Annotated in this window: 58 protein-coding genes and 1 tRNA gene (2 of these 59 cut by a window edge); 11 read left to right on the top strand and 48 right to left on the bottom strand. The window is 62.0% G+C overall.

The genetic code is table 11. The features are described from left to right. Positions 1–949 carry the 5' portion of a P1 family peptidase gene (locus J3D46_RS20965; protein WP_253468677.1) on the bottom strand. 2 nt of this gene lie to the left of the window's left edge, so only the first 949 of its 951 coding nucleotides appear in the window; the start codon lies at positions 947–949; only part of the stop codon is in view: it crosses the left edge, with 1 base visible at position 1. A 332-nt stretch (positions 950–1,281) separates the two neighbouring features. On the opposite strand from J3D46_RS20965, the gene J3D46_RS20970 reads away from it, so the two are divergent. From J3D46_RS20970 to J3D46_RS20980, 3 genes are read left to right on the top strand one after another with little or no spacing between them, the layout of a single operon-like run. Next, on the top strand, positions 1,282–2,268 hold the full coding sequence (locus J3D46_RS20970) for a carbohydrate ABC transporter permease (protein WP_253468678.1): 987 nt from the start codon (positions 1,282–1,284) through the stop codon (positions 2,266–2,268). Next, positions 2,265–3,173 carry a carbohydrate ABC transporter permease gene (locus tag J3D46_RS20975; RefSeq protein WP_253468679.1) on the top strand — a complete coding sequence of 303 codons (909 nt, stop codon included), beginning with the start codon at positions 2,265–2,267 and terminating at the stop codon, positions 3,171–3,173. The genes J3D46_RS20970 and J3D46_RS20975 overlap by 4 nt, the downstream gene beginning before the upstream one ends. A gap of 52 nt (positions 3,174–3,225) precedes the next feature. Then, a complete protein-coding gene (locus J3D46_RS20980) occupies positions 3,226–4,572 on the top strand; it encodes an ABC transporter substrate-binding protein (protein WP_231339500.1) in 1,347 nt (448 codons plus the stop codon). Between the two features lie 63 nt (positions 4,573–4,635). Here J3D46_RS20980 and map read toward each other — a convergent pair whose 3' ends face one another. From map to rpsJ, 28 genes are all read right to left on the bottom strand, one after another. After that, positions 4,636–5,463 carry a type I methionyl aminopeptidase gene (gene map, locus J3D46_RS20985; protein WP_231343128.1) on the bottom strand — a complete coding sequence of 276 codons (828 nt, stop codon included), beginning with the start codon at positions 5,461–5,463 and terminating at the stop codon, positions 4,636–4,638. A 32-nt stretch (positions 5,464–5,495) separates the two neighbouring features. After that, a complete protein-coding gene (locus tag J3D46_RS20990) occupies positions 5,496–6,407 on the bottom strand; it encodes an NAD(P)-dependent oxidoreductase (RefSeq protein ID WP_231343126.1) in 912 nt (303 codons plus the stop codon). Then, positions 6,404–8,122, bottom strand: coding sequence for a class I adenylate-forming enzyme family protein (locus J3D46_RS20995; RefSeq protein WP_253468681.1), 1,719 nt, complete (start codon positions 8,120–8,122; stop codon positions 6,404–6,406). The genes J3D46_RS20990 and J3D46_RS20995 overlap by 4 nt, the downstream gene beginning before the upstream one ends. After that, positions 8,115–9,299, bottom strand: a complete 1,185-nt coding sequence (locus tag J3D46_RS21000) for a cytochrome P450 (RefSeq protein WP_231343122.1) — start codon at positions 9,297–9,299, stop codon at positions 8,115–8,117. The genes J3D46_RS20995 and J3D46_RS21000 overlap by 8 nt, the downstream gene beginning before the upstream one ends. Then, positions 9,296–10,075 (bottom strand): glycosyltransferase family 2 protein, encoded by a 780-nt coding sequence (locus J3D46_RS21005; RefSeq protein WP_253468683.1) that lies wholly within the window; start codon positions 10,073–10,075, stop codon positions 9,296–9,298. The genes J3D46_RS21000 and J3D46_RS21005 overlap by 4 nt, the downstream gene beginning before the upstream one ends. 29 nt (positions 10,076–10,104) lie before the next feature. After that, positions 10,105–11,148 carry a 3-oxoacyl-ACP synthase III family protein gene (locus J3D46_RS21010; protein WP_253468685.1) on the bottom strand — a complete coding sequence of 348 codons (1,044 nt, stop codon included), beginning with the start codon at positions 11,146–11,148 and terminating at the stop codon, positions 10,105–10,107. Positions 11,149–11,259: 111 nt separating this feature from the next. Beyond that, positions 11,260–11,829 carry an adenylate kinase gene (locus tag J3D46_RS21015; protein ID WP_172324492.1) on the bottom strand — a complete coding sequence of 190 codons (570 nt, stop codon included), beginning with the start codon at positions 11,827–11,829 and terminating at the stop codon, positions 11,260–11,262. Positions 11,830–11,834: 5 nt separating this feature from the next. Next, positions 11,835–13,145, bottom strand: coding sequence for a preprotein translocase subunit SecY (secY, locus tag J3D46_RS21020; RefSeq protein ID WP_231343114.1), 1,311 nt, complete (start codon positions 13,143–13,145; stop codon positions 11,835–11,837). A gap of 185 nt (positions 13,146–13,330) precedes the next feature. Continuing rightward, a complete protein-coding gene (gene rplO / locus J3D46_RS21025) occupies positions 13,331–13,813 on the bottom strand; it encodes a 50S ribosomal protein L15 (RefSeq protein ID WP_159706976.1) in 483 nt (160 codons plus the stop codon). After that, positions 13,813–14,019 carry a 50S ribosomal protein L30 gene (gene rpmD / locus J3D46_RS21030; RefSeq protein WP_018776677.1) on the bottom strand — a complete coding sequence of 69 codons (207 nt, stop codon included), beginning with the start codon at positions 14,017–14,019 and terminating at the stop codon, positions 13,813–13,815. The genes rplO and rpmD overlap by 1 nt, the downstream gene beginning before the upstream one ends. A 2-nt stretch (positions 14,020–14,021) precedes the next feature. Then, complete coding sequence (rpsE, locus tag J3D46_RS21035; RefSeq protein WP_179128297.1) at positions 14,022–14,693, bottom strand: 30S ribosomal protein S5; 672 nt, start codon at positions 14,691–14,693, stop codon at positions 14,022–14,024. 29 nt (positions 14,694–14,722) lie between these two features. Then, positions 14,723–15,106 carry a 50S ribosomal protein L18 gene (gene rplR, locus J3D46_RS21040; RefSeq protein ID WP_024817584.1) on the bottom strand — a complete coding sequence of 128 codons (384 nt, stop codon included), beginning with the start codon at positions 15,104–15,106 and terminating at the stop codon, positions 14,723–14,725. 3 nt (positions 15,107–15,109) lie between these two features. Then, complete coding sequence (rplF, locus tag J3D46_RS21045; RefSeq protein WP_011775583.1) at positions 15,110–15,646, bottom strand: 50S ribosomal protein L6; 537 nt, start codon at positions 15,644–15,646, stop codon at positions 15,110–15,112. A gap of 18 nt (positions 15,647–15,664) precedes the next feature. Next, the gene (gene rpsH / locus J3D46_RS21050) at positions 15,665–16,063 is read right to left on the bottom strand and encodes a 30S ribosomal protein S8 (RefSeq protein WP_011775584.1); all 399 of its coding nucleotides are present in this window, start codon (positions 16,061–16,063) and stop codon (positions 15,665–15,667) included. A gap of 78 nt (positions 16,064–16,141) precedes the next feature. Next, on the bottom strand, positions 16,142–16,720 hold the full coding sequence (gene rplE / locus J3D46_RS21055) for a 50S ribosomal protein L5 (protein ID WP_011775585.1): 579 nt from the start codon (positions 16,718–16,720) through the stop codon (positions 16,142–16,144). Beyond that, on the bottom strand, positions 16,720–17,082 hold the full coding sequence (gene rplX / locus J3D46_RS21060; protein ID WP_024817586.1) for a 50S ribosomal protein L24: 363 nt from the start codon (positions 17,080–17,082) through the stop codon (positions 16,720–16,722). Before rplX ends, rplE begins: the two co-directional genes overlap by 1 nt. 3 nt (positions 17,083–17,085) lie before the next feature. After that, positions 17,086–17,454, bottom strand: coding sequence for a 50S ribosomal protein L14 (rplN, locus tag J3D46_RS21065; RefSeq protein ID WP_003803789.1), 369 nt, complete (start codon positions 17,452–17,454; stop codon positions 17,086–17,088). A gap of 352 nt (positions 17,455–17,806) precedes the next feature. Continuing rightward, positions 17,807–18,103 carry a 30S ribosomal protein S17 gene (gene rpsQ, locus J3D46_RS21070; protein ID WP_011775587.1) on the bottom strand — a complete coding sequence of 99 codons (297 nt, stop codon included), beginning with the start codon at positions 18,101–18,103 and terminating at the stop codon, positions 17,807–17,809. Beyond that, the gene (rpmC, locus tag J3D46_RS21075; RefSeq protein WP_014922387.1) at positions 18,100–18,420 is read right to left on the bottom strand and encodes a 50S ribosomal protein L29; all 321 of its coding nucleotides are present in this window, start codon (positions 18,418–18,420) and stop codon (positions 18,100–18,102) included. The genes rpsQ and rpmC overlap by 4 nt, the downstream gene beginning before the upstream one ends. A 2-nt stretch (positions 18,421–18,422) precedes the next feature. Next, the gene (rplP, locus tag J3D46_RS21080) at positions 18,423–18,839 is read right to left on the bottom strand and encodes a 50S ribosomal protein L16 (RefSeq protein ID WP_003803795.1); all 417 of its coding nucleotides are present in this window, start codon (positions 18,837–18,839) and stop codon (positions 18,423–18,425) included. After that, a complete protein-coding gene (gene rpsC / locus J3D46_RS21085; RefSeq protein WP_011775589.1) occupies positions 18,840–19,661 on the bottom strand; it encodes a 30S ribosomal protein S3 in 822 nt (273 codons plus the stop codon). Then, positions 19,662–20,027, bottom strand: a complete 366-nt coding sequence (gene rplV, locus J3D46_RS21090) for a 50S ribosomal protein L22 (RefSeq protein WP_011775590.1) — start codon at positions 20,025–20,027, stop codon at positions 19,662–19,664. A gap of 38 nt (positions 20,028–20,065) precedes the next feature. After that, positions 20,066–20,347, bottom strand: a complete 282-nt coding sequence (gene rpsS, locus J3D46_RS21095; protein ID WP_011775591.1) for a 30S ribosomal protein S19 — start codon at positions 20,345–20,347, stop codon at positions 20,066–20,068. A 12-nt stretch (positions 20,348–20,359) separates the two neighbouring features. Next, positions 20,360–21,199, bottom strand: coding sequence for a 50S ribosomal protein L2 (gene rplB, locus J3D46_RS21100; RefSeq protein WP_011775592.1), 840 nt, complete (start codon positions 21,197–21,199; stop codon positions 20,360–20,362). 29 nt (positions 21,200–21,228) lie between these two features. Next, positions 21,229–21,534: a 50S ribosomal protein L23 gene (gene rplW, locus J3D46_RS21105; RefSeq protein WP_011775593.1), complete on the bottom strand. Its 306-nt coding sequence runs from the start codon at positions 21,532–21,534 to the stop codon at positions 21,229–21,231. After that, positions 21,531–22,148, bottom strand: coding sequence for a 50S ribosomal protein L4 (gene rplD / locus J3D46_RS21110; protein WP_018776684.1), 618 nt, complete (start codon positions 22,146–22,148; stop codon positions 21,531–21,533). Before rplD ends, rplW begins: the two co-directional genes overlap by 4 nt. A 4-nt stretch (positions 22,149–22,152) precedes the next feature. Beyond that, the gene (gene rplC, locus J3D46_RS21115; protein ID WP_026539807.1) at positions 22,153–22,803 is read right to left on the bottom strand and encodes a 50S ribosomal protein L3; all 651 of its coding nucleotides are present in this window, start codon (positions 22,801–22,803) and stop codon (positions 22,153–22,155) included. 17 nt (positions 22,804–22,820) lie between these two features. Next, a complete protein-coding gene (gene rpsJ, locus J3D46_RS21120) occupies positions 22,821–23,129 on the bottom strand; it encodes a 30S ribosomal protein S10 (RefSeq protein WP_003803825.1) in 309 nt (102 codons plus the stop codon). Positions 23,130–23,522: 393 nt separating this feature from the next. Here rpsJ and J3D46_RS21125 point away from each other — a divergent pair, with 393 nt between their 5' ends. Continuing rightward, the gene (locus J3D46_RS21125; RefSeq protein WP_253468687.1) at positions 23,523–24,956 is read left to right on the top strand and encodes a GH1 family beta-glucosidase; all 1,434 of its coding nucleotides are present in this window, start codon (positions 23,523–23,525) and stop codon (positions 24,954–24,956) included. 21 nt (positions 24,957–24,977) lie between these two features. On the opposite strand, the gene J3D46_RS24995 is transcribed toward J3D46_RS21125, so the two are convergent. The 8 genes from J3D46_RS24995 to rpoB form a co-directional block, all read right to left on the bottom strand. Beyond that, on the bottom strand, positions 24,978–25,103 hold the full coding sequence (locus J3D46_RS24995) for a hypothetical protein (protein ID WP_256491713.1): 126 nt from the start codon (positions 25,101–25,103) through the stop codon (positions 24,978–24,980). A 28-nt stretch (positions 25,104–25,131) separates the two neighbouring features. After that, entirely contained in the window at positions 25,132–29,007 is a 3,876-nt protein-coding gene (locus tag J3D46_RS21130; protein ID WP_253468689.1) for a hypothetical protein, read from the bottom strand. Positions 29,008–29,500: 493 nt separating this feature from the next. Then, complete coding sequence (gene tuf / locus J3D46_RS21135; protein WP_011775598.1) at positions 29,501–30,691, bottom strand: elongation factor Tu; 1,191 nt, start codon at positions 30,689–30,691, stop codon at positions 29,501–29,503. 231 nt (positions 30,692–30,922) lie between these two features. Next, positions 30,923–33,037: an elongation factor G gene (gene fusA, locus J3D46_RS21140; RefSeq protein WP_026539805.1), complete on the bottom strand. Its 2,115-nt coding sequence runs from the start codon at positions 33,035–33,037 to the stop codon at positions 30,923–30,925. 69 nt (positions 33,038–33,106) lie between these two features. After that, positions 33,107–33,577, bottom strand: a complete 471-nt coding sequence (gene rpsG / locus J3D46_RS21145) for a 30S ribosomal protein S7 (RefSeq protein WP_003803829.1) — start codon at positions 33,575–33,577, stop codon at positions 33,107–33,109. 1 nt (position 33,578) lies between these two features. After that, entirely contained in the window at positions 33,579–33,953 is a 375-nt protein-coding gene (gene rpsL, locus J3D46_RS21150) for a 30S ribosomal protein S12 (protein WP_009358312.1), read from the bottom strand. Between the two features lie 414 nt (positions 33,954–34,367). Further along, complete coding sequence (locus J3D46_RS21155; protein WP_231339854.1) at positions 34,368–38,267, bottom strand: DNA-directed RNA polymerase subunit beta'; 3,900 nt, start codon at positions 38,265–38,267, stop codon at positions 34,368–34,370. A 103-nt stretch (positions 38,268–38,370) separates the two neighbouring features. Beyond that, a complete protein-coding gene (rpoB, locus tag J3D46_RS21160) occupies positions 38,371–41,877 on the bottom strand; it encodes a DNA-directed RNA polymerase subunit beta (protein WP_231339853.1) in 3,507 nt (1,168 codons plus the stop codon). A 426-nt stretch (positions 41,878–42,303) separates the two neighbouring features. Between rpoB and J3D46_RS21165 the strand changes: the two genes are divergently transcribed. Next, positions 42,304–43,503, top strand: a complete 1,200-nt coding sequence (locus tag J3D46_RS21165) for an acetyl-CoA C-acetyltransferase (RefSeq protein ID WP_231339852.1) — start codon at positions 42,304–42,306, stop codon at positions 43,501–43,503. 19 nt (positions 43,504–43,522) lie between these two features. Then, complete coding sequence (locus J3D46_RS21170) at positions 43,523–44,017, top strand: aminoacyl-tRNA deacylase (protein WP_374110815.1); 495 nt, start codon at positions 43,523–43,525, stop codon at positions 44,015–44,017. A 129-nt stretch (positions 44,018–44,146) separates the two neighbouring features. On the opposite strand, the gene rplL is transcribed toward J3D46_RS21170, so the two are convergent. The 9 genes from rplL to J3D46_RS21215 all read right to left on the bottom strand — a co-directional run bounded on the left by rplL (position 44,147) and on the right by J3D46_RS21215 (position 50,688). Beyond that, positions 44,147–44,524, bottom strand: coding sequence for a 50S ribosomal protein L7/L12 (rplL, locus tag J3D46_RS21175; protein ID WP_090817745.1), 378 nt, complete (start codon positions 44,522–44,524; stop codon positions 44,147–44,149). A 76-nt stretch (positions 44,525–44,600) separates the two neighbouring features. Next, a complete protein-coding gene (gene rplJ / locus J3D46_RS21180) occupies positions 44,601–45,203 on the bottom strand; it encodes a 50S ribosomal protein L10 (RefSeq protein WP_253468691.1) in 603 nt (200 codons plus the stop codon). Between the two features lie 302 nt (positions 45,204–45,505). Further along, on the bottom strand, positions 45,506–46,675 hold the full coding sequence (locus J3D46_RS21185; RefSeq protein WP_374110816.1) for a GNAT family N-acetyltransferase: 1,170 nt from the start codon (positions 46,673–46,675) through the stop codon (positions 45,506–45,508). Further along, a complete protein-coding gene (locus tag J3D46_RS21190) occupies positions 46,654–47,763 on the bottom strand; it encodes a GNAT family N-acetyltransferase (RefSeq protein WP_253468694.1) in 1,110 nt (369 codons plus the stop codon). The genes J3D46_RS21185 and J3D46_RS21190 overlap by 22 nt, the downstream gene beginning before the upstream one ends. Before the next feature lie 121 nt (positions 47,764–47,884). Continuing rightward, positions 47,885–48,592 carry a 50S ribosomal protein L1 gene (gene rplA / locus J3D46_RS21195; RefSeq protein ID WP_090817733.1) on the bottom strand — a complete coding sequence of 236 codons (708 nt, stop codon included), beginning with the start codon at positions 48,590–48,592 and terminating at the stop codon, positions 47,885–47,887. 130 nt (positions 48,593–48,722) lie between these two features. Further along, a complete protein-coding gene (gene rplK / locus J3D46_RS21200) occupies positions 48,723–49,154 on the bottom strand; it encodes a 50S ribosomal protein L11 (RefSeq protein WP_011775609.1) in 432 nt (143 codons plus the stop codon). 130 nt (positions 49,155–49,284) lie between these two features. Then, positions 49,285–50,139: a transcription termination/antitermination protein NusG gene (nusG, locus tag J3D46_RS21205; RefSeq protein WP_231339848.1), complete on the bottom strand. Its 855-nt coding sequence runs from the start codon at positions 50,137–50,139 to the stop codon at positions 49,285–49,287. 114 nt (positions 50,140–50,253) lie between these two features. Next, positions 50,254–50,535, bottom strand: coding sequence for a preprotein translocase subunit SecE (secE, locus tag J3D46_RS21210; RefSeq protein WP_024817604.1), 282 nt, complete (start codon positions 50,533–50,535; stop codon positions 50,254–50,256). 80 nt (positions 50,536–50,615) lie between these two features. Beyond that, a tRNA-Trp gene (locus J3D46_RS21215) sits at positions 50,616–50,688 on the bottom strand. 252 nt (positions 50,689–50,940) lie between these two features. On the opposite strand from J3D46_RS21215, the gene J3D46_RS21220 reads away from it, so the two are divergent. Then, complete coding sequence (locus tag J3D46_RS21220; protein ID WP_253468696.1) at positions 50,941–52,170, top strand: pyridoxal phosphate-dependent aminotransferase; 1,230 nt, start codon at positions 50,941–50,943, stop codon at positions 52,168–52,170. Positions 52,171–52,281: 111 nt separating this feature from the next. Here the strand turns inward: J3D46_RS21220 and J3D46_RS21225 are convergent, their stop codons facing one another. Beyond that, positions 52,282–52,956, bottom strand: a complete 675-nt coding sequence (locus J3D46_RS21225; protein ID WP_231339846.1) for a response regulator transcription factor — start codon at positions 52,954–52,956, stop codon at positions 52,282–52,284. After that, positions 52,953–54,524, bottom strand: a complete 1,572-nt coding sequence (locus J3D46_RS21230; protein ID WP_253468698.1) for an ATP-binding protein — start codon at positions 54,522–54,524, stop codon at positions 52,953–52,955. Before J3D46_RS21230 ends, J3D46_RS21225 begins: the two co-directional genes overlap by 4 nt. A 125-nt stretch (positions 54,525–54,649) precedes the next feature. Here J3D46_RS21230 and J3D46_RS21235 point away from each other — a divergent pair, with 125 nt between their 5' ends. From J3D46_RS21235 to J3D46_RS21250, 4 genes are all read left to right on the top strand, one after another. Next, complete coding sequence (locus J3D46_RS21235; protein WP_253468700.1) at positions 54,650–56,245, top strand: PspC domain-containing protein; 1,596 nt, start codon at positions 54,650–54,652, stop codon at positions 56,243–56,245. A 2-nt stretch (positions 56,246–56,247) separates the two neighbouring features. Then, positions 56,248–56,649, top strand: a complete 402-nt coding sequence (locus J3D46_RS21240) for a hypothetical protein (RefSeq protein WP_231339843.1) — start codon at positions 56,248–56,250, stop codon at positions 56,647–56,649. 31 nt (positions 56,650–56,680) lie between these two features. Continuing rightward, complete coding sequence (locus J3D46_RS21245) at positions 56,681–56,929, top strand: PspC domain-containing protein (protein ID WP_026539791.1); 249 nt, start codon at positions 56,681–56,683, stop codon at positions 56,927–56,929. A 194-nt stretch (positions 56,930–57,123) separates the two neighbouring features. Continuing rightward, on the top strand, positions 57,124–57,293 hold the 5' portion of the coding sequence (locus tag J3D46_RS21250; protein WP_159706941.1) for an ATP-dependent 6-phosphofructokinase. 856 nt of this gene lie beyond the right edge of the window; the window shows 170 of its 1,026 coding nt (coding positions 1–170); its start codon is at positions 57,124–57,126; its stop codon lies off the right edge, out of view.

Here is a 57,293-nt window from a genome sequence, read left to right on the forward strand (position 1 = left end):
ACTCCCCCGCCGGCTGGAAGGCAGGGAATTCACCGGCCGTTGTGGTGACGCTTTCAGCAGATGTCACACCGTCCAGAATCGCCAGGCGGACCACTTCCGCCGCGGCGCTTTGCAGCGTGATCAGAGAGACTTGCCGCGCTTGTTCAGTACTGCGGTCAAGCACGACGGCGCCCGTCGCCAACGCGAACACGGTATCGCCGTCGGCCAAAGTATGGGACGGATCCAAAGCCCGGGCCAATCCGGCATGTCCGGCAGAAGCAGTCCGCTTGCACTCGGCCACATCCAGCACGGCATTCGTCGCAATCACTACGAGCGTTGTATTGAGCCCCTGCGGAGGAACGGCCGAACGCGCAGCGGGCCTCAGGTCTACCCGGCCAAACACCGGCGCCCCGAGTGCGTTCACTACCGCCAGCGCACCAACAACCACCCCGCCCTCGAGAGTGATCGACGAGGTACCGATCCCGCCCTTGAAATGCCCGCGCGCTATGACGGCACCAGCGCCGGCCCCGACATTTCCACGCTCGACGGCGGCATGGTCGCCTGAGGCGAACGCTGCGGCGGCTGCCTGGTAACCCATGTCGGCGCCGGGCCGAGCTTTGACGTCGCCACCCCGCCCGAGGTCGAAGATGGCCGCAGCGGGAACAATCGGCACCACGGTCCCCGGAACAGCAAAGCCCCTACCCTGCTCCTCACACCACAGTTGGGCACCCCCTGCCGATGCCAGCCCAAAGGCGCTGCCCCCGGTCAGCACCACGGCATCCACGGTTGATACCAGGGTGGTCGGATCCAGTGCGTCGGTCTCATGCGTCCCTGGGCCTCCCCCGCGCACATCCACAGACCCCACGGTCCCCACCGGAGGAAGGACGACAGTCACCCCGGAAAGCCACCCCTCCCCCACCCTCTGCACATGCCCAACCCGCATGCCGGCAACATCGGTGATCGAATTCATGGCTCCATTCTCCACCCGCCGGGAGCCGAACGAACTGGAGGTGCGCCGGGACCCGGGAGCGCGCGTCTAAGGGAGGCACGACCGAGCGCGCCGAGGGTCGCGGCGTGCCGGCAGGCGCGCCGGTGCGCAGACCGAGGCAAAGTGGGAGTCGAGCCTCAAATACGAACACTCGTGTAACGCCGAGTAAACGGGTTCGGAAGTGTAAGCCAACTATCGCTACGGGGCACTGTTTTGGCCCGAACAGGGACATTGGGTGTGGTGAGCTAGGCCTGTCTTCGCCGCCCCGGTCCGGGAGCTGGCACCCCACGTTCGCCCGAAACCGTAAGTGACCCATGACTACCCGACAGATTCACAGCAGCACCGCCCCTGCAGGCATGCCGGACCACGCGCCGCCGGTCCCGCCAGCCGCGGCAGAACAGCCCCAGCCGGAGAGACGGCGCTGGTCCGGCCGCAGCCGGAAGGACTTCCTGGTCTTCCTTGCCATGGCTTTGCCCAACCTGGTGCTGATCGGCACCTTTACGTATTGGCCGTTGATCAACAACATCTATTACTCCACGTTGGATTGGACGCTGGGTTCGGCCTCGGCCACAGTTGTCGGGCTCCAGAATTACGTCATCTTCTTCACCGGCGAGGATGCGCCAAAGGTTCTGGGGACCACTGCCATCTTCACGCTGGTGACCGTTGGCGGTTCCATGGTGCTCGGCCTGCTGGTTGCCCTGGCGCTGAACTCCAAGGTTCGCGGCACCACGTTCGCGAGGTCTGCAGTGTTCGCGCCATATGTGCTGTCGGGAGTAGGAGTCGGACTGGTGTGGCTCTTCATTTTCGATCCCGGATACGGAGTCCTTGCCTGGATCCTGCGTGGGTTGGGCCAGCAGAGCCCGCAGTGGATCAACGATCCACAGCTCTCCTTGGTGATGGTGATCATTGTGTACATCTGGAAGAACCTCGGCTATTGCGCGGTGGTTTACTTGGCCGGCCTGCAGTCCCTTCCCCGCGACGTCATGGAGGCTGCGGCGCTGGACGGGGCAAACGGAGTACGCCGGTTCCTCAACATCTCCCTGCCGCTGCTATCCCCCACCACGTTCTTCCTGTTGATCACCACCATGCTCAGTTCGCTGCAGGCCTTCGACCTCATCAGGATCATGACTCCGCTGGGCAACGGCACCAGCACGCTGATTTACGAGGCGTATCTTCAAGCCTTCGGCGCCTATAACCGGGCAGGCTACTCGGCTGCGATCTCGGTGATCCTTTTCGCCATCCTGCTGATCATGACGGTTATCCAACTGCGGTTCGTTGAGCGAAAGGTCCACTATTCATGAGCGCACCGTCACCAGCCGCCGTCGTGGTTTCTTCGCAGGAGAGCGAACAGCACGAGCCTCCGCGCCCTTTCTCCAGTGCCAACCTGCTCCAGACCGTGGCCACCAACTACGTCCCGTTGATCATCGCCACGCTGGTGGTGTTCCTGCCCCTGCTCTGGATGTTGCTGAGTTCCTTCAAGCAGCCTGGGGAAATCGTCACCATGGATCTGAAGATTCTGCCGGAGTCCCTGAACCTGGAGAATTACGCAACGGCGATGACCACCGTCCCGTTTGCGCAGTTCTTCGCCAACAGCCTGATCGTCACCGTGGTGGGTTCTTCCATCAAGGTCATCCTGGCCATCCTGACGGCATACGCGTTGGTGTTCGTGCGCTTCCCGTTCAAGAACGTGATCTTCGTGCTGATCCTGGTGGCGCTCATGGTTCCGGCGCAGGTTTCCATCCTTCCCAACTACATCCTCATCGCTGGAATGGGCGGGAAAAACACGTTGTGGGGCATCATCCTCCCGGGCCTCGGCACGGCGTTTGGGACCTTCCTGCTGCGGCAGCACTTCCTTACACTGCCGCCGGCCATCCTTGAAGCGGCCGAAATCGATGGCGCCGGCCATTGGCGGCGCCTGTGGCAGATCATCGTGCCGGTGTCTGTTCCGTCGATTGCCACGGTCGCTTTGGTAACGGTGGTCAGCGAGTGGAACGACTACATTTGGCCGCTCATCATCACGGACCGCCCTGAAACCATGACGCTCCCCGTGGGCCTGACGTTGCTGCAGAACTCCGAGGGCAACGGGGCAGGCTGGGGAATCCTCATGGCCGGAGCCGTTCTGGTGATCGTCCCCATCCTGCTGGTGTTCGCCGCACTCCAGCGTTACATCGTTGCCGGGCTGACCCAGGGCAGCGTCACCGGCTGATTTTCTCCACCCGCACTATTCGCATCGAAGTAACTTATTGAGAGGAAGCACCATGCGTACCAACCTTGACCGCCGCCATTTCCTGGGGCTGGCAGGCCTTGGAGCCGGAGCAGCGGCCCTGGCCGCCTGTGGCGGGCCCTCGACGGCGGGCACGGCAGACGCCGTCGACACTGCAACCATCGACTTCACCGGAGTGAAACCCGCTGCGTCCATCGATTTCTGGACGAACCACCCGGGCAAGTCCCAGGACGTTGAGAAGGCGATCATTGAGAAGTTCCACGCCAAGTTCCCGGACATCAAGGTCAAGCTCGTCACGGCCGGCGCCAACTACGAGGAAATTGCCCAGAAGTTCCAGACATCCCAGGCAGCCAAGACCGGCCTGCCGGGCCTGGTGGTCCTCTCGGACGTGTGGTGGTTCCGCTACTTCTCCAACGGCAGCATCATCCCCATCGATGGTTTGGTAAAGCAGTTGGACATCAAGATCGACGATTTCCAGAAGTCACTGGTTGACGACTACAAGTACGACGACAAGCAGTGGGCACTCCCCTATGGCCGCTCCACACCGTTGTTCTATTACAACAAGGATCACTTCAAGGCAGCCGGCCTTCCGGATCGTGCGCCGGCAACCTGGCAGGAATTCGCCGACTGGGCCCCGAAGCTGAAGGCCACGTCCGGCGCCCAGTACGCGTACATCTACCCCGCCCTCGCTGGCTACGCGGGCTGGACCCTGCAGAACAACCTGTGGGGCTGGGGCGGCAGCTGGTCCAAGGACTGGGACATCACGTGCGATTCCAAAGAGTCCGTTGCGGCACTCCAATGGGCACAGGATTCCATCTACAAGGACGCCTGGGCAGGTGTTTCCTCCAAGGAAGCAGCCGATGACTTTGCCGCCGGCATCACCTCGTCCACCATCTCCTCAACCGGCTCGCTGCTCGGTGTCCTGAAGGCGGCCACGTTCAATGTGGGCGTTGGCTTCCTTCCGGGCGGTCCCGAGGCGCCCAGCGGAGTCTGCCCCACCGGCGGCGCCGGCCTCGGCATCCCCAGCGGCATCACCAAGGAGGAACAGCTGGCAGCGGCAACGTTCCTGAAATTCATGACGGAGCCGGAGAACACGGCCGCGTTCTCCGCCGCAACTGGATACATGCCAACACGGCTGTCAGCCGATATGTCGGCCGTTCTCGCCGCCACACCGCAGATCAAGACCGCCATGGACCAACTCTCAGTCACCAAGGTCCAGGACAACGCACGCGTGTTCCTGCCGGGCGCCGACCAGGAAATGGCCAAGGCCGCAGCCAAGATCCTGACGCAGCGGGGCGACGTCCAAGCAACCATGACCGAGTTGAAGAAGACCCTCGAGGGCATCTACACCAAGGACGTGAAGCCGAAGCTGAAGGCCTGATTCCTTCGGCAGGTATGGGAAGAGCCGGGCTGCTTCAGCAGCCCGGCTCTTCCCATGCAGGTGTTACGGGACGGGAACAGGCACGACGCCGAGCGGCGCCAACTGCTCGGCGCCTCCATCCGGGGCGGACAGGACCCAGATGCCCTTCTCGTGCACAGCTACCGAGTGTTCCCACTGGCAGGAGCGCTTGCCGTCGGTGGTGACCACTGTCCAGTCGTCGTCGAGTGTCGCTGTCTCGATGCCGCCACGTACCAGCATGGGTTCGATGGCCAGGCACAGGCCGGGGCGGATCTTGGGACCACGGTGGCCGGTCCGGTAGTTCAGGACATCCGGTGCCATGTGCATTTCGGACCCAATACCGTGGCCCACGTAGTCTTCCAGGATGCCCAACGGCTTGCCCTGGACGGAGGACACATAGTCATCGATCGCGTTGCCGATGTCTCCGACGAATTTTCCCTTAGCCAACGCTGCGATTCCGCGCCACATGGCAGCCTCAGTCACATCGGAGAGGCGCTGGTCTTCGGGATCGGCCGTGCCGACGATGACGGTCCGGGCGGAGTCTGAATGCCAACCGTCAACGATGCAGCCTCCATCAATGGAAATGATGTCGCCATCGTTAAGGACTTTGCCCCCGGGGATCCCGTGGACAACTTCCTCGTTGACCGAGGTGCAGATGGTGGCGGGAAAGCCGTGATAGCCCAGGAAGTTCGACTTGGCTCCTGCATCGTTCAGGACTGCGGAGAAGACATCGTCCAAGTCTTTGGTGGTGACGCCCGGCTTGGCCGCCTCAACTGCAGCGTCGAGTGCACGGCTCAGGACAAGCCCGGCCTCCTGCATCTTGCGCATCTGCTCGTTGGTCTTGTATTCAATGCGGGGCTGACCGAACGCCATGTTCTCCTCTGGAAGTTTGCTGTTGGGACCCATCAGGTCCCGTGCTTGAACCATTTTCCCGCATCCGTGACTGTGGTCGAAATTGGCTCGATTCCCAACTCGTGGCGGAGGCGTTCCAAGCTGTAGGTTCTCTGCCGCCCGAGCTGGCTTACGGCATAGCGCGTGAGCCTCGGCGGCCGGCCCGTGGCTGCGGAAAGGGCCTCCGCAACGCCCGCCAACGCCATGGCTACCGGTTCGGGAAGGTAGGTAATCGGAACACCTGAATGACCGGACAGGTCGAGGACTTGGCGAAGTACTCCGCCGAGTTCAACAGGCTCGGCGTCCCCGACGTTCACGGCGCCCCGCACCCCTGACCGGCAGGCGGCCAGCACGGCCCGCGTCAGGTTATCCACGTGCGTCAATTGGTGCTTCACCTGGGGGTGTCCCACGCTCAGCAACCGGCCATGCCGAACATTGCCGATCAGGCGTGGCAACAGCGTCCGATCCCCTGGACCGTAGACACCGTGGGGGCGAAGTGCCACGGCGTTGCCATGTTTCCGGGCTTCGACGTCGGCGAGCGCCTTGCTGCGTCCATAAGCATTCAGGTGGCGTGTGGCTACCTCGTCCTCGCCCCTGTTCACGCATGACTCCCACCATGGATAGACGCTGGAACTTGAGATGTGAACCAAACGGGTTCCTGCGTAGGCCTCGGCCACGGCCCGTGTGCCCAGGACGTTGGCCCGGTGGAAGACGGCAGGGTCTCCCCAATCGGCAACGTGTGCTGCAGCGTGGACGATCGCGTCAACGCCGGGAACCGTCGCCGGCGGAAGTCCGGTCAGGTCCCAGTAGGTCAGCCCTTGCCCTTCGTGCCGCGCGAAACGGACGACTTCCCAGCCTTTGGCCTCGGCGGCCTTGGCCACGGCTCCACCGATGAATCCGGTGGCACCTGTGACCGCGATCCTCACGTCGCCGCCTCTTTTAGCAGGGGGCGGGAGGTGAACTCTTGCCGCAGCGCGGCCCGGTCCGGCTTCCTGTGGCGGCCACTTGACGGTATGGCATCGAGGACTTCAATGCGGTCAGGCAGTGCGGACTCGTCGATGAGCCTCGGGAGTTCCCTCGCAAGCCGGGCCTTCACGGCCGCGGCAGACGCACCTGCATCGGCCACCACCGCCAACCAGACTGTTTCGTCTCCGACCCCGTCCGGGACGCCCACCAGCACGGCTTGCCGTACTCCGGCAACTCCTGTGATGACAGGCTCATACAGCGCAGGATAGATATTCGTTTTACCCCGGATGATCATGTCCTTCTTGCGGCCAATCATCACCAGCCTCGCGGCTCCATCGCGGTGGTCCAACCGCACCAGGTCTCCGGTAGCGTGTTCCACCATCGGATCTTCGCCCAGATAGCCGTGGCACATGTTGGGTCCCCGCACCATGAGTTCGTGGTCTTCCGCTACTCGGAGTTCGACGCCGGGCAGCGGCTCCCCGAGGAAGTCGCCTTGGCCGCTGCCATCCGGTGCGGTCACGTGTGCCTCAGCTCCGGAGGCGAAAGCCAGCTTCTCCTGGCCATCTGCAATGGCGACCGGCAGCACTTCCGTCATCCCGTAGATCAGCTTGAAGTCGACGCCAGGCAACAGGTGCATGGCCCGCTTCAGGAAAGGTGCCAGGACCGGCGCGGCGCCAAGCATGACTGTCCTCAGGGTGCGCGGCAGCCTAACGGTACCGTCTTCCACCGCGTCCAGGATCGGCGCCAACTGCGACGGCACCAGGAAAAGGTGAGTGGCGCCGTCGTACGATGCCTGCTTGCCGGAGACCGGCCCCAACTCGCTTGCCAGCCGAAGCGGATCAATGTGGGCGGAGAGTCCGTACGAGGGCATGGTCCAGTGCGCACCGGCGATGAGGGCCGGCAGGCCCATCATGAGTTGCTCCGAATGGACCCTGTCCCCCTCGCCGAACGTGCAGCGCCGGGTCAGTTGTTCAAAACCGGCTGCAAGGGATCCCCGGGTGTGGACTACGCCCTTTGGCGCGCCCGTAGTACCCGATGTGAAGATGATGACAGCTTCCTGCCCCGCTGCGTTCCCTTCATGGGGGCAAAACTCTCCTCCGGTGGACTTCGCCGTCAACGCCTTCACCGGCCTTGCTCCCCAGGGCACACCCGGGAGCCACGGGCCCGAGTAGTAGTGGCGGACGTCCATGGCCCCGTAGTCCGGGAGCAACAATCCCCGCTTGCGTGCGAGGGGCCGCAACGGGCCCTTGGTGCTCAGTGCGTACAGCAGCGACTCGGATGCTGCCCACCGTGGTGACGCAAGCTCAGTCCGGTCCCGAAAGAGCGACGGTCCGATTCCGGGATCGATGAACACCACCGAACCGCCCGCGCGCACGGCCCCCAGAGCAAGGATGAAGGCAGCCGGACTGGGCCGGACAGAGAACAGCATTCGCTCACCGGAGCCGAACCCGTCTTCCTGGAGAGCCAGCGCTGTGGCTTCTATCCCTTCCACCAGCCCGCGGTAGGTGATGGTCCGCCCAGGCTTTACCGCTTCGCTGCCGCCGCGTCGTCTGAACCGGCTGGCTTTGCCCGGCGCGGTGATGGCAGGGTTGCCTGGAACCCGCTCCGCCACTGCATACACGGCCGCGATCAGGTCCGTTGTGAACGCACTTTGTTCCGTAGGGTGATCAAACATTGGCAAGCTCCAATTTCCTGTAGGCCGGAATTAGCACGCCCCTGCTGACACGACGCGCCGATATGGCCCAGGGTTGCTGGAGATACCTGTTCAGCAGTAGCTCAAGCGTCGCGTTGATCTCGGCCATCGCCAGCGGCATGCCGATACAGAAGTGCGGGCCTGCCCCGAACCACAGCTGGCGTGCCTGCGACGGCATGGCCTGGCCGGGGTCGAACCCACCGATACTTTTGGCTGCATGGACGGTGGACAACAGCACACGGTCTCCAGCCCGGACGGCCATCCCGCCGATGGTGCCCGCTTCCACGGCATCCCTCAGCATCATGGGCGATGGCACAGTGAACCGGAGGGCCTCGTTGATGGCGGCAGGAACGGTTGAGCGGTCGTTTGCCAGCTCCCCAATGTGCCCGCTGTCCGCAAGCAACGCAACCAAGCGCGGAACGAACGAGACCAACGTTTCAGTGCCCACCATCACGAACGCGCTGATGATCCCCATCGCTTCGTCTTCGGACATTCCCAGTTCCCGGAGCCTGCCGGGAAACGTTCCGGGGTCACTTTCGCGGTAGGCCGTCCTTGCCGGCCCGGACAGGATCCCGACGGCGGAGCGCCCCTTCTCGATCTGGCGCAGAGTCAGTGTGGGACGTCCCAGACGCACCAGGGAAGAGATGGAGGACGCAAGATTGAAAAGTTCTTTGTCGGGAAGCCTTCCCGGTGCATGCTCAGGAACCCCCAGCAGCCGGGAGATCACTCCTCCGGCCAGTCCCTTGACGCAGTCCACCAAGTCCACTGCACGCCCGGCATCCAGTTCCTGGGTGATTCGTGCGTCGAGGGCGGACGCGGCCGGTTCCACGATCCCTGTTACTGATCGCGGAGTGAACAGGTCGCCAAGCCGCTGCCGCAACTCCCTATGCTCTTCGCCGTCCATGTTGACCAACGCTTTGGGCCCCACTACTGGTGTCCAGAGGGCACCCGAACCCGAAGGGCCGTTCTTAACAAATCTCCGCTGGTCCATGAGCACCTCGCGTACCAGGCCGGCTTCGCTGACCAGCACCCCGAGCCCGGGCAAACGAAGCACCGGGCGCACACCGCCCAAGCCCCGAATGATGGGGTAAAGCACCGGGTGGGCGCCCAGGTGGATACGACGCTCCCATCGCTCAGCAGTGGTCGTGGCCTTGGTCACCGGATGTCCACGTGCTCGGGGCGGTAGCGATGGTCCGCGTACCATGCCAAGGTGTTCTTCAAACCCCAGGCCTTGACGCGGCGGGAGGACCCGTACACCACAACATCGCGCCGCAGGCCGTAGCTCCGCGTTAGTTTTCGGACCTGGTTGGACAGTGCACGGTCCTCATGGAGGTCTTCAATCCTTGAACGGGGGAACCCACCGGAGCGGTGGTACATGTCCGCGGTGATGGCCATGTTGCATCCCGGGAGCATCTGGTAAGGGCCCAGATAGCCCTCGCCTTTGTTGCCGGGACGAATGCGGCCGAAGAATGAGGCAACTTCCACGGCAACCAACATCAGCCGCCGCTCTCCGGCCGTGATCCCCTCATCCAGCCGGGGATTGAGCTGCCCCGCGATCAATTCCAGCCCGTCGGCAAACGCCGCCATGATTCTGGCAGTCCAGTCCGGTGCAGCCAGGCAATCGGAGTCGGTGCGCGCCAGCCAGTGCGCGCCGTGCTCCACTCCAAAGCGCATGCCCGTATCCGCCGCGGCGCCAGTGCCCTTCTGCGCTTCGTGCCGCAGCCGGACGTCCATCCCGGGATGTTCCTGGGCAAACTCCTCCACGATCGCGCAGCTGCCGTCACTGGAACCGTTGTCCACCACCACTACCGTGAAATCACTTAGCTCCTGCGCTGCCAAGGAATCCAGGGTCTGCCGGACCAGCTTCTCCTCATTCAGCATCGGGACGGCGATACACAATGGCCGGGTGGGAGCGATGCTTGCCAATCGTGTCACCGCGGGCAGGGGTTCTGGCATCCCGGCCGTCACAGCCGCACCACTGCCATACCCAGGCTCACGCCACCAGCCAGGCCGACCAACGCCACGAGGTCGCCAGGGCCACCCCGTCCGCTGTCCATGGCCAGTTTCAGTTGCAGCGGCAGGCTGACCGAAGCCAGATTGCCAAAATCTTCTACGGAAGGGACCAGCAGCTCGTTCGGGACCCCCGCACGTGCTGCGAAGATCTCCCTGTAGGGAGCACTGACTTGGTGCACGCAGACCACGGCGAAGTCGGTCCATTTCAGGTCAAGCCGGGCCAGGGTCTGGTCAAGGACATCGCACCCAAGATCCAGGAAGGCGTCTTTGAGCTTTTCACCGTCCATGCTGAAGTAACTGGCTTCCGGATCGCGTGGAAACGCAGAGCCACCGGCCGCGAGCGTCCCCACAGACCAATGGCTGCTCCGGGCCGTGAATGCCATGGACAGGATTCCGGCCGCTGCATCGACACCGGACTTCGGCGGGTCTGCCGCCTCAAGCAACACTGCAGCGCCGCCGTCGCTCATGGTGTACCCGGGAAAGCTCGACGCAAAAGTCTCGAAGTCCGGAACCCGCCACCGCACGGCCCTGGACGGCGATTCACCCGTGGCCACCAGTACCCGGGCGTAGCGCCCTGTGGCGATCAACGAGTCCGCCACTTCAACGCCGTTCAGGAAGCTGTTGCAAGCATTCTTGACGTCCATCACGGGGCACGAGAGGCCCAGCTTCGCCGCAACCATATGACCGGTGGCCGGCTCCACCATGTCTTGGCTGGCCGAGGCGAAGATCAGGAGGTCCACATCCGGTGCCTGCAGGCCACACTCGGCGAGGACCTTCGCGGCGGCATTGGCAGCAAGGTCGGACGCTTGTTCTGTATCCGCCATGACACTCCGGGACCGGATACCCGTCACGCGTCCGATGAGTCCCTTGGGAACGCGGAAGCCAGGACTACTTTCGGCAATGCGGTGCTCGACGGCGGCAGTGTCCAGTCGCGCGGGCGGCAGGTAGACCTCAAGCCCGGCAATCCGGCTGTGTCCGTTCAAAGCTGTTTTCATGCGGTTCCCCCAACAGTCTGCCGCGAAACGAAAAAGGGTGTGTCCCGCACCAATGGTACGGGACACACCCCTTGGCTCCAGCGCCGGCGAACCGGCTATGTGGAGAACAAGCTAGACGGCCTTGGCCGACTCAATCGCCGTGAGGACACGATCGGTAACTTCATCGATACCGCCAATGCCATCAACCTGAGTGAGGATGCCACGCTCGGCGTACTTGGCAACAACCGCTTCGGTCTGCTCGTGGTAGAGGTCAAGACGGTGACGGATCACGGTCTCGTTGTCGTCCGAGCGGCCGGTCTCCTTGGCACGGCCAAGGAGACGGGTTACCAGTTCTTCGTCGTCGGCGGTCAACTGGAGCACGACGTCGAGCTCCTGCTGGCCTTCGGCGAGGATCTGGTCCAGGTAATCAACCTGCGCCGTGGTGCGCGGGTAGCCATCCAGGAGGAAGCCGTTCTCCACGTCGCTCTGGCTCAGACGGTCCCGAACCATGTCGTTCGTGACGCTGTCCGGAACGAAGTCGCCCGCGTCCATGTACTTCTTGGCTTCAATGCCCAAGGGGGTTTCACCCTTGACGTTGGCACGGAAGATGTCGCCGGTGGAGATGGCGACTACGCCGAGGCGCTCGGAAATCCGCTCAGCCTGCGTACCCTTGCCCGAACCGGGAGGTCCAATGATCAGCATTCTCGTCATCGCAAAAGCCCTTCGTAGTGACGTTGTTGTAGCTGCGCATCAATCTGCTTGACGGTTTCCAGGCCGACACCCACCATGATCAGGATTGACGTGCCACCGAACGGGAAGTTCTGGTTGGCGTTGATCAGGACGAGTGCAACCAGCGGAATCAACGCCACGAAGCCCAGGTAAAGGGCTCCAGGCAGGGTGATCCTGGAAAGCACGTACTGCAGGTAGTCCGCGGTCGGTTTACCCGCCCGGATGCCCGGAATGAACCCGCCGTACTTCTTCATGTTGTCCGACACTTCTTCAGGGTTGAAGGTGATGGCCACGTAGAAGTACGTAAAGAACACGATCATGGCGAAGTAGAGCGCCATGTAGATGGGGTGGTCGCCACGGGTGAGGTTGTTGTTGATCCACTCAACCCATGGGGCCATGGCCTCCCCTGCGGCCGGCTGGTTGAACTGCGCAATCAGACCAGGCAGGTAGAGCATGGAGGATGCGAAGATGACGGGCACGACGCCGGCCATGTTCACCTTGATGGGGATGTAGGTGCTGGTTCCGCCTACCGTGCGGCGCCCGATCATACGCTTGGCGTATTGAACCGGAACGCGGCGCTGGGACTGCTCCACGAAAACCACAAGGGCCACGGTCAGCAAGCCGACAGCCAACACAGTGAAGAAGGTTCCGGGGCCCTTGGTTTCCCAAATGGAACCCAGGGAACCGGGGAAGCTGGCAGCAATGGAAGTGAAGATGAGGAGCGACATGCCGTTGCCAACACCCTTTTCCGTCACCAGCTCGCCCATCCACATGATGAGGCCGGTACCGGCCGTCAACGTGATGATGATGAGGATGGTGGCGATGATGCTCTCATCAGGAATGATGGGCAGGTTGCAGCCCGGAAGCAACTGGCCGGACCGGGCAAGCGACACCAGCGTGGTGGCGTTCAACAAGCCCAGGGCGATAGTGAGGTAACGGGTGTACTGCGTCAACTTTGACTGTCCCGAAGAACCCTCTTCGTAGAGCTGCTGGAACCGGGGAATGACCACCCGAAGCAACTGAACGATGATGCTCGCCGTGATGTAGGGCATGATGCCCAAGGCAAAGACTGATACCTGCAGCAACGCGCCGCCGCTGAACAAGTTCACCAGCTGGTAGATGCCCTGCGAGGTGTCACCGTTGTTCAAGCATTGCTGGACATTCTGGTAGTTCACACCAGGCGAGGGGATGAAAGCTCCCAAGCGGAAGATTGTGATGATTCCCAGCGTGAACAACAACTTGCGTCGCAAATCAGGCGTCCGAAACGCCCGGCCGAATGCGCTTAGCAAGCGTCCTCCTGAGTAGAAAGTACAAGGATGTGGATGGGCTCAATGAAACCCAACAACCGAGTCTAACTGCTTGTGACGCCGTCGTAATAATCGAGAGTCCACAATCACGCAAAAAATCCCGGTACACAGGGCCGAAGCCCCGCGTACCGGGATCTTTTCACAACGGGCATATGCCCCACTGGCTCTTAGAGAGCAGTGGTGCTTCCGCCTGCTGCAGCAATCTTCTCCGTAGCGCTGGCGGAGAATGCGTGGACCGTGACGTCAACCTTGACGGTGATGTCGCCGGTGCCCAGCACCTTGACGGGCTGGTTCTTGCGAACGGCACCCTTCTCAACCAGAGATTCAACGGTGACAGTGCCACCTTCCGGGAACAGCTCGTTGAGCTTCTCCAGGTTTACAACCTGGAACTCAACCCGGAACGGGTTCTTGAAGCCGCGCAGCTTCGGCAGGCGCATGTGCAGCGGCAGCTGGCCGCCGGCAAAGCCAGCCTTTACCTGGTAGCGGGCCTTCGTACCCTTGGTACCGCGACCAGCGGTCTTACCCTTGGAGCCTTCACCACGACCAACACGGGTCTTGGCGGTCTTGGCACCCGGGGCGGGACGCAGGTGGTGGACCTTCAGAGTGTTCTGCTTCTCAGCAGTCTCTGCGGCGGTCTTGTTCTCTGCCATTACTTCGCCTCCTCTACATTCACGAGGTGCGGAACCGTGTTCAGCATGCCAACGGTCACGGCGTCGGCGGTACGGACAACAGTGTGTCCGATGCGCTTCAGGCCGAGGGACCGAAGGGTGGCGATCTGGTTCTGCTTGGCGCCAATGACGCCCTTGATCTGGGTGATCTCCAACTTGGCGTCGGAGGGAGTCAGGTTCTTAGCCATGACTAAACACCTGCCTTCTGGTTCTGGAGCGCGCGCACCAGAGCAGCAGGAGCAACCTCGTCCAGCGGCAGGCCACGTCGGGCAGCCACGGAAGCGGGCTCTTCGAGCTGCTTCAGAGCGGCAACGGTCGCGTGAACGATGTTGATCGCGTTGGAAGAACCGAGCGACTTGGAGAGGATGTCGTGGATACCCACGCACTCCAATACCGCGCGGACCGGACCACCGGCGATAACACCGGTACCGGCGGAAGCCGGACGCAGCAGGACAACGCCTGCAGCAGCCTCACCCTGCACACGGTGCGGGATGGTGTTGCCAACGCGGGGAACGCGGAAGAAGGACTTCTTGGCCTCTTCAACGCCCTTTGCGATAGCAGCGGGAACTTCCTTGGCCTTGCCGTAGCCAACGCCGACCATACCGTTGCCGTCACCGACGACGACGAGAGCGGTGAAGCTGAAGCGACGACCACCCTTGACGACCTTGGCAACGCGGTTGATGGTGACAACGCGCTCTACGAACTGGCTCTTCTCGGCTTCACGACCGCCGTCGCGGCCACCACGGCCACCACGGTCGCCGCGGCCCTGGCCACGATCGCCGCGCTCGCCACGACGTCCGCCGCGGCGGTCATCGGTAGCGGGTGCGGTCTCAGTTGCTTCAGCAGCTACAGCTTCAGTCACCTGAACGTCCTTTTCGTTATTTTCAGCGGTCACAGAGCCAGCCCACCTTCGCGAGCACCGTCAGCGACGGCGGCGATGCGGCCGTGGTACTTGTTACCGCCACGGTCGAAGACAACAGCCTCGACGCCTGCAGCCTTGGCACGCTCGGCAACGAGCTCGCCAACGCGCTTGGCCTTGGCAGTCTTGTCTCCGTCGAATGCACGAAGGTCCGCTTCCAAAGTGGAAGCGAAAGCCACGGTTACACCCTTGCTGTCATCGACAACCTGGACGAACATGTGACGTGCAGAGCGGTTGACGACCATACGAGGACGTACAGCCGTACCAGTGATGCGCTTGCGGATACGAAGCTGGCGACGGCTGCGTGCAGCCGACTTGCTCTTGTTCGTACGCTTCTTGTTAATTGCGATGGCCATGGTTTACTTACCAGCCTTTCCGACCTTGCGGCGGATGACTTCGCCGGCGTAACGGACACCCTTGCCCTTGTAGGGGTCAGGCTTGCGCAGCTTGCGAATGTTGGCAGCAACCTCGCCGACCTGCTGCTTGTTGATACCCGCAACAGAGAGCTTGGTCGGACCCTCTACTACGAAGGTGATGCCTTCGGGTGCAGAGACGTTGACCGGGTGGCTGTAGCCCAGAGCGAACTCCAGGTCAGAACCCTTGGCCTGAACGCGGTAACCAGTACCAACGATTTCAAGCTTCTTCTCGTAGCCCTCGGTAACGCCCTGGATCATGTTGGCGATCAGGGTGCGGGTCAGGCCGTGCAGCGAACGCGAGTTGCGCTCGTCGTTCGGGCGGGTGACCGTGAGAGTGTTTTCTTCCTGGGTAACCTCGATCGGGCTGGCCACAGTGTGGCTCAGCTCGCCCTTGGCACCTTTGACGCTGATGACGGAGCCATCGAGCTTGACCTCAACTCCGGCAGGAACGGTGATGGGGAGACGTCCAATACGTGACATTATTCTCTTCCTTTCCCGTTACCAGACGTACGCGAGGACTTCGCCGCCCACGCCCTTCTTGCCGGCCTGCTTGTCAGTCAGGAGGCCGGAAGAGGTGGACAGGATTGCGATACCCAGGCCACCCAGCACGTGCGGCAGGTTGGTGGACTTCGCGTAAACGCGGAGGCCCGGCTTGGAGATGCGGCGGACGCCAGCGATGGAACGCTCGCGGTTCGGACCGAACTTCAGGTCGATGGTCAGCTTCTTGCCAACCTCGGCGTCTTCTTCCTTCCAGCCGGCAATGTAGCCTTCTGCCTTCAGGATGTCAGCAACGCGTGCCTTCAGTTTGCTGTACGGCATGGACACGGTGTCGTGGTATGCCGAGTTTGCATTGCGCAGACGCGTGAGCATGTCTGCGACAGGATCTGTCATAGTCATTTGGGCTATAGCCCTTCCTCGTACCGGTTTCCGCTGCGCGTGCTCTTAGGAGCCTGCGCGGACGGACCTGTCACGTAGTTAGTTTTCGGTCTTGAACGGGAAACCAAGCGCCTTGAGCAGCGCGCGGCCTTCGTCATCGGTCTTGGCGGTGGTGACGACCGTGATGTCCATACCGCGAACGCGGTCGATGGAATCCTGGTCGATTTCGTGGAACATAACCTGCTCGGTCAGACCGAAGGTGTAGTTACCGTTGCCGTCGAACTGCTTGCCGTTGAGGCCGCGGAAGTCGCGGATACGCGGCAGTGCCAGCGAAACCAAACGGTCCACGAATTCCCACATGCGGTCTCCACGCAGAGTTGCGTGTGCACCGATGGGCATGCCTTCGCGCAGTTTGAACTGTGCGATCGACTTGCGGGCCTTGGTTACCTGCGGCTTCTGGCCGGTGATCAGGGTGAGGTCGCGGACAGCGCCGTCGATCAGCTTGGAGTCCTTGGCGGCATCTCCAACACCCATGTTCACAACAACCTTCACCAGGCGGGGAACCTGGTTCACGTTCGCGTAGCTGAATTCGTCCTGCAGGGACTTCTTGATGGTCTCTGCATACTTGGTCTTCAGACGCGGAACGATCTTTACTGGAGTCTCGAGAGTCTCAGTCATTAGATGTCCTTCCCGGTGGCCTTGGACACGCGGATACGGACGGTCTTGGTAGCGCCATCCTTCTCAACGGTGTCGAGACGGAAACCAACACGGGTCGGCTTCTTGGTGGACGGGTCAACCAGAGCAACGTTGGATACGTGGATCGGGGCCTCAACGACCTCGATGCCACCGGTCTTGGTGCCGCGCTGCGACTGACCGACCTTGCTGTGCTTGGTGACGCGGTTGATTCCCTCTACCAGCACGCGGTTGGTGTCGGTGAATACGCGCAGGACCTTGCCCTGCTTGCCGCGGTCGCCGCCACGTTCCTGCTTGGCGCCGGTGATGACCTGAACGAGGTCACCCTTCTTGATTTTCTTAGCCATGGACTAAAGCACCTCCGGGGCCAGCGAAACGATCTTCATGAACTTCTTGTCGCGAAGTTCACGACCAACCGGGCCGAAGATACGGGTACCGCGGGGGTCACCGTCGTTCTTCAGGATCACAGCTGCGTTTTCGTCAAACTTGATATAGGAACCATCCGCACGGCGGCGTTCCTTCTTGGTACGAACGATGACAGCCTTGACGACGTCACCCTTCTTTACGTTTCCGCCGGGAATAGCGTCCTTGACGGTAGCGACGATCACGTCGCCAATGCCTGCGTAGCGACGACCAGATCCACCGAGAACGCGAATGGTAAGGATTTCCTTAGCACCCGTGTTGTCGGCGACCTTGAGTCGCGACTCCTGCTGAATCAATTTTTACTCCTTGCGTCGCGCCGGTTCTCAGACCGAAATCATGCATACGGAATGAGCCTTGCGGAACGGTTGATCGGGGTGTCTCTTGACCTGCCTGGATTTTGCCAGAACAGGCCTAAACGCCCGTGCCACAAGCATCAGCTTCCCTTGCAGAAAACTCTGCGCGGGGCAGTATGCAGCGGCACGATTGTTTACGAGGTAGTTGATGACGCACAAGTGGCGCCATACAAACTCAATATCCTAGCACGATTACGGCCTGAAACCGAACCGGCCGGAGAAGCGGAAAGGCCCGCGTTCCGTGAGGAACGCGGGCCTTTCCAGTGAACCCTGCCAGGCGTGCCCGGCGTCGGATTTACTTGGCCTTTTCGAGGATCTCCACCAGACGCCACCGCTTGGTAGCGGAGAGCGGGCGGGTCTCAGAGATGAGAACGAGGTCGCCGATGCCGGCGGTGTTCTCTTCGTCGTGAGCCTTGATCTTCGAGGTGCGGCGAATAACCTTGCCGTACAGAGCGTGCTTCACGCGGTCTTCAACCTGAACAACGATGGTCTTTTCCATCTTGTCAGAGACAACGTAGCCGCGACGCGTCTTACGGTAACCGCGCTGTTCAGCGCTGGCTGCTGCTTCCGTCACAGTTTCCTTCTCGCTCACTTGGCGTCCTCTCCAGCTTCAACCTCGGCCTTTTCAGCCTTGGCAGCCTTCTTGGACTTCTTTTCTTCCTTGGCTTCCACAACCGGTGCGGCAACCTCGGCACGAATGCCCAGCTCGCGCTCACGGAGAACGGTGTAGATGCGTGCGATGTCCTTCTTTACCGCGCGCAGGCGACCGTGGTTCTCCAGCTGTCCGGTGGCGGACTGGAAACGCAGGTTGAACAGCTCTTCCTTGGACTTGCGGAGTTCTTCAACGAGACGCTCGTTGTCGAAACCGTCCAGCTGTGCGGGTGCGAGATCCTTCGACCCTACTGCCATTTCTATTCACCACCTTCGCGACGCACAATGCGTGCCTTCAACGGGAGCTTGTGGATTGCCAGGCGCAGGGCCTCGCGAGCTACCTCTTCATTGACACCGGAGAGTTCGAAGAGAACCCGGCCCGGCTTGACGTTTGCGACCCACCATTCCGGAGAACCCTTACCGGAACCCATGCGGGTTTCGGCAGGCTTCTTCGTCAGCGGACGGTCCGGGTAGATGTTGATCCAGACCTTGCCGCCACGCTTGATGTGGCGGGTCATCGCGATACGAGCGGACTCGATCTGACGGTTGGTTACGTATGCCGGGCTGAGAGCCTGGATACCGTACTCACCGAAGCTGACCTTGGTGCCGCCCGTAGCAGCGCCGGAACGACCCGGGTGGTGCTGCTTACGGTGCTTGACTCGACGTGGGATAAGCATTTAAGCCTGTCCTCCTTCTGCTGCCGGAGCAGCAGCTTCAGCGGCCGGTGCTTCAACGGCAGCGGGTGCTGCCTCAGCTGCCGGACGGTCGTTACGACGACGGCGGTCGCCACCCGGGCGGCCCGGACGGTCTCCTGCGCGGCCACGGGACGGAGCAGCAGCTGCCTGCTGAGCCAGTTCCTTGGCAGTTACGTCACCCTTGTAGATCCAAACCTTCACGCCGATACGGCCGAAGGTGGTCTTGGCTTCGTAGAAGCCGTAGTCGATGTTCGCGCGGAGGGTGTGCAGGGGCACACGGCCTTCGCGGTAGAACTCCGAGCGGGACATTTCTGCGCCACCCAGACGGCCCGAGCAAGCAACACGGATGCCCTTGGCACCCGCACGCTGTGCGGACTGCATTGCCTTCTTCATCGCACGGCGGAAAGCCACGCGGGAAGTCAGCTGCTCAGCGATGCCCTGGGCAACAAGCTGTGCTTCCATCTCGGGGTTCTTGACCTCGAGGATGTTCAGCTGAACCTGCTTGCCCGTGAGCTTTTCGAGCTCGCCGCGGATGCGGTCTGCTTCAGCGCCACGGCGGCCGATAACGATACCCGGGCGTGCCGTGTGGATATCCACGCGGACACGGTCGCGGGTGCGCTCGATCTCGACCTTGGCGATGCCGGCGCGCTCCATGCCGGTGGACATGAGCTGACGGATCTTGATGTCCTCGCGGACGAAGTCCTTGTAGCGCTGTCCGGGCTTGGTGCTGTCAGCGAACCAGTGCGAAACGTGGTCGGTGGTGATGCCGAGTCGGAACCCGTGCGGGTTTACTTTCTGTCCCACTTAGCGAGCCTCCTCTTTCTCCGGGGTTGCGACAACCAGCGTGATGTGGCTGGTCCGCTTCCTAATGCGGTAGGCGCGGCCCTGGGCACGCGGCTGGAACCGCTTCATGGTCGGGCCTTCATCAACAAATGCTTCGGTGATGAAGAGGTCGCTGTCGTCGAATGCAACGCCGTCACGGTCCGCGAGGACACGTGCGTTGGCCATTGCCGACTGAAGTACCTTGAATACCGGCTCCGAAGCTGCCTGGGGGGCAAACTTCAGAATTGCCAGAGCCTCATTCGCTTGCTTACCACGAACAAGGTTGACGACGCGCCGGGCCTTCATAGGCGTTACGCGGATGTGACGCGCAATAGCCTTGGCTTCCATTGCTTTCCTTCTCTCGTCTAAGACGTAAAGTCAGGCGCCTAGCGGCGCTTGCCCTTACGGTCGTCCTTAACATGGCCGCGGAATGTCCGCGTGGGAGCGAATTCGCCGAGCTTGTGCCCGACCATCGACTCAGTGACAAACACCGGGATGTGCTTGCGTCCGTCGTGTACGGCGATCGTGTGCCCGAGCATGTCGGGGATGATCATCGAACGGCGGGACCAGGTCTTGATGACGTTCTTGGTGCCCTTATCGTTTTCCCGTGCGACCTTCACAAAGAGGTGCTGGTCAACGAAAGGACCTTTTTTCAGGCTGCGTGGCATGTGTCCAGGCTCCTATCGCTTGTTCTTGCCAGTACGGCGGCGACGAACAATAAGCTTGTCGCTCTCTTTGTTCGGACGGCGGGTACGGCCCTCGGGCTTGCCGTTCGGGTTAACCGGGTGACGTCCACCGGAAGTCTTACCTTCACCACCACCGTGCGGGTGGTCAACCGGGTTCATGGCTACACCACGGACAGTCGGGCGAACGCCCTTCCAGCGCATACGGCCGGCCTTGCCCCAGTTGATGTTCGACTGCTCGGCGTTGCCGACCTCGCCGACGGTTGCGCGGCAGCGCACGTCAACGTTGCGGATTTCGCCGGAGGGCAGACGCAGCTGTGCGAAGCGGCCTTCCTTGGCAACGAGCTGTACCGAAGCACCTGCGGAACGAGCCATCTTGGCGCCGCCACCCGGACGCAGTTCAACTGCGTGGATTACGGTACCAACCGGGATGTTGCGCAGCGGCAGGTTGTTGCCCGGCTTGATGTCAGCGTCGGGACCAGCCTCGACGAAGTCACCCTGGGACAGCTTGTTAGGAGCGATGATGTAACGCTTGGTGCCATCAACGTAGTGCAGGAGTGCGATACGAGCCGTACGGTTCGGGTCGTACTCGATTTCGGCAACGCGGGCGTTGATGCCGTCCTTGTCGTGACGACGGAAGTCGATCAGACGGTACTGGCGCTTGTGCCCACCACCCTTGTGACGGGTGGTGATCTTACCGGAGTTGTTGCGGCCGCCAGTCTTGTGCAGCGGACGCAGCAACGACTTTTCCGGAGTCGATCGCGTGATTTCAGCAAAGTCGGCTACGCTCGAGCCACGACGGCCCGGGGTAGTCGGCTTGTATTTACGGATTCCCATAATTTATTTCCTCGTTAAAGTGGTCTCCGCTACGCGAGCGGACCGCCGAAGATGTCGATTGTGCCTTCTTTGAGGGTGACAATTGCACGCTTGGTGCTCTTGCGCTGTCCCCAGCCGAATTTGGTGCGCTTGCGCTTACCGGCACGGTTGATGGTGTTGATCGAGTCAACTTTGACCGAGAAGATCTTCTCTACGGCCAGCTTGATCTCGGTCTTGTTCGAGCGAGGGTCCACCAGGAAGGTGTACTTGCCTTCGTCGATCAGACCGTAGCTCTTTTCCGATACGACGGGTGCAAGCACGACGTCGCGCGGGTCCTTGATGGTGGTTACGCTCACTTGGAGGCCTCCTCGTTCTTTGCCTTGTCAGCGACGAACGCCTCGAAAGCAGCCTTGGTGAAGACCACGTCGTCGGAGATAAGCACGTCGTAGGTGTTCAGCTGATCTGCGTACAGAACGTGAACATCCTGGAGGTTGCGCACGGAAAGTGCAGCAACATCGTTGGCGCGCTCGATAACGACGAGCAGGTTCTTGCGCTCTGTGACGGAGCGCAGCGAAGCCAGTGCGTCCTTGGCGGACGGCTTGGTGCCGGCTACCAGTTCAGCGATGACGTGGATGCGGCCGTTGCGGGCGCGGTCAGACAGGGCGCCGCGGAGTGCAGCAGCCTTCATCTTCTTGGGGGTGCGCTGGCTGTAGTCACGAGGGGTCGGACCATGGACAACGCCACCGCCGGTCATGTGAGGAGCACGGATTGAACCCTGACGGGCGCGGCCGGTGCCCTTCTGCTTGAACGGCTTGCGACCTGCACCGGAAACCTCGGCGCGGGTCTTCGTCTTGTGAGTACCCTGGCGTGCAGCAGCGAGCTGTGCGACGACGACCTGGTGCAGCAGCGGCACGTTGGTCTGGACGTCGAAGATCTCTGCGGGCAGGTCTACCTTGACAGTGCTAGTCATTGAACTAGGCTCCCTTCACGGCGGTGCGTACGAGTACGACCTGGCCGCGGGCACCGGGAACGGCACCCTTGATAAGGAGCAGCGACTTCTCAACGTCAACAGCGTGAACCGTGAGGTTCAGCGTGGTGTGACGCTCGGCGCCCATGCGGCCGGCCATTTTCAGGCCCTTGAAGACGCGGCTCGGGGTGGATGCGCCACCGATGGAGCCAGGCTTACGGTGGTTCTTGTGGGCACCGTGGGAAGCGCCAACGCCGTGGAAGCCGTGACGCTTCATAACACCGGCAAAGCCCTTACCCTTGGAAGTGCCGACGACGTCGATCTTCTGGCCGGCTTCGAAGATCTCAACAGAGAGCTCCTGGCCCAGCTCGTAGGATGCGGCGTCTGCGGTACGCAGTTCGACGACGTGGCGGCGAGGAGTTACGCCAGCCTTTTCAAAGTGACCAGCCAGCGGCTTGGTGACCTTGCGGGGGTCGATCTGGCCGTAGCCGATCTGGACGGCGACGTAGCCATCTACCTCTGCGTTGCGCAGCTGCGTGATGACGTTGGAGTCAGCCTGGACGACAGTTACCGGGATGAGCTTGTTGTTCTCGTCCCAGACCTGGGTCATGCCGAGCTTCGTGCCCAGCAGGCCCTTTACGTTACGGGTTGCGGTCATAGTCTCTCAGCACCTCCCTAGAGCTTGATTTCGATGTTCACGTCTGCGGGCAGGTCGAGACGCATAAGCGAGTCAACAGCCTTCGGCGTGGGGTCGATGATGTCGATCAGACGCTTGTGAGTACGCATTTCGAAGTGCTCACGGCTGTCCTTGTACTTGTGAGGAGAGCGAATAACGCAGTAAACGTTCTTCTCCGTGGGCAGCGGCACCGGGCCGACTACCGTTGCGCCTGCGCGCGTGACCGTCTCAACGATCTTCCGCGCTGAAACATCAATGACCTCGTGGTCATATGACTTCAGCCGGATGCGGATTTTTTGTCCCGCCATGTCGCCTGACTCTCTTTCAGCTAGTGCTGCTCTAGTTAGGGCTGCTCTGTTTACTTACCTGTTGTTGTGGCCGCCGAAGCGTTTGAGGTATTACCACCACACGCCGCACAAGCTGAATCCGGATATTCCGGGTTCCTCAACCTGCCGGCGCACCGACCCCCGCGGTCGGGCGTGTCGCGATTTCCACGCAGACTCGACCGCATTCCATGGGGTTCAGGGTTATGTTTGGGCTTCCACCTGGACCCTGACACCCGGCATTATCCGGATCGGGACACGAAGAAGCGCTTGAACAACTCATCCAGTATGGCGGAAATATGAGGCAAAGGCCAATCGGCGCTATAAGGGCCCCGCAGAACCATTGCCCGGTGGCCTGCGCCTGAGGAAGATTGGGACATGACCGTCCAGGATTCAGGCTCCGTGGAAGATCTTGCCGCGCGCCTGCGTCCGGGTTTCACGCTGGGCGTGGCCTCGGCAGCTTTCCAGATTGAAGGGTCGCTGACCTCTGATGGCCGCGGCCCCTCAGGGTGGGATGCCTTCGCGGAAAAGCCAGGAGCAATAGTCGACGGCGGCTCTCCCACTGTAGCGTGCGACCATTACAACCGCTCCGATGAAGACATCGCCTTGATGCAGGAGCTTGGCGTGGACTCATACCGCTTCTCGTTGTCCTGGCCGCGGATCCAACCCGGCGGCAAGGGCTCCATCAATCAACGCGGCCTGGACTTCTACGATCGCCTCATAGACAAACTCCTGGCCGCCGGCATCTCCCCCATGGCCACCCTGTTCCACTGGGACACGCCATTGGAACTGGAGCATGCGGGAGGATGGATGAACCGGGACACGGCCGAGCGCTTCGCCGTTTACTGCGCGGCCGCAGCAGACCGCTTCGGTGACCGCGTTGATCACTGGGTCACGATGAACGAGCCCGTGTCAGTCACCGTGCAGGGGTACTCGTTGGGTGTGCATGCCCCGGGCCGGCAGCTGCTGTTTGATTCGCTGCCTGCCGCACATCATCAATTACTGGGACACGGGATGGCCGTTCGGGTCCTCCGGGACGCCGGCGTCAAAGGACAGATCGGGGTGTCCAACATGCACTGCCCCGTCGAGTCCGCCAGCAACAGTCTTGGCGACCGGCTGATGACGCAGGCGCTGGACCTGATCCTCAACCGCATCTATGCCGACGCGATACTGCTTGGCCGATACCCCAAGCCGCCCTGGCCCATGAAGCCGTGGTTCCGCTCACTTGGCACCATCCACGACGGCGATCTTGAACTGATCGGCCAACCTTTGGACTTCTACGGGCTCAACTACTACTACCCCGTGAAGGTGGCAGCGGGCCCCGGGCCGGCGGAGATCCCCACCGGGAGGTCAACGGAGATGAGCGAAGTTCCTTTCCACTTGGCCGCCTACCAGGAGTATGAAACCACAGGGTTCGGCTGGCCCGTCGCGCCGGATTACCTGGCGTTGCTGCTGCGGCAAATGAAGGACCGGTACGGGGACGCCCTTCCCCCGGTATACATCACCGAAGGCGGGGCAAGTTTTCCGGAACCTGCCCATGTTGACGGGCCCATCCAGGACACCAACCGCATTTCCTACCTGGCTGAGCACCTGGGCCACGCCCTGACAGCAACGGGGCCGGGCGGCATTGCCGAGGACGTGGACCTACGCGGCTACTACGTCTGGACGTTGCTGGACAATTTCGAATGGGCGGCAGGCTATTCCCAGCGCTTCGGGCTGGTCCACGTGGACTTCCATACTTTGGAACGGACCCCCAAGGAATCCTTTTACTGGTTGCGTGCACTGGAACGGGCCCGCACCCACGAGCCTTAGCCCAAGCTTGCTAAAACGACGTTACTTGTTCTTGTTGGCACGCCTGATGCGCTTGGCGCGTTCAATTTCATTCCGAAAGTTCTTGCGGCCCCACAGCACGCCGCCACCGATGGCGGCAATGACTGCCAGGAAAATCAGGAATTCCATGCTGCGCTCCTCTTTGTAGACTGCCAGATTATCGGATTCCGTCCCGGCTGCTGTCCGGACTGACGTCGCTTTCCGGTGCTGGCACCGACCCAGGCAGTTCCGGTTTCCGGTTCAAACGCCACACCGCGAGAATAATCAGCGCCAAGGCGACAAGCGCCAGCATAGCGAAGGCGTACGAGCGCAAGGCCCACATGACGCTCAGCGCGACACCGGCGGCGCCCCACCAGACCAAGACCCTTTCGGCCAGGAACAGCCCTGCGACCAGGAGTACCGCGTGACCCACCAGAACATACAGCTGCTGGGATGTGGTGCCGCCAAAAATGGTCCCCAAGGACGTCAACGACAAGGCGCCTGCGGCGATGCAGAGCCGAAGCAGGCCGTCGCTCCGTTGGCCCCTGATGTAGCGCAGTCCTGCTAAAACAGCGACCGCCAGGACGTACCACTGAGCAACCCAGAACCACTGCGGCCCGGCATCACCGACGAACAGCACTGCACGTTGGAATGCCGCCACGGAGGCCAGCGCCGCAATCTCTCCAGCCAGCCACTTGCTGGACGGCAGCTCCACAACTATCAGCACGCCGGCCGCCACCACCAGGACGAAGCCGACCCACGAGGTCTCATCGCGGACCATTCCAACGGCAGCCGAGGAGACCAGCGCCACCGCCGCGGTACCAACAACTGCATTCCGCCGAAGGGGTTGCCCCACGATGGCCATCCCGCCAAACATCTTCACCGCATACAGGGCCACTGCTGCACCAACACCGCCCACCAGCCAGGGAGCGTAATCGCCCCACACTCCCGGGGGCATCCCCCTCAGCAAACCCTCGACGGCGGGCACGGCACCTACCAGCAAGGACGGGGCCGCACCGAGATAGAGGACGGGCAGCTCCTCTACGTGCGAGGCAGCAAACAGGACGCCGGCAAACACCACGACGGCAAGCCCTGTCAGGGCAGAGGACACGTCCAGCGACAGCAGACCACCAGTCACCACGAAGGCAAGCGCCGCGACGAACCAGAACCAGCGCTCCGTGGAGTGCGGCCCAGTAATCTGCCCGGGACGGACCACATGGCGAACTACCCGTACAACCACGAACAAGGCGGCGAGCCCGAGGAGCAGCGCGGGCACCTGAGCCCTGTCAAGCAGTGGTTGGTGGAGCCACGTGCCGGACGGGAACAGCAAGGACGGGCCCGCTGCGATCACTGCACCGCCCAGGCCAGCGACACCAAAGTACTCGGATCCACGTGCACGCAGGAAACGCCGGACGATCCCAGCGGATGCCACGGCAAGCGCTAACTGGACGATGACCACCCAACGGCCGCCGCCGTCGAAATCGCGCCCCAGCAGGTAGGCCGCTGGCAACAGGAGTTGGGCAGCCAGAGTGCCCCATACCGTGGCCTGTTGGAAGGCGATGTCCAATCCCCGGCTTCGCTGGAGCAAGGTCACCACATGCTGCAGCACGAGGACCACCGTCACGGCCATGGACACGATGGTGCCCGACCCTGAAAGATCCTCGACAAGCACCCCGATGAAAGCCAGCGACAGGACGCGAACTCCCAGCATGTAGCCGCCCCGGACCATCCGGTCCCGTTCCACAGCAACCATGAAAGCGCTGTAGGTCGCGAAGATCCCCAGCAGGATCTCCAGGTCCCGCACATTCCCCAGCCGAAGCGCCAGGAGCAGCACAAAGGCTGCCGGAGCAAAGATCCAAGCTCCTTGGTGGCGGCGCAGGACGACACCGCAGAGAACAGCCGCCAGGGCCGCTCCAATGGCCACCGCCCCCGGCTGCCACCCCTCACGCTGGAACCGCTCTCCCCATGCAGCGGAAACAGTCAGGACCGTGGCTGCCCCTGCCATGAGGATAACTACCGCTCCGGCGTCGACCATGGAGGCGCGGGGGAAACGCCGCTGGCTTTGCACCCGCAGGGGTAGAACCAATTGCAGGCCCGCCGCCAGCGCTACGACCAGCGGAACGGCGGGAAGCTCACCGGCAACGCTGAAGCTCCAGCCATGCCGTATTGCGTCGAAGTAGGCCGATCCGGCCAGCAAGGTACCGACCGCACGCGCCATCCACCAGTAGCTCTGGCGGTGGTATGAAACCGGGATCCGAAGCGCGGTTGCCACAAGGTACGCGACGGCCACCAGGAGGACAACGTTTGCCAGAGCCAACGAGACAACTGCCGCGGCAACCACGCCGGCAACAAGGGCCGTGGCTGGAGCAAGCGATTCCCCCAGGGTTGGCCGCCAGGACACGGAGCCAGCGTTGCGCTGGCGGGCCGACGGGAACAACAGCAGCCCCGACGCCACCCCGGCTGACAGGACCAGGAGCACTCCCGCCAGGACAAACGGGTGTCCCACCGCGTGGTCGACGATGGGCAGGACAAGGAGGCTGGCCATGGCGAGCCCGGCGAATCCAGCAAGGGACGCCTGCGGGGCAAGCAGGCGGATACCCGTGCGATCAAGCCCGGCACTGATGATTAGTTGCACCACGGCCGCTGCGAGGAGGGCCGCCAAGGACAGAGCAATCCGGTCCGGGTTCTCCTCAAAGATGCCGGCCACCATGGCGGGGACGGCCGCCGTTAAGGCAATCCGACCGGCAAGGATCAGCTGTAGACGGAACGATGCCGGGCGGACCGCCGCCAGCAGGAACCAGAACAACCCGGCAGAAGCCAGCAGCGCAGAAACCGGCCATGCTCCCAGAAGACCCATGAACGGGAGACACACTGCGAGAACGACGCCCGCTGCGAACTCCGTGCCGTGGCCCAGCTTCCAGCCCACTACCATGGCCGTGAGCATGGTGACGGAGAGAGGAAGATACGCGGGCAGCTCGTAAGTCCCGAGACCCAACACCACAGTCAGAATGGCTGCCGTGGCCAGCTGCAGGCCCAGGCAGGACACAGCATCGTTCCACCATGTGCGCAGCTTCAGCGCCGCTCCCCCGAAGGCAACTCCCAAAGAATGGACGGCACAGCAAATGACTGCGGCAAACATCACGGTGCTGATGTCCGAGCTAACGTCCCAGACCAACCCCAGCAACGCCAGTGTCAAGGCTGCACGGGCACCATAGAAGTGCTGCAGCCTGTACCGGGCCTGTGGCACGAAGGCCATCACGGCAAAGTAGATGCCACACATCAGCATTACCAGGGGGTACTCGCCCTTGGATAACAGATACGGCGTGAACGTCACCGCAAGCGCCACCAACGGCACCACAAAAGGATGGAGCACCATCAGCGGACGGACATAGAGTGGCGGCAACCATCGCGGACGAATCAACGCCCCCAGCGTGAGGATGATGGCGACCCCGATGAGCGCAGTGAAGTACCAAACCAAAGCACCGCCCAAAACGGAGACCCCTGACCACGCAGTGGAGACAACGAAGCTCAGGGAAAGGAAGGCCAGCACTTTGTTGTCGAGCCGCACCGCAGTGTAGGCGTACACAGCCGTCCCCAGCAGCGAGGTCACCAGCCAGGCCGCAGGACCGTTGGGCAGCACGAAGTTGTACATGGCAAGCCCCGTGACGGGGACGAGCGCCAAGCCCGTACCAACAAAAGCCACAGCGGCCGGACGCAAACGGGGCATTTTGGCGTGAATTACCAAACCTGCCACATAGAACAAGGTGGTGATGAAGCATATGCCCGCGAAGCGGAAGAGTTCCGGGAGGCTTGTCCCCACAAACAGGGCTCCGGCCGCTACCAGAAGAAGGCTGGCAACGTAGAGGGTGACGTTGATGTTCTGCTGGTCGCGCTTCGATTTACGGGCTGCAGCGGCCTCTGGCGACTCCCGGACGACCGGGGTGTGCTGGCCCTCGGCCCAACGCTGCTGTGCTACGAGCGGGCGCTGCGGAACTGCGGGAGGTTGGACTCGCGACGGCGGCAAGGGCATGGACGCTGGAAACGGGGTGCCCACGTGTGTTGGAGGATGCACTGGCGGGGAGGCCGGCATCACGGGGCGGCCTGCAGCCGCAGGGGCATATGGGGCAGGCGGGGCAAATGACGCAGGCGGAGCAGATGCAGCAGGCGAAGCAAACGGATGGGGCGCAGGCACCTCCACCGCCCCCTTCTTTGCCTCGGCATCGCGCCAACCCGCCAGGTGCCCCGCCATGTATCCAGCTTGATAGGAATGCTGTTCGGCCATCTCCGTGGAGGCAGCAACCCCCGCAGTATCCCTTCGACCCCGATTCCGACCAATGGAATGGCTGACGGCTCCTGTCACAACAAGGAGTATCAGTACTAGCAGGATTTCCATGGCTACTCCTTGACGTCACAGGGCATGGGACACCCCGCGTTAATCCATTCGATAGATAAATAGTAGCAAAGAAGAACCCCATCGCCGAAGCGACGGGGCCCTTCTTTACGTGACTACCGGCTGGGCCGGAAAGTCAGTGATCTACAAGTAGTGACTACTTGATGATGCTGGTGACACGTCCCGAACCAACGGTGCGGCCGCCTTCGCGGATAGCGAAGCCGAGGCCCTCTTCCATAGCGATCGGCTGGATGAGCGCAACGGTCATCTCAGTGTTGTCGCCAGGCATAACCATTTCCGTGCCTTCCGGCAGGGTGATAACGCCGGTTACGTCCGTGGTACGGAAGTAGAACTGCGGGCGGTAGTTGGAGTAGAACGGGTTGTGACGTCCGCCTTCGTCCTTGGAAAGGATGTAGACGTTAGCCTCGAAGTCGGTGTGCGGGGTGATGGAACCCGGCTTGACGACAACCTGGCCACGCTCGACATCGTCGCGCTTCAGACCGCGGAGCAGGAGGCCACAGTTCTCGCCGGCCCATGCTTCGTCGAGCTGCTTGTGGAACATCTCGATACCGGTAACCGTGGTCTTCTGGATCGGGCGGATGCCAACGATCTCAACCTCGGAGTTGATGGCGAGGGTTCCACGCTCGGCGCGGCCCGTAACAACGGTGCCACGACCGGTGATCGTGAAGACGTCTTCGATCGGCATCAGGAACGGCTTGTCGCGGTCACGTACGGGGTCCGGAACGGACTCGTCGACAGCTGCCATCAAGTCCTGGACGGACTTGACCCAAACCGGGTCGCCTTCCAGAGCCTTGAGGCCGGAAACGCGAACAACCGGAGCCTCATCGCCATCGAAGCCCTGCGAGCTCAGGAGCTCACGAACTTCCATTTCGACGAGGTCGAGGAGTTCTTCGTCATCAACCATGTCGGACTTGTTCAGTGCGACCAGCAGGTAGGGAACACCAACCTGGCGGGCGAGCAGAACGTGCTCACGGGTCTGAGCCATCGGACCATCGGTTGCAGCAACCACGAGGATTGCGCCGTCCATCTGGGCAGCACCGGTGATCATGTTCTTGATGTAGTCAGCGTGACCCGGGGCGTCTACGTGTGCGTAGTGGCGCTTCTCGGTCTGGTACTCCACGTGGGAGATGTTGATGGTAATACCGCGCTGGCGCTCTTCCGGAGCAGAGTCAATCGACGCGAAGTCGCGCTGCTCGTTGAGATCCGGGTACTGGTCGTACAGCACCTTGGAAATGGCGGCAGTCAGCGTCGTCTTACCGTGGTCAACGTGACCAATGGTGCCGATGTTGACGTGCGGCTTAGTCCGCTCGAACTTTGCCTTTGCCACAGGTTCCTCCTAGAACGATTTCAAGTGAAGTGCTCCTCGGCCGCGCTTTTCGCGGCAGAAACTTTAGCAAGTCTACTTGGGGGCTTGGTTTTGGTGAAATTGCAGATTCAGGAACCAATGGTAGTTCCTCGAGCCTGTTTGCGCAGGGGCCGGGCCGCGGCTGTCGCCGCAGCCCCGCCTCACACGCTTAGATGCCTTCCCGATACCGGAATTGCATCCGTTACCGGGAGATTACTCGCCGCGGGTTTTCTGGATGATCTCGTCGGCAACTGCCTTCGGGACCTCCGCGTAGCTGTTGAACGTCATGGAGTACACAGCGCGACCCTGGGTCTTGGACCGGAGGTCACCGATGTAGCCGAACATGCCGGACAGCGGAACGTGTGCACGGATAACCTTCACACCTGCTGCGTCTTCCATGGACTGCATCTGGCCACGGCGGGCGTTCAGGTCACCAATAACATCACCCATGTATTCCTCAGGTGTGCGGACCTCAACATCCATCAGCGGTTCAAGCAGAACAGGGTTCGCCTTGCGTGCAGCTTCCTTGAAAGCCATACGGCCGGCGATCTTGAACGCCATTTCCGAGGAGTCAACATCGTGGGACGCGCCGTCAATCAGCGTGGCCTTGATGCCGACTACCGGGTAACCGGCCAGGACGCCGTCGTTCAGTGCATCCTGGATACCAGCGTCAACGGACGGAATGTATTCACGCGGAACGCGGCCACCAGTGACCTTGTTCTCGAATGCGTACAGCTCGCCGGAGGCGGTGTCCATGGGCTCGATCGCGATCTGGATCTTTGCGAACTGACCCGAACCACCGGTCTGCTTCTTGTGCGTGTAGTCATGACGCTCGACTGCGCGCTTGATGGTTTCGCGGTAAGCAACCTGCGGCTTGCCGACGTTTGCCTCGACCTTGAATTCGCGGCGCATGCGGTCCACCAGGATGTCCAGGTGGAGCTCGCCCATGCCGGCGATGATGGTCTGGCCAGTGTCTTCGTTGAGGGAGACCTGGAAGGTCGGGTCCTCAGCGGAGAGCTTCTGGATGGCCGTGGAGAGCTTCTCCTGGTCACCCTTGGTGTTCGGCTCGATGGCAACCGAGATCACGGGCTCCGGGAAGCTCATGGACTCGAGGACGATCTGGTTGTTGGCATCACACAGGGTGTCACCCGTGGTGGTGTCCTTCAGACCGATGGCTGCGTAGATGTGGCCGGCGGTAGCGCCCTCAACGGGCATTTCCTTGTTGGCGTGCATCTGGAACAGCTTGCCGATACGTTCCTTCTTGCCCTTGGTGGAGTTAACCACCTGGGCGCCGGCCTCAACGTGACCGGAGTACACGCGGACGAAGGTCAGCTGACCGAAGAACGGGTGCGCAGCAATCTTGAAGGCGAGGGCCGAGAACGGCTCGTCAGCAGAGGGCTTGCGGGTGAGTTCCTTCTCTTCGTCGCGGGGATCGTGACCGATCATCGGCGGGACGTCGAGCGGGTTCGGCAGGAAGTCAACAACAGCGTCAAGCATCGGCTGGACACCGCGGTTCTTGAAGGCAGAACCACAGAACACCGGGTAGAGCTCGGAGTTGATGGTCATCTTGCGGATGCCGGCCTTCAGTTCCTCAAGGGTGAGTTCTTCACCTTCGAGGTACTTCTCCATGAGTTCTTCGGAAGCCTCGGCCACAGTCTCTACGAGCTGTGCACGGTACTCTTCAGCCTTGGCCTGGAGGTCCGCCGGGATTTCCTGCACTTCGTAGGAAGCGCCCATGGTGACGTCACCCTTTGCGTCGCCAGGCCAAACCAGCGCGCGCATTTCGAGGAGGTCAACAACACCAATGAAGTCGTTCTCAGCGCCGATGGGCAGCTGCATGACCAGCGGCTTGGCACCAAGGCGGGAGATGATGGTGTCTACGGTGAAGTAGAAGTCAGCGCCCAGCTTGTCCATCTTGTTGACGAAGCAGATACGCGGAACGTTGTACTTGTCAGCCTGGCGCCAAACAGTCTCGGACTGCGGCTCCACGCCTTCCTTGCCGTCGAACACTGCGACTGCGCCGTCGAGGACGCGCAAGGAGCGCTCAACCTCAACGGTGAAGTCGACGTGGCCCGGAGTGTCGATGATGTTGATCTGGTTCTTGTCCCAGAAGCAAGTCACGGCGGCAGACGTGATGGTGATGCCGCGTTCCTTTTCCTGTTCCATCCAGTCAGTCGTCGAAGCGCCGTCGTGCGTCTCGCCGATCTTGTGGTTCACACCCGTGTAGAACAGGATGCGCTCGGTAGTGGTGGTCTTGCCGGCATCGATGTGGGCCATGATGCCGATGTTGCGGACCTTATTAAGGTCGGTAAGCACGTCCTGTGCCACGGGGTCTCCCTTTCGGATGGACTACACGTTCGCCGCCGGCTCAGTGAGCCGGCGGCGTCCGGAAAGTTTTTACCAGCGGTAGTGTGCGAAGGCCTTGTTGGACTCGGCCATCTTGTGGGTGTCTTCGCGACGCTTCACAGCGGCACCAAGACCATTGGAGGCATCCAGGATTTCGTTCTGGAGGCGCTCGGTCATGGTCTTCTCGCGGCGGGCCTTGGAGTAGCCCACGAGCCAACGCAGAGCGAGGGCGGTGGAGCGACCCGGCTTGACCTCAACCGGAACCTGGTAGGTGGCGCCACCAACACGGCGTGAACGCACCTCGAGGGAAGGCTTGACGTTGTCCATGGCCTTCTTGAGAGCGGCAACGGGGTCGCCGCCGGACTTGGCACGTGCACCTTCGAGTGCACCGTAAACGATGCGCTCTGCGGTGGACTTCTTGCCGTCAACAAGAACCTTGTTGATCAACTGAGTGACCAACGGGGAGCCGTAAACGGGATCGGAAACTAGCGGCCGCTTCGGGGCCGGACCCTTGCGAGGCATATTACTTCTTCTCCATCTTTGCGCCGTAACGGCTGCGGGCCTGCTTGCGGTTCTTGACACCCTGGGTGTCGAGTGCGCCGCGGACGATCTTGTAGCGGACACCCGGAAGGTCCTTCACGCGACCACCACGGACGAGCACGATGGAGTGCTCCTGGAGGTTGTGGCCAACACCGGGGATGTAGGCGGTAACTTCCACGCCACCGTTGAGGCGAACACGTGCCACCTTACGGAGAGCCGAGTTCGGCTTCTTGGGGGTGGTGGTGTAAACGCGGGTGCAAACACCGCGGCGCATCGGGCTGCCCTTCAGCGCGGGAGCCTTGGTCTTGGAGACCTTCGGCGTGCGGCCCTTACGGACCAGCTGGTTAATCGTAGGCACTTTCGTGTTCTCCGTTGTTTGATCTCTGCCCCCACACACTGGCACCAGCCGGTGTAAACGTGGGAACTTTGGCGTTGCTCGTGCAGCCGGCCGAAACTCCGGTAGGCGTGCAAAAGTGCGGCATTCGTTGCGCATGTTGCCCGCAACCCGGAAACAGGCTCCACCCAGCACCATGAGAACAAAACCAAAATGATGCTGCGGCGGCCTTCATCCACTGCCACACAGAACAATTACCAAAAGTCTAGCACGGCTTGATCTGGCGCCTTAATCGGGTGTATGGAGGCCGACGGCGGCAGCCAGGTGCCGCCGTCGGCCTCCACTCCCCCGGGTCGCCGCGCAAAAGTGCGTTAACGCGGGTCAGGCCCCGCACTCTAGAGTGCGGGGCCTGACCGTCAAAGCGCTGACAACCGTTTTTTAGCGGAAGTCGTTGCCGAGATCGTAGTCATCCAAAGGGATGGCGTGGAACTCGGGAGCGCCGTCGCCACCCAGGGCGTCATAGGAGAAGTCGGTGAAAGCGCTGGGGCCGGTGAACAGGCTTGCCTTTGCTTCCTCCGTCGGCTCCACAGTGACCTCTGTGTAGCGGGGCAGACCCGTACCAGCCGGGATGAGCTTACCGATGATGACATTTTCCTTCAGGCCGAGCAGAGGATCGCTCTTGCCTTCCATGGCCGCCTGCGTCAGGACGCGGGTGGTCTCCTGGAAGGAAGCTGCCGACAGCCAGGACTCGGTGGCCAAGGAAGCCTTGGTGATACCCATGAGTTCCGGACGGCCCGAAGCCGGGGACTTGCCCTCGGATACGACGCGGCGGTTCTCGTCTTCGAAGCGGGCACGCTCTGCAAGCTCACCGGGGAGCAGGTCGGAGTCGCCGGATTCGATGACGGTCACGCGGCGCAGCATCTGGCGGACGATAACCTCGACGTGCTTGTCGTGGATACCAATACCCTGGCTGCGGTAAACGCCCTGAACTTCGTCCACGAGGAACTTCTGTGCAGCACGCGGACCCATGATGCGCAGAACCTGCTTCGGGTCCACGGGACCGTTGATCAGCTTCTGGCCGACGCTGACGTGCTCGCCATCCTCGATGAGGAGACGTGAACGGCGCAGCACCGGGTAGGCAATCTCTTCGGAACCATCGTCCGGAGTGATCACCAGGCGCATCTGGCGCTCGGACTCTTCGATGGTGATGCGGCCGGCTGCTTCAGCAATCGGTGCGACACCCTTCGGAGTACGGGCTTCGAAGAGCTCCTGGATACGGGGCAGACCCTGGGTGATGTCGTCGCCACCACCGGCGGATACAGCACCACCGGTGTGGAACGTACGCATGGTCAGCTGGGTACCGGGCTCACCGATGGACTGTGCGGCAATGATGCCCACGGCCTCGCCGATGTCAACGGTCTTGCCAGTGGCCAACGAACGGCCGTAGCACAGTGCACAGGTACCGACCTTGGACTCACAGGTGAGGACCGAGCGGACCTTGACCTCAGTGATGCCTGCAGCCAGCAACTGGTCGATAACGACGTCGCCGCAGTCGGTGCCGCCGGCAGCCAGGACATTGCCCTTGGCGTCAACGACGTCGACAGCCAGCGTACGAGCGTAGGCGCTGTTCTCGACGTTCTCGTCCAGGACGAGCTCACCGTTGGAATCCGGCACGGCGATCGGCGTGAGCAGACCGCGCTCGGTACCACAGTCCTCTTCGCGGACGATGACGTCCTGCGAAACGTCCACCAGACGACGGGTCAGGTAACCCGAGTTGGCGGTACGGAGAGCGGTATCGGCCAGACCCTTACGGGCACCGTGCGTGGCGATGAAGTATTCCAGCACCGACAGGCCCTCGCGGTAGGAGGACTTGATCGGGCGAGGGATAATCTCACCCTTCGGGTTGGCCACAAGACCACGGATACCCGCGATCTGGCGGACCTGCATCCAGTTACCACGTGCACCGGAGGACACCATGCGGTTGATGGTGTTCATCGGAGACAGGCTGTCACGCATCGCCTGGGCGATTTCGTTGGTTGCCTTGTTCCAGATTTCGATCAGTTCCTGGCGACGCTCGTCGTCGTCGATCAGGCCCTTGTCGTACTGGCCCTGGATCTTTGCGGCCATGTTCTCGTAACCGGCCAGGATGGCAGGCTTGGAAGTCGGCACCTCGATGTCGGAGATGGCAACCGTGACACCCGAACGGGTGGCCCAGTAGAAGCCGGCGTCCTTGAGGTTATCCAGCGTTGCCGCCGTAACAACCTTCGGGTAGCGCTCTGCGAGGTCGTTGACGATCCGGGACAGTTCGCCCTTGTCTGCAACAGCCTCAACCCAGGGGTAATCCTCAGGCAGCGTCTGGTTGAAGATGACCTGGCCCAGGGAGGTCTGGACGAGAGCCTGCTGACCGGGCTCCCAACCTTCCGGAGCTTCCCAACCTGCGTAAGGCACAAAGTTGTCCAAACGGATCTTGACCTGGGAGTTCAGGTGCAGATCACGGGCGTCGTAAGCCATGATGGCTTCCGAAACCGAGGAGAAGATGCGGCCTTCGCCGGCAGAGCCGACGCGCTTGGTGGTCAGGTGGTACAGGCCGATGATCATATCCTGCGAAGGCAGGGTCACCGGACGGCCATCGGACGGCTTCAGGATGTTGTTCGAGGACAGCATCAGGATGCGTGCTTCGGCCTGGGCTTCCGGGCTCAGCGGCAGGTGGACTGCCATCTGGTCGCCGTCGAAGTCAGCGTTGAAGGCGCCACAAACCAGCGGGTGAAGCTGGATTGCCTTGCCTTCCACAAGCTGCGGTTCGAAGGCCTGGATGCCGAGGCGGTGCAGGGTAGGTGCACGGTTGAGCAGCACCGGGTGTTCAGTGATGATCTCTTCCAGCACGTCCCAAACCTGCGGACGGTAACGCTCGACCATGCGCTTTGCCGACTTGATGTTCTGGGCGTGGTTGAGGTCAACCAGGCGCTTCATCACGAACGGCTTGAAGAGCTCCAGGGCCATCTGCTTGGGCAGACCACACTGGTGCAGCTTCAGCTGCGGGCCGACGACGATGACCGAACGGCCGGAGTAGTCAACACGCTTGCCGAGGAGGTTCTGGCGGAAACGACCCTGCTTGCCCTTGAGCATGTCGCTCAGGGACTTCAGCGGACGGTTGCCCGGACCCGTGACCGGACGGCCACGACGACCGTTGTCGAAGAGGCTGTCAACAGCTTCCTGAAGCATGCGCTTCTCGTTGTTGACGATGATCTCCGGAGCACCGAGGTCAAGCAGGCGCTTGAGTCGGTTGTTGCGGTTGATCACACGGCGGTAGAGGTCGTTGAGGTCGGAGGTCGCGAAGCGGCCACCGTCCAGCTGGACCATCGGGCGCAGTTCCGGCGGGATCACCGGGACGGCGTCAAGGACCATGCCGAGCGGGCTGTTGTTGGTGGTCAGGAACGCGTTGACAACCTTCAGGCGCTTCAGGGCACGCGTCTTGCGCTGGCCCTTGCCATTCTGGATGGTGTCGCGCAGGGACTCAGCCTCAGCCTGCATGTCGAAGGTCTCAAGACGCTTCTTGATGGCTTCGGCACCCATGGAGCCTTCGAAGTACAGGCCGTAGCGGTCACGCAGTTCGCGGTAAAGGCCCTCGTCGCCTTCAAGGTCGGCGACCTTGAGGTTCTTGAAGCGGTCCCAGACCTGCTCAAGGCGCTCGATGTCGGCGTCGGCGCGCTTGCGGACGTTCGCCATCTGGCGGTCAGCAGAGTCGCGGGCCTTCTTCTTGTCGGCAGCCTTGGCACCCTCGCCTTCAAGACGGGCAAGCTCGTCTTCAAGGTCGCGGGCGATCGTGGCGATGTCGCTGTCGCGGTTGTCCACCATCTGCTTCTTCTCGAGGTCATGCTCAACCTGGAGGTTCGGCAGTTCGGCGTGACGGCTTTCGGTGTCAACGCTGGTGATCATGTAGGCAGCGAAGTAGATGACCTTCTCAAGGTCCTTCGGTGCCAGGTCCAACAGGTAGCCCAAGCGCGAGGGAACGCCCTTGAAGTACCAGATGTGGGTTACAGGCGCAGCCAGTTCGATGTGGCCCATGCGCTCACGGCGCACCTTGGCGCGGGTGACTTCAACGCCACAACGCTCGCAAATGATGCCCTTGAAGCGGACGCGCTTGTACTTGCCGCAGTAGCATTCCCAGTCGCGGGACGGGCCGAAGATCTTCTCGCAGAAGAGGCCGTCCTTCTCGGGCTTGAGCGTGCGGTAGTTGATGGTTTCCGGCTTCTTGACCTCACCGTAAGACCATCCGCGGATGTCTTCCGCGGTGGCGAGGCCGATCTGCATGAGGCCGAAGGAGGATTCGCTGGACATATGGTCCCTGTTCTCTCTTGTTCTCTAAATTCTGAAGTCTTGGTTACGGGAAGAGGGAGTTGTTCCGACGGACAGCTGTTCAGGCGGTCCGTCGGAACAGCTGCTAGACCTCTTCTACGGAACTGGGCTCTGCACGAGACAGATCGATGCCCAGTTCTTCCGCAGCCGTGAAGACTGCGTCATCAGAGTCACGCATTTCGATCGTGGTTCCGTCGGTGGAAAGGACTTCCACGTTCAGGCACAACGACTGCATTTCCTTGATCAAGACCTTGAAGGACTCGGGAACGCCAGGCTCAGGGATGTTCTCGCCCTTGACGATGGCTTCGTAGACCTTCACACGACCATGGATGTCATCCGACTTGATCGTGAGGAGTTCCTGAAGGGTGTAAGCGGCACCGTAAGCTTCGAGCGCCCACACTTCCATTTCACCGAAGCGCTGGCCACCGAACTGAGCCTTACCACCCAGCGGCTGCTGCGTGATCATGGAGTACGGGCCGGTGGAGCGCGCGTGGATCTTGTCGTCCACCAAGTGGTGGAGCTTCAGGATGTACATGTAGCCGACGGAGATCGGGTCCGGGAACGGCTCGCCGGAGCGGCCGTCGAACAGACGGGTCTTGCCGGAGGAATCGATCAGGCGGTCGCCGTCACGGGTCACATTGGTGGAGTCGAGCAGGCCCGTGATTTCTTCTTCGCGGGCGCCATCGAACACCGGGGTGGCAACGGTGGTCTGTCCGGTTTCACGGGGCAGGTTCGGGAGGTTCTTGACCCACTCCGGCTCGCCTTCGATCTTCCAACCGGTCTTGGCAACCCAACCGAGGTGGGTTTCCAGGACCTGGCCAACGTTCATTCGACCCGGAACACCAAGCGGGTTCAGGACGATGTCCACCGGGGTACCGTCTGCAAGGAAGGGCATGTCCTCGATCGGGAGGATCTTGGAGATAACACCCTTGTTGCCGTGACGGCCGGCGAGCTTGTCGCCGTCGGTGATCTTACGCTTGGCTGCTACGTAGACGCGGACCAGCTGGTTCACGCCCGGGGGCAGTTCGTCGTCGTTGTCGCGATCGAAGACGCGCACGCCGATGACCGTACCGGACTCGCCGTGGGGCACCTTCAGGGAGGTGTCGCGGACTTCGCGGGACTTCTCGCCGAAGATAGCGCGGAGAAGGCGCTCTTCCGGGGTCAGTTCGGTTTCACCCTTCGGGGTGACCTTTCCGACCAGGATGTCGCCGGCTTCAACCTCGGCACCAATGTGGATGATGCCGCGCTCGTCCAGGCCTGCAAGGACTTCCTCGGACACGTTGGGGATGTCACGCGTGATTTCCTCGGCACCAAGCTTGGTGTCGCGGGCATCAATTTCGTGCTCCTCGATGTGGATGGAGGAAAGAACATCCTCAGCAACAATGCGCTGCGACAGGATGATGGCGTCCTCGAAGTTGTGGCCTTCCCATGACATGAATGCCACGAGCAGGTTCTTACCGAGGGCGAGCTCACCCTGGTCCGTTGCGGGACCGTCAGCGATGATGCCGCCAACTTCCAGGCGCTGGCCTTCGTTGACCAGGACACGGTGGTTGTAGCAGTTGCCCTGGTTGGAGCGGGCGAACTTGTTGATGCGGTAGTTCGTCTCGGTGCCGTCGTCGTTGATCATGACAACCAGCTCGGCGGAAACCTCGGTGACCACACCTGCCTTCTTCGCGATGACAACGTCACCGGCGTCGACGGCTGCTGCGCGCTCCATGCCGGTGCCCACGAAAGGAGCCTCGGAACGGACCAGCGGCACGGCCTGGCGCTGCATGTTGGCACCCATGAGTGCGCGGTTTGCATCGTCATGCTCAAGGAACGGGATCAGGGCAGTTGCCACGGACACCATCTGGCGCGGGGAAACGTCCATGAACTGGACTTCGCCGGCGGGAACCAGAACGGGCTCGCCTCCACCACCACGGGCACGGACAAGGACGGTCTCTTCGGAGAACTTCTTGTCAGCATCCAGCGGAGCGTTGGCCTGTGCGATCAGGACCTCGGCTTCGTCGTCGGCCGTAAGGTACTGGACCTCGTCGGAAACGACACCTTCGGACACCAGGCGGTACGGCGTCTCGATGAAGCCGAACGGGTTGATGCGGCCGTAGGAAGCCAGCGAACCGATCAGACCAATGTTCGGGCCTTCAGGAGTTTCGATGGGGCACATACGTCCGTAGTGGGACGGGTGAACGTCTCGAACTTCCATGCCTGCACGGTCACGGGACAGACCACCCGGGCCAAGTGCCGACAGGCGGCGCTTGTGGGTCAGACCCGAAAGCGGGTTGTTCTGGTCCATGAACTGCGACAGCTGGGACGTTCCGAAGAACTCCTTGATGGCTGCGACAACGGGACGGATGTTGATCAGCGTCTGCGGCGTGATGGCCTCGACGTCCTGCGTGGTCATGCGTTCGCGGACGACGCGTTCCATGCGGGAAAGACCGGTGCGGACCTGGTTCTCGATCAGTTCGCCCACGGCGCGGATGCGACGGTTGCCGAAGTGGTCGATGTCGTCGACGTCGACGCGAAGTTCGTGGTCTTCGCCGTCGCGCTTGCCCATGAGGGTCTTCTCGCCGGCGTGGAGCGCAACGAGGAACTTGATCATGGCAACGATGTCTTCAACGTGCAGGACCGAAGCTTCCTTGTCGCCAAGGGAGCGGTCGATGCCGAGCTTGCGGTTGATCTTGTAACGGCCAACCTTGGCAAGATCGTAACGCTTGGCGTTGAAGTACAGGTTGTCCAGCAGGGACTGGGCAGCCTCGACTGTGGGCGGCTCGCCCGGACGCAGCTTGCGGTAGATATCCAGAAGCGCGTCTTCGCGGGTCTCGGTGGCGTCCTTCTCCAGCGTCGCACGCATGGAGTCGTACTGGCCGAACTCTTCCAGGATCTGGCCTTCGGTCCAGCCGAGGGCCTTCAGGAGAACCGTTACCGACTGCTTGCGCTTGCGGTCGAGGCGGACGCCGACCTGGTCGCGCTTGTCGATTTCGAGTTCGAACCATGCACCACGGGACGGGATGATCTTCGCAGTGAAGATGTCCTTGTCACTGGTCTTGTCAGCGGTGCGCTCAAAGTAGGCGCCCGGCGAACGGACCAGCTGGGAGACAACGACACGCTCGGTGCCGTTGACGACGAACGTTCCCTTTTCAGTCATGAGGGGGAAGTCGCCCATGAACACGGTCTGCTGCTTGATTTCGCCCGTGTTGTTGTTCATGAACTCGGCCTTGACATACAGCGGTGCCGAGTAAGTGGCGTCACGGTCTTTGCATTCGGCCATGGTGTACTTCGGGTCAGCGAACTCCGGCTCGGAGAAGCTCAGGGACATGGTGCCCTGGAAGTCCTCGATAGGGGAGATCTCTTCGAAGATGTCGGCAAGTCCGGAGGTAGTGGCGACGCTGAGGTCGCCCTCCTCGACAGCCTTCGCTACCCGCGCCTGCCAGCGTTCGTTTCCGACCAGCCAGTCAAAGCTGTCCGTCTGCAGGGCGAGAAGATTCGGAACATCCAAGGGTTCGTGAATCTTTGCGAATGAGAGGCGGCGGGTGGCACCATCGGTGCTTGCCGTGTTAGCGGTTTCGTTATTAGAGGTGCTCGAGGCGACCAAGAGGGATCCTTCCACAGACCTTCAGGCGTTTTCAGATCTCCCCCGTTTGCATCCCGCAGAGTGCTCCGCAGGATACTTATTCCGGTTCCGCTATATGACCCGGACCCAGCTTGCTCATGGTTGTGCACGTTGAGGAACGGCACGTCAATGTCGCAGCTGAGAGGTAAAGCCCACCGCTATATGAAGGCTGAAGGTTAACAGGGAAGACGCAAATATCTACAATACGGCAAAGCAGCCTTCCTGTCTACCCCAGATCGTCCGTGATTGCAAGCACCGTTGCTGCAGGCACCTAAGCGGGTACCCAGGCACGGCTCCGGCGTGGAATCGCCCGATGGAATGCGCGGACCGGCACAACCGTTGAATGGGTAGGCTGGCGCATGCCCCGCGATAGCCTTGCAACACCACTCCCGGATCGGAAGAGAGATCATGACCAACTCCGCTGACGACAATGACGTTGTCATCCTTGCCGCTTCCCGTACCCCACAGGGTCGGCTCAACGGTCAATTGGCGGGGTTCACCGCCGTCGACCTCGGCGCGCATGCCATCACCGCAGCCCTGTCAGCCAGCGGCGTCAAAGCAGAACAGGTGGACGCCGTCATCATGGGCCAGGTCCTCCAGGCAGGCGCTGGCCAAAACCCTGCCCGCCAGAGTGCGATCGCAGCGGGCGTTGGCTGGAACATCCCGGCGGTGACCATCAACAAGGTCTGCCTGTCCGGGCTGACGGCCGTCATTGACGCCGCGCGGATGATCCGCAGCGGGGATGCCACCGTGGTTGTTGCCGGCGGCCAGGAATCCATGACCAGGGCTCCCCACATACTGCCGGGCTCCCGTCAGGGTTGGACCTACGGTGCAATCCAGGCCCTGGATGTCGCCGCCCACGACGGCCTCACGGATGCCTTCGATGGACAATCCATGGGCCTGTCCACGGAAACCAAGAACGTCACCCTCGGTATTGACCGCAAGGCCCAGGATGAGGTGGCGGCTGCATCACACCAGCGCGCCGCGGCCGCCATCGCAGACGGAACGTTCGACGTCGAAATCGCTCCGGTGCGCGTCAAACAGCGCAAGGGCGATCCGCTGGTCCTCACCACGGACGAAGGCGTTCGACCCAACACCACAGTGGAAACCCTGGCCCCGCTGAAGGCAGCTTTCGCCACGGACGGCACCATTACCGCGGGAAACTCCTCTCCCCTGTCCGACGGCGCCTCCGCACTGGTGCTGACCAGTCGCCGCTTCGCCAAAGACAATGGGCTGGATTACCTGGCAGTCGTGGGAAAGCCCGGCCAGGTTGCCGGGCCTGATAACTCCCTGCACTCCCAGCCCTCCAACGCGATAGCCCAAGCATTGAAGCGGGCCGGCTGGACCGCAGAGGACTTGGACTTCATCGAGATCAACGAGGCCTTCGGTTCGGTTGCCGTCCAGTCCCTCAAGGACCTGCGCTATCCCTTGGAGAAGTGCAACATCCATGGTGGAGCCATTGCCTTGGGCCACCCCATCGGGGCGTCCGGCGCACGGCTAGCACTGCACGCAGCCCACGAACTCAAGCGCAGGGGAACGGGTAAGGCCGCAGTTTCCCTGTGCGGCGGTGGCGGCCAGGGCGAAGCCCTCCTCCTGTACCGGGACTGACGGGGAACTACCGCGACTGATGGGAAACGACGTGGATGAACCTGTAATGGACGGCGCCGAACGGTTCCTGGCCGACGCCGCCGCCCGAGGACTGGCCGTAGACGTCGTCGAACGTCCTGCAGCCCGCAGCCTGGAAGAGGCTGCGGGCATCCTGGGCATCAGCCCTGCCGACATTGTGAAGTCCCTGGTGGTCAAGCACCGCGACGGCAGCTTCCTGTTCGCGCTCATCCCCGGGGACCGCCAGATCTCGTGGCCAAAGCTGCGCGGGTTGGTGGGCGTCAACAAACTCTCGCTCCCCCACGCCGATGTTGCTTTGGCTGCCACCGGCTACGAACGCGGCACCATCACGCCCTTGGGCAGCACCACCCCTTGGCCGGTCTACGCTGACGCCAGCATCACGGGGCGACGCATCTCCATGGGTGCCGGCGCCCACGGCCGCAGTGCCTTCGTGGACGCCGATGCACTCACCGCCGCACTGGGCGCCGTGGTAGCTGACATCAGCGAACCCAACTAAGTAGCGGTTGAGTGCGTAGTGAGCCCTCAAAACGCACTCAACTGCGATCTGCTTGGGGGCCGTTAAAGGCAGGAAGCCCCGCCCGGTTCCTTTGACGGAACGGGGCGGGGCTTCCACAAGCAAGACGAGTTACTTGAGGGTAACCGTTGCGCCAGCTTCTTCGAGCTGAGCCTTTGCCTTCTCTGCGGCTTCCTTGGTGGCGCCTTCGAGAACAGCCTTCGGTGCACCGTCAACCAGGTCCTTGGCTTCCTTGAGGCCGAGGGAGGTGATGGCGCGAACTTCCTTGATCACTGCGATCTTCTTGTCGCCAGCAGCTTCGAGAACGACGTCGAATTCGGTCTTCTCTTCAGCAGCTTCAGCAGCACCGCCGGCAGCGGGGCCAGCAACTGCAACAGCAGCAGCCGTAACTTCGAAGGTCTCTTCGAAGAGCTTGACGAACTCGGAGAGCTCGATGATGGTCAGTTCCTTGAAAGCTTCAATGAGCTCTTCGTTGCTGAGCTTCGCCATGGTGGCGTCCTTCCATTAGTTGGTGCAGATGCGGACCATGCCGCTCCATGCACCAGAGTTTGATTGGGGGGAGAACTTAGTTCTCTTCGGTTGCAGCTTCAGCGGCTTCGGCCGGAGCCGCAACCTCTTCGGCAGCAGCCTCAACAGCAGCTTCTTCGGCCGGAGCTTCTTCAGCGGCCGGTGCAGGTGCGCCGCCCTCTTCTTCAAGCTTGAGGCGCAGAGCGTCGATGATGCGTGCAGCAGCGGATGCGGGAGCCTTGAGGACACCAGCAACACGTGCGAGCTGCAGCTCGCGGGACTCGAGGGCTGCCAGTGCGGCAACTCCTGCTGCGTCCAATGCCTTGCCTTCGAAGACGCCGGTCTTGATAACCAGCTGCTTGTTGGCCTTGGCAAAGTCCGTCAGGCTCTTGGCAGCAGCAACAGCGTCACCCTTGATGAAGGCGATTGCAGTGGGGCCGGCAAGCTGATCGTTGAATGCTTCAACACCAGCTTCCTTGGCTGCAATTGCACTCAGGGTGTTCTTGACGACCGAGAACTTGGTGTCCTGGCCGAGCGCAACACGCAGTTCCTTGAGCTGTGCAACAGTGAGCCCGCGGTATTCGGTCAGGACAGCCGCGTTCGATTCCTTGAAATCGTTGGTGATCTCTGCAACTGCGGAGATCTTGCTAGGCGTTGTCATAACCCTCCTTCCGGGGAATAAAGCCGGTCTTCCGGGTCCCCGCTCACGAGAGCTAAAACTAAAAAACGCCCCGCGCAGATGCACGGGGCTTGGCTCAACACAGTGTGATCCGTGGAGACTTGCTTCGTTCACCTGCGCCGGCCGCCCTACGTTCAGGGTCCTTCGTCAAGGAATTCACTGTGGCCTCAGGGGCGTAGCTGCAGAATTGAGCTGTGCTCGAAAGAGTGGATTCCCATCAACCGACGGTCTTTGGTACTTCAAGGTTACGGGACAGTGTTCCCCAAACCAAATCGAGGGCCGGGCTAGTCAGATGACGTCGTGCCCGTACTCCGGCCCGGAAGTTCCTTCTGCCACAGTCCCGTGACGCCCGCGGTGGTGAAACCGAGCTGCTTGTTCACGGTGAGGAGGTAGCGGTTTTCAGGAGCGTTCCACGTGTAGATCACCCGGGCATCAGGAAACTGCTCGCTGAGCCGTTCCATGTTCGAGACCTTGATCAGCAGACCGAGCTTGTTGCCACGGTGTTCCTGCAGGACCAGTGTGTCGTCCTGGAAAACCACGTCCTGGCGGTGGGCCAGGACGCTGATGGTGGTCAGGCCCACGAGCCTTCCGCTCTCAACATGCTCGACGGCGGTGACCACCGTGCGTCGGCCCTGCGCCAAGGCCGCGTCTTCCGTTTCGCGAAGGACAGCGGGGTCAAAGACCATTCCGCTGGCCTCCACTTCAGGGGCCTCGTCCTCCCCCTCGTCCCGGACAACTTCACCAGCAGCGTTCTCCAACGCCGCCACGGCCTCGAGCCAGGGTTCCGGGCAGCGGTCAGTCCAGTGGTGCAGTGCGTATCGGCCGCCGTTGGCTTCCTCGGCCTCAAGCTGCAAGTCACCCACGAGCTTGGAATCCAGCGGCAACGCGCAGGAACTGAACTGTTCAATGTGCTGGAGGGTATAGCCGGCGCGCTTGGCGAAGTCCACCTCCCTGCTGCTGACGGGAACAAAGCCCGCGCCGCTGCCGGGAATCAGCTGGTCCTCGGGTACCTCGGTCAGCGATGTTGCCGGATGGTTCGTGTCCACCAGGATCATGGTGCGGCCTTCTGCCCGGGCCAATTGTTCGGCCGCTTCAAGCAATTGGCGCCCCACCCCTTGGCTTTGGAACTCGGGCAGGATGTCCAACGTGAACTCGGCCAGGTCCATGTTGTCTGCCAAAGGCAAGGCAATGTCCACGGTGCCCACAATCGCGCCGTCCACTTTGGCCACCAGGATGATCTGGCGTTCATAGGGATCTGAGAACTCAAGCAGCTTTTCCAGTGGCGTGTAGGCGAGGTCGTCGCTCCCCCACGTTTCCATACGTACCCGGCGGCCTACTTCCACGGCATCCAGGAAGTCAGTGGCGTCGGGGCTGTCCAGGGTGTCAGGCACCCACAGCTGCTCGACTTGAACGGTCTTCGCCTCGTCTACAGTCATTCCAGCCGTTTCTGCCATTCGCCTTCAAAGCCGGAAGGCTTGAATCCAAGGGCGATATTTATGGCCAGCATATGCCGGTTTTCATTGGCGTTCCACGTCATCACCGACGTGGCGTCAGGCCACAGCTCCTTCGCACGACGAAGATTGGCGATCTTGACCACCATCCCCAGGCGATGGCCCCGGTGTCCTGGCGCCACCAACGTGTCCTCCTGGTAGATCACGGCAGGCAAAGCCCCCCGGTGCGTGAGGACCGTGTAGGCCGCCAGTTCACCTGTGGCATCGTGACGCGCAACCGCCACCACCGAGTCAACACCGCCCGCCGCCCAGGTGGACTCCTCCTGACGGACGCGCACGGCATCCCATTCCTCGCCTTCCCAGCCAAGGCCTGCAATGGGAATCTCGGTGCTCATGAGGCTCTTGAGGCGTGCGAACACGTCGACAAGTTCCGCTGGGCACTTGTCCTGCCAGGCAATGACGCTGTAACCGCCAGCCCGCCGTGTTGCCTCAACATCGAGCACCCGCAGGACTTCCTCCTCGACGGGGAAGGGCAGCGTGCTGTTGGTTTCGACTTGTTCCAGGGAATACCCATGATGAAGGGCGAACTGTGTGGATGCCGAATCCACGGGGACACCGCCTGTTCCTGACTTCGCATCCAATAACGCGGCGCCTTCCAACACCGGCGCGATTGGCTCCTCGCAATACGCGTCAAAGGAGATACGGCCCCGCCCGCGCGCCAACTGTTCCAGCACCCCCAGTATCCTGGACCCGAAGCCGCGCCGCCGAAAAGGTGAGTCGACAAGGACGTCCACGCCCGCCGTCGTCGTGTTTTCGCTCAGTGGCAGGGTCAGCGTTCCGCTGCCCACCACGGCGCCGTCACGATACGCCAGAAAAACCTGCCGCTCTTCGTACGCGTTGCCCTGCCAGAAGTGGACAGCCTCGGCCACGGTGGGGCTGCGGTCCTGATTTCCCCAGAGCTCACGTTGGTGGGCCACGAGCAGCCCGTGAAATACCCGGAAGTCGGATGCATTACCTGCGTCAGGACTTTCGGGGACGGCAATCCGCTTTACCGACAACCCGCCATTGACGGAAGAGTTCGACGACGACACGCACCACAGCCTACGGCGCTCCTTCTCCTGCGAACAGGTCAGGACAAGAAAACCAGGCAAGAAAAAAGGACCGCCCGGCAATGCCGGACGGTCCTTCCCTCAGAGCCAGTGCTCGCGAAGCTTACGCGTCGGTGAGAACCTTGGTGACGTTCGGGTCCACGGTGATGCCCGGGCCGAACGTGGTGGCAACAGTTGCCTTCTGGATGTAGCGGCCCTTGGAAGCGGAAGGCTTCAAACGAAGCACCTCTTCCAATGCAGCTGCGTAGTTCTCGGCCAGCTTGTTGGCGTCGAAGGAAACCTTGCCGATGATGAAGTGCAGGTTCGAGTGCTTGTCGACGCGGAAGTCGATCTTGCCGCCCTTGATGTCGTTGACAGCCTTGGTGACATCCGGGGTAACCGTACCGGTCTTCGGGTTCGGCATCAGGTTACGCGGGCCGAGGACCTTACCGAGGCGGCCAACCTTGCCCATGAGGTCAGGGGTTGCCACTGCGGCGTCGAAGTCGGTCCAGCCGGCTGCGATCTTTTCGATCAGGTCATCGGAACCAACGAAGTCGGCGCCGGCAGCGATTGCTGCTTCAGCCTTGTCGCCGGTTGCGAAGACGAGGACGCGGGCGGTCTTACCGGTGCCGTGCGGCAGGTTGACGGTGCCACGAACCATCTGGTCGGCCTTACGCGGGTCGACGCCCAGGCGGAAAGCGACCTCAACGGTTGCGTCGAACTTGGAAGGGTTGGTGTCCTTCGCGAGGGTGATGGCTTCGATCGGGGCGTAGACCTTGTCTGCCTCGATCTTGGCTACGGCTGCCTCATATGCTTTGCTGCGCTTTGCCATGCTGCTGTTTCTCCTTGTGCAGTTGTGGTCTGCGGACCGCGCTGGGCCCTGCCACAGTCGTGGATCCGGCAAGGATCCTGCGACATTTCAATGTTTCAGATGCCGGTTGCCCGGCGGATGAAGGCTGGAATTAGCCTTCTACGGTGATGCCCATGGAGCGGGCGGTGCCTGCGATGATCAGGGCGGCTGCCTTGATGTCGTTGGCGTTAAGGTCTTCCATCTTGGTGGAAGCAATTTCCTCGACCTGTGCCTGGGTCAGCTTGGCAACCTTGACGGTGTGCGGGGTAGCCGAACCCTTGGCAACGCCTGCAGCCTTCTTGATGAGCTCTGCAGCCGGCGGGGTCTTGGTGATGAAGGTGAAGGAACGGTCTTCGTAGACCGTGATTTCGACCGGGATAACGTTTCCGCGCTGGGATTCCGTTGCGGCGTTGTACGCCTTGCAGAATTCCATGATGTTGACACCGTGCTGGCCAAGTGCAGGACCGATCGGCGGAGCCGGGTTAGCGGCACCTGCCTGGATCTGCAGCTTGATGAGGCCGGTGACCTTCTTCTTGGGAGCCAATGTAGGGTCCTTCTCTCAATAGCTTCCTGGGACACAGGAGCGCGTCCCAGGTTTTTGGCCGCCATGGCGAGGCGGCCGGCCGCTCCCGAACTGCTAAGCAGGCAGGACTGGAGCGAAATTTTGGAATCAGCTAGATCTTGGTGACCTGGTTGAATGCGAGCGTCACCGGGGTTTCGCGCTCGAAGATCGAGACCAGGACCACCAGGGTCTGGGACTCGGGCTTGATCTCGGAGATCGTTGCCGGAAGGGTCTCGAACGGACCTTCCTTGACGATGACCGACTCGCCGACCTCGAAGTCGACGGCCACGGGAGCCTGGTTCTGCTTGTTGACCGGCTTGCCCTGCTCTGCCTGCTCTTCTTCGAAGACCGGGGCGAGCATGGAGAAGACCTCGTCAAGGCGCAGCGGGACGGGGTTGTGGGCGTTGCCCACGAAGCCGGTGACGCCCGGGGTGTGGCGGACGGCGCCCCAGGAGGCGTCGGTCAGGTCCATACGGACCAGGACGTAACCGGGAATGCGAACGCGGTTGATCACCTTGCGCTGCGCATTCTTGATCTCGACGACTTCTTCCATGGGGACCTGGATTTCGAAGATGTAATCTTCCATGTCCAAGGTCTGGATACGGGTCTCGAGGTTGGCCTTAACGCGGTTTTCGTAACCGGCGTAGGAGTGGATGACGTACCAGTCACCTTCCTGGCGGCGCAGCTTGGCCTTGAATTCTTCAGCCGGATCAGCCGGCGCTGCAGCAGCAGCGGCTGCCAGGTCGTCGCCGTCGGACTCTTCCGAAGCGTCGTCTTCGTCTGCAACATCGCCGGACGCGTCATCAGACTCATCGTCAACGTCAGCTTCGAAGTCCTCTTCGGAATCGTCGGCGTCGGCAGATTCGGGCGCAGCAGAATCAACCTCGGACTCTTCCGCAGCCTCAACTGCAGCGCCCTCAGTTTCTTCCAGCTCAGTCTCGTTTACCTCGAGCTCCTGCTCAGACACTTGGTCTCCTGCTTCCTCATTGCCTAACATGCCTATTTAAATGGCTCAATTCCGCAAACCCCGCAAAATTCCTGAACTACCAAGGAATTTCGCACAGTTTGCGGACAGATCCGCTTAGCGGTCCGTAGCGCCTGACCCACCGAAGACCCAGCTGACTCCCGTGCCGAAGGCCAGGTCCAGAAGGGTGACGATGAGCATCATGATGGCCACGAACACCAGCACCACGAGCGTGTAATTGATCAGTTCCTTGCGGGTGGGAGCAACGACCTTCTTGAGTTCACCAATGACCTGGCGGACGAAGAGAGCAATACGGGCGAAGAAGCCACGATCGGCTTTCTTGGCGGGACGGCCCTTCGAGCTGCTGGCAGCTGTTTCGGTCACCTGGTCCTCACTCACCTTGCAAAGTCGTTGACCCGACTCTGATCAGAGCCATGGTTGCTGCGCTTGTCCCGGCGTTTCCGCCGGGACAGCTTGCGCAGGGCAGACAGGACTCGAACCTGCAACCTGCGGTTTTGGAGACCGCTGCGCTACCAATTGCGCCACTACCCTATGGATCAAATCCATGTTTCAGGCCGCACTTCAGCCTGTGGTGCTTTTCAACACCGGTGAACCAGTCTACGCAAGAATTTCGCGATAGTCGAACCGGCTCAATTCCGGCCCTCCCAGCGCCAAAAACCTGTGACCAGCATTATCAGTCACAAAGTCCGGCAGTCGCCCGGGAGGTCCGCAGAACAGCATAAGGTAGTTTACGTCGAATCCCATCATCCAGCCCACGAGCTGCCTGCGAAGAACGGTACATAGATGTCTGCCGGAACAACTACCGCCCGCATTTCACAGCGAATCTCCGCCATTGCCGAGTCCGCCACCCTTGCCGTTGACGCCAAGGCCAAGGCACTGAAGGCCGCGGGACGTCCCGTGATCGGTTTCGGTGCCGGGGAACCCGATTTCCCCACCCCGGATTACATCGTCCAGGCTGCCATTGAAGCTGCGGGCCAGCCGAAGTACCACCGCTACTCCCCCGCCGGTGGCCTCCCTGAGCTGAAGAAGGCCATCGCGGAGAAGACCCTGCGGGACTCGGGCTACCAGGTTGACCCCTCCCAGGTCCTGGTGACCAACGGTGGCAAGCAGGCGGTCTACAACACCTTCGCTACTTTGGTGGATCCGGGCGACGAGGTCATCATTCCCACCCCGTTCTGGACCACCTACCCGGAAGCCATCCGCCTCGCCGGCGGCGTGCCCGTTGAGGTCTTCGCCGGCCCGGAACAGGGATACCTGGTGACCGTCGAGCAGCTGGAAGCAGCCGTGACCGACCGGACCAAGATCCTGCTTTTCGTTTCCCCGTCCAACCCCACCGGTGCCGTGTACAGCCCGGAACAGGTAGCTGAGATCGGCAAGTGGGCCGCGTCCAAGGGCCTGTGGGTCGTCACGGACGAAATCTACGAGCACCTGACCTATGACGGCGTGGAGTTCACCTCCATCGCCACCGCCGCACCGGAACTCGGCGACAAGGTTGTCATCCTCAACGGTGTGGCCAAGACCTATGCCATGACCGGTTGGCGTGTGGGCTGGATGATCGGCCCGGCTGACGTCATCAAGGCTGCCACCAACCTGCAGTCCCATGCGACGTCCAACGTCTCCAACATCATGCAGGTCGCCGCCGCCGCTGCCCTCACGGGTCCGCTGACCGCCGTCGACGAGATGAAGGTGGCCTTCGACCGTCGCCGCAGGGCGATCGTTGCCGGCCTCAACGCGATTGAAGGCGTTGAATGCCCGACGCCGACCGGCGCCTTCTACGTGTACGCGGACGTCCGCGGGCTGCTGGGCAAGGAATTTGAGACCTCCAACGGTCCTGTCCGTCCTTCCACCTCTGCTGAACTCGCCACCCTGATCCTCGACGAGGTTGAGGTGGCCGTGGTTCCGGGCGAAGCGTTCGGTCCCTCTGGCTACGTCCGTCTGTCCTACGCATTGGGCGACGAGGACCTCGCCGAAGGTGTCCGCCGCATCCAGGAATTCCTGGGCAAGGCCAAGTAGCAACAAGCGAACGAAAACGCTCTTCCACCGTGACAGGTGGAAGAGCGTTTTCGTTTAAGGCGCGGGAGGTGGGAGAGCGATCGGGAAAACGCGACGGGAGGTGGGAGAGCGTCAGAGGAGGCGGCGCTCGGCCGCCCATTTGGTGAGTTCGTGGCGGCTGGAGAGCTGGAGTTTCCTGAGGACTGCGGAGACGTGCGTTTCCACAGTCTTGATGGAGATGAACAACTCCTTGGCGACTTCCTTGTAGCTGTATCCCCGCGCAATGAGCCGCATGACTTCGAGCTCACGGGCAGAGAGTTTATCCAGCTCATCGTCCGCAATATCTGCCGGAGCGGTGCCAAAGGCGTCCAGCACGAAACCGGCCAGCCGGGGCGAGAACACAGCGTCGCCGTCGGCCACCCTGATGACGGCGTCGGAGATCTCCTTGCCGGAAATGGTCTTGGTGACGTAGCCACGTGCACCGGCGCGGATCACGGAGACGACGTCCTCGGCCGCGTCAGAGACACTTAGCGCCAGGAAGCTGGTGGTGCCCAGCAGCGCGGCCGAGCCGGCAATGACCTCCCGGCCGCCGCCGCCCAGTCCACCTGGAAGGTGGACATCCAGGAGCACCACCTCCGGACGCGCCTCTGCAATGACGGCAATGGCCTGTTCCACCGTCCCGGCTTCGCCAACCACATTCATGCGGGCATCGAGGTCGGCCTTAAGCCCGGACCGGAAGATCGTATGGTCATCCACGATCACCACACGCACGCTGCGTCCTGGATCACCGTCGGGGTTGGTGTTCATTGCTTCGCTTCTCCATTCCGCGATTCGTTGTTCCGCTGTTCACCGGCGTCGCCATTGGCCGACGGCAGTGCCAGGCGTACTTCAGTGCCGTCGTCGCTGCTGTTGATGGTTGCAGTGCCGCCATGCCGCTTCATACGGCCAATAATCGATTCCTTGACGCCCAGCCTGTCGTCCGGGACAGCTTCGGGATCGAATCCGGGCCCCCGGTCCTTGATGAAGATCTCCGTGCTGCCGGCCGTACTTTCCAAATACACCGACACCGTTCCGCCGCCATGCCGTGCGGCGTTGAGCATCGCTTCCCGCGCCGCCTGCACCATGGCCTCATGCCGGTCCGTCATCTCGGTATCGCCGACAGTCACCACCTCCACAGCATGGCCGTGCAAGTCTTCCACCTCTGCTGCGACGGCCTTGATCCGATCGGCCAGGAGGCCCGATTCCTTGGCGGCATCGCTGAAGAGCCAGGCCCGAAGTTCGCGTTCCTGCGCCCTGGCCAGGCGGACCACGTCCTGCTCGGAACCGGCCCTGCGCTGGATCAGTGCCAGGGTCTGGAGAACGGAGTCATGCAAATGCGCCGCGATTTCAGCGCGTTCAGTCTCGCGGATGCGGCCTGCCCGCTCGGTTTCCAGGTCCTTCCAAAACTTGAGGCCCCACGGCAGCAGGACCAGGGCAACGCCGCCAAGGACGGCCACGGACGCCAGCAGTGCCAGCCATGTCTGCTCCCAGGATCCCGAACCGGACACCATCACCAGAACCCCTGCCACCACCAACGCCAGGCCGGCCGCCAGGCGGACCCATCCGCCGGCTTGGTCGGCCTTGGTCTTGTCCACCAGGCCGGCCCTGCGGGTTTCGTCGAGCTGCATCCAGGCAATCGCGGCACCCCCCAGGATGGCCGCCGCCGGAATGAGGGTACCCAAAGGAACGTCGACGCCGAACTGGCGGGCGATCAGTATGGCCGCCACCAGGAGCAGTGCCGCGCCCAGCAGTATTTCCTTGCCGTACTGGATCCGCCGGAAAGAGAACCACGAAGCCAACGAATTCTCACCGCCACTGGCGGGCCAGTTCCAGGAGGAGGAAGCGTTGCCAAAAGCTGCAGGCCCAGCGGGAGGAACCGAACCCGGGCCCGGGACGGAACCGCCGCCTTGGACCGGCGCACGGGGAGGGACAAAGCCGCCGCCCGCAACAGAACCATGGACCGGCGGTGGGCCGGCCACCGACGGCGACGTTCCGGCGTCGTACGCTTGCGGGACCCGACCGCCTCCAACGCTGGGAACCGACACACCAGCGGGCCCACCAATGGGCGCCGATACGGGCGGCAGGCTCACCGCAGGAGCAATGGGCGACGCCGGCCGGCGGGCGTTGCGCTTGGCGTTCTCATCCGCCGTAGGAACCATGGTCCAAAGCCATGCATAAAAGGCCACGCCTGCCCCGGCGGCGAAACAGGCGAGGATCATGCCGAGCCGGACGAACTTGACCGGCCAGCCCAAATGATCGGCCAGCCCGCTGCAGACGCCCGCGATCATGCGGTCGCTGCTGCGGACCAGCACTGGGCGTTGTACGGCGGTTGTCATGTACCAATCCAAACACGGATCAGGGTGACCCGGACCGGAAACCAGCGTTGTTCGGGGGTCCCTCAGGGATCATTCAGGGTATCCCCCAGTAGAGGGAAGGGGCGGCCGGGCGGCAGGATCGAAGTATGAACGCGAACAGCATGAATCCAGAGGAACCCGGAACGCCAGGCACGGCCGGCAGCTCCGGCTCCGGCTCCACCACAGGCGCTCCCACCGGCGCCGCCGGTTCCGCTTCCGGGGCACCGGGAGAGCCTACTGCCGGCGCTTCTGCGGGGACTGGTCCCGCGGCCGGCAGCTACCCGCCGGCCGGCGACGAACCGGCCGCCTCCCAGCAGAACTTCTTCGACTGGATCCGCAACCAAGGCATCCGCCGTGGACCGGACCGCTGGATCGGCGGCGTGGCAAGCGGTGTAGCCCACCGCTTCGGCATCGACCCCCTGATCGTCAGGGGCATCTTCATCGTCCTGGCACTCTTTGCCGGTGTGGGCGTTTTGCTCTACGGCATTGCCTGGGCGCTCCTGCCCGAACCGGACGGCCGAATCCACGTCCAGGAAGCTGCCGCGGGCCGCTGGTCCGGAGGCATGACGGGTGCGTTGATCACGTCGATCATCGGACTGCCGAGCCTGGGCCGCGGTTTCTGGGGATGGGGTTGGGATGGTCTTCCCGGCCTGTTCTGGACCCTTTTCTGGATGGGCGGCGTCTTCTACCTCATCTACTTCCTGGTCCAACGCAGCAAAGCCTCGAAGGGAACTCCGCCCGTGAGCCAGCAGAACTATTCCGCGACACCCGGCCAAGCGGCTTACGGGACGCCAACCGCCTACGGGACGCCAACCGCCTACGGGACGCCGACTTCCTACGGGACGCCTACCGCCTACGGGTCTACGGCGACGGCCAACACTGGCGTGCCTGCCTACGGTGCAGCGGCACCCGGCACCAAGCACCAGGGGCGGCCCAACCCCACTGGCGGCTACGGTGCCCGGCCGGTTCCGTCGTCGGGACCCTTCAGCCCCTCAGGACCCTCCGGTCCCCGTCCGCCGTACGGCCCCACTCCCCCGCAAGGCTGGCAGCCAAAGCCTGCCGCTCCCAAGCGCAAGGGCCCGGGACCCGCAATCGTGGCAGTCTCTGCCGGCGCAGCATTGCTGGCCGGCGGTACCTTGAAAGCGCTCGACGCCGGCAATGTCATTGACCTGGGTAACTCCGCCAACGCCGTTGTCTGGGCTACCGGTGCGGCCGTCCTGGGCCTGGGCATCCTCGTCGCGGGGTTTCGGGGCCGGACGTCAGGGTTCCTTGGGTTCCTGGCAGTGGTTGCCCTGATCATTGGCGGAATCTTCAACGTCATCCCCAGGGACGGAGACCGCTTCACCTTCCACGACGTGAATTGGGCGCCAACGAGTCTGGAACAAGCACGCCTGGGCATCAACGTCACCGGGGCCAAGGGCTTGGTGGACTTGAGCGAAATGACCATGACGCCCCCCTTGGTTTCCGAAGTCACGATTCCCGTTGACGCCACCGCCAGCAACGTCACGGTCATCATTCCCGACGACGTCCCGGTGGAGGTCAGGGCGGACATGACATTCGGCAACCTCAATGAACGCGGCGCCGACCGCGGCGGCCGGCTACAGGATGAGACCACCCTCTACAACACCGAAAAGCCCGGAGCCAACCTTGTGGTGGAGATCGACGGCACGTTCAGCAACGTGACCATCCAGGAAGGAAACTGACCATGAGCACGAACGAGCCAGGCAACGCGCACGAAACCCAGCCGACAACGCCACTGCCCAGGGAAACCCATCCAACGGAAGCGCTGCCCAGGGAAACCCGTCCCACCGAGGCCTTGCCCAAGCCCAGCCTCCAGCAGATCCCGCTGACGCCGCCGTTGGAGCGCACCTTCCAGGCGGAACATACGGACGACGACGAGCCCCGGCAGGCACGTATCGGCACCGCAGTGTGGGGTCTGATCGTGATTGCACTCGCAGCCTTGATCGTCATCTCGACTCTCGGGTGGGTGACGCTGAACGGCACCTATGTGTTGATTGGCCTCATGATCGGCGCCGGAGCGGCCCTGGTGGTCGGAGGACTCCTTTCGGCCCGCAAGGGTTCCAAGAAAGTGACCACCACGAAGTGACAAAGCAACCACAACAGGGAAGTCTGTAGCCATGGACAAGTTCTTCAGCATCGTCAGGGGCTTCGGCCTGAAGCGTGGACCACAGCGCTGGTTGGGCGGTATCTGCGGAGGAATCGCGGCAAAGCTCCGGGTGGACGTTGCCTACGTCCGCGTGGCCTTCCTGCTCTTCTGCTTGCTGCCAGGGCCGGCGTTCGTGGTCTACATCCTGGGCTGGCTTCTTCTGCCGGACCAGAACAACAAGATCGCGCTCGAGTCGTTCATCAGCCAGCGTTCCCGGTAGTTCCCGGTCATAAAGAGACGTGAAGCGCCCCGCCTGCTGGCGGGGCGTTTCCTTTGTTTTCAGCCACGTTTCCAATACCGCACGCCACGGGTCAAAAGTAACCGTTTGTGTCCCACCCCACATGCCCGTCTACAATCATGGGGAGCTCAGCGTGGCGCTCTGCACGTATTCCTCCAAGCCATGAGTGAGCAAACATGAAAATTGGCATTCTTACCAGCGGTGGCGACTGCCCCGGCCTCAACGCAGTGATCCGGGGAGCAGTCCTCAAAGGCATCGCCATCCACGGCCAGGAGTTTGTTGGCTTCCGTGACGGTTGGCGTGGTGTGGTTGAAGGCGACGTCATCGACATCCCCCGCACCATGGT

The organism is Paenarthrobacter sp. A20 (genome assembly GCF_024168825.1).
Classification (GTDB): domain Bacteria; phylum Actinomycetota; class Actinomycetes; order Actinomycetales; family Micrococcaceae; genus Arthrobacter.

What these genes read in the sequence shown, in the direction of transcription:
- J3D46_RS20970 (WP_253468678.1), top strand. Translation starts at nt 1,282, where the DNA reads ATGACTACCCGACAGATTCACAGCAGCACCGCCCCTGCAGGCATGCCG.
- J3D46_RS20975 (WP_253468679.1), top strand. Translation starts at nt 2,265, where the DNA reads ATGAGCGCACCGTCACCAGCCGCCGTCGTGGTTTCTTCGCAGGAGAGC.
- J3D46_RS20980 (WP_231339500.1), top strand. Translation starts at nt 3,226, where the DNA reads ATGCGTACCAACCTTGACCGCCGCCATTTCCTGGGGCTGGCAGGCCTT.
- map (WP_231343128.1), bottom strand. Translation starts at nt 5,463, where the DNA reads ATGGCGTTCGGTCAGCCCCGCATTGAATACAAGACCAACGAGCAGATG.
- J3D46_RS20995 (WP_253468681.1), bottom strand. Translation starts at nt 8,122, where the DNA reads ATGTTTGATCACCCTACGGAACAAAGTGCGTTCACAACGGACCTGATC.
- J3D46_RS21010 (WP_253468685.1), bottom strand. Translation starts at nt 11,148, where the DNA reads ATGAAAACAGCTTTGAACGGACACAGCCGGATTGCCGGGCTTGAGGTC.
- J3D46_RS21015 (WP_172324492.1), bottom strand. Translation starts at nt 11,829, where the DNA reads ATGCTGATCATTGGACCTCCCGGTTCGGGCAAGGGTACGCAGGCTGAG.
- rplO (WP_159706976.1), bottom strand. Translation starts at nt 13,813, where the DNA reads ATGGCAGAGAACAAGACCGCCGCAGAGACTGCTGAGAAGCAGAACACT.
- rpmD (WP_018776677.1), bottom strand. Translation starts at nt 14,019, where the DNA reads ATGGCTAAGAACCTGACTCCCTCCGACGCCAAGTTGGAGATCACCCAG.
- rplR (WP_024817584.1), bottom strand. Translation starts at nt 15,106, where the DNA reads ATGGCCATCGCAATTAACAAGAAGCGTACGAACAAGAGCAAGTCGGCT.
- rplF (WP_011775583.1), bottom strand. Translation starts at nt 15,646, where the DNA reads ATGTCACGTATTGGACGTCTCCCCATCACCGTTCCTGCCGGAGTTGAG.
- rpsH (WP_011775584.1), bottom strand. Translation starts at nt 16,063, where the DNA reads ATGACTATGACAGATCCTGTCGCAGACATGCTCACGCGTCTGCGCAAT.
- rplE (WP_011775585.1), bottom strand. Translation starts at nt 16,720, where the DNA reads ATGACTGAGACTCTCGAGACTCCAGTAAAGATCGTTCCGCGTCTGAAG.
- rplX (WP_024817586.1), bottom strand. Translation starts at nt 17,082, where the DNA reads ATGGCTAAGAAAATCAAGAAGGGTGACCTCGTTCAGGTCATCACCGGC.
- rpmC (WP_014922387.1), bottom strand. Translation starts at nt 18,420, where the DNA reads ATGGCAGTAGGGTCGAAGGATCTCGCACCCGCACAGCTGGACGGTTTC.
- rplP (WP_003803795.1), bottom strand. Translation starts at nt 18,839, where the DNA reads ATGCTTATCCCACGTCGAGTCAAGCACCGTAAGCAGCACCACCCGGGT.
- rplV (WP_011775590.1), bottom strand. Translation starts at nt 20,027, where the DNA reads ATGGAAGCCAAGGCTATTGCGCGTCACATCCGCGTAACGCCTATGAAG.
- rpsS (WP_011775591.1), bottom strand. Translation starts at nt 20,347, where the DNA reads ATGCCACGCAGCCTGAAAAAAGGTCCTTTCGTTGACCAGCACCTCTTT.
- rplB (WP_011775592.1), bottom strand. Translation starts at nt 21,199, where the DNA reads ATGGGAATCCGTAAATACAAGCCGACTACCCCGGGCCGTCGTGGCTCG.
- rplD (WP_018776684.1), bottom strand. Translation starts at nt 22,148, where the DNA reads ATGACTAGCACTGTCAAGGTAGACCTGCCCGCAGAGATCTTCGACGTC.
- rplC (WP_026539807.1), bottom strand. Translation starts at nt 22,803, where the DNA reads ATGACCGCAACCCGTAACGTAAAGGGCCTGCTGGGCACGAAGCTCGGC.
- rpsJ (WP_003803825.1), bottom strand. Translation starts at nt 23,129, where the DNA reads ATGGCGGGACAAAAAATCCGCATCCGGCTGAAGTCATATGACCACGAG.
- J3D46_RS21125 (WP_253468687.1), top strand. Translation starts at nt 23,523, where the DNA reads ATGACCGTCCAGGATTCAGGCTCCGTGGAAGATCTTGCCGCGCGCCTG.
- J3D46_RS24995 (WP_256491713.1), bottom strand. Translation starts at nt 25,103, where the DNA reads ATGGAATTCCTGATTTTCCTGGCAGTCATTGCCGCCATCGGTGGCGGC.
- rpsG (WP_003803829.1), bottom strand. Translation starts at nt 33,577, where the DNA reads ATGCCTCGCAAGGGTCCGGCCCCGAAGCGGCCGCTAGTTTCCGATCCC.
- J3D46_RS21155 (WP_231339854.1), bottom strand. Translation starts at nt 38,267, where the DNA reads ATGTCCAGCGAATCCTCCTTCGGCCTCATGCAGATCGGCCTCGCCACC.
- J3D46_RS21165 (WP_231339852.1), top strand. Translation starts at nt 42,304, where the DNA reads ATGACCAACTCCGCTGACGACAATGACGTTGTCATCCTTGCCGCTTCC.
- J3D46_RS21170 (WP_374110815.1), top strand. Translation starts at nt 43,523, where the DNA reads ATGGGAAACGACGTGGATGAACCTGTAATGGACGGCGCCGAACGGTTC.
- rplL (WP_090817745.1), bottom strand. Translation starts at nt 44,524, where the DNA reads ATGGCGAAGCTCAGCAACGAAGAGCTCATTGAAGCTTTCAAGGAACTG.
- rplJ (WP_253468691.1), bottom strand. Translation starts at nt 45,203, where the DNA reads ATGACAACGCCTAGCAAGATCTCCGCAGTTGCAGAGATCACCAACGAT.
- J3D46_RS21185 (WP_374110816.1), bottom strand. Translation starts at nt 46,675, where the DNA reads ATGGCAGAAACGGCTGGAATGACTGTAGACGAGGCGAAGACCGTTCAA.
- rplA (WP_090817733.1), bottom strand. Translation starts at nt 48,592, where the DNA reads ATGGCAAAGCGCAGCAAAGCATATGAGGCAGCCGTAGCCAAGATCGAG.
- J3D46_RS21220 (WP_253468696.1), top strand. Translation starts at nt 50,941, where the DNA reads ATGTCTGCCGGAACAACTACCGCCCGCATTTCACAGCGAATCTCCGCC.
- J3D46_RS21225 (WP_231339846.1), bottom strand. Translation starts at nt 52,956, where the DNA reads ATGAACACCAACCCCGACGGTGATCCAGGACGCAGCGTGCGTGTGGTG.
- J3D46_RS21230 (WP_253468698.1), bottom strand. Translation starts at nt 54,524, where the DNA reads ATGACAACCGCCGTACAACGCCCAGTGCTGGTCCGCAGCAGCGACCGC.
- J3D46_RS21235 (WP_253468700.1), top strand. Translation starts at nt 54,650, where the DNA reads ATGAACGCGAACAGCATGAATCCAGAGGAACCCGGAACGCCAGGCACG.
- J3D46_RS21240 (WP_231339843.1), top strand. Translation starts at nt 56,248, where the DNA reads ATGAGCACGAACGAGCCAGGCAACGCGCACGAAACCCAGCCGACAACG.
- J3D46_RS21245 (WP_026539791.1), top strand. Translation starts at nt 56,681, where the DNA reads ATGGACAAGTTCTTCAGCATCGTCAGGGGCTTCGGCCTGAAGCGTGGA.